Origin of the sequence: Pseudomonas sp. BMW13, assembly GCF_013357275.1 — a bacterium.
GTDB classification, from domain to species: Bacteria; Pseudomonadota; Gammaproteobacteria; order Pseudomonadales; family Pseudomonadaceae; genus Aquipseudomonas; species Aquipseudomonas khazarica.
In genome coordinates this window covers 1-57,671 of sequence record NZ_SUKD01000017.1, presented here as the reverse complement: position 1 = coordinate 57,671, position 57,671 = coordinate 1, and the positions used below count along the sequence as shown (strand labels likewise).

34 protein-coding genes, 2 tRNA genes and 2 pseudogenes (1 of these 38 running past the window's edge) are annotated in these 57,671 nt (G+C 60.2%); 26 read left to right on the top strand and 12 right to left on the bottom strand.

Translation table 11 applies throughout. From position 1 onward, the window contains the following. The 5 genes from E4487_RS14035 to E4487_RS14015 form a co-directional block, all read left to right on the top strand. Positions 1-1,565, top strand: the 3' portion of a protein-coding gene (locus E4487_RS14035) for a S9 family peptidase (protein WP_175253659.1). 283 nt of this gene lie to the left of the window's left edge; 1,565 of the gene's 1,848 nt are visible here — the last part of the coding sequence; its start codon lies beyond the left edge, outside the window; the stop codon is at positions 1,563-1,565. A 76-nt stretch (positions 1,566-1,641) separates the two neighbouring features. Next, a complete protein-coding gene (gene ercA / locus E4487_RS14030) occupies positions 1,642-2,805 on the top strand; it encodes an alcohol dehydrogenase-like regulatory protein ErcA (RefSeq protein WP_047587443.1) in 1,164 nt (387 codons plus the stop codon). Next, positions 2,789-4,513 carry a NahK/ErcS family hybrid sensor histidine kinase/response regulator gene (locus tag E4487_RS14025; protein ID WP_175253658.1) on the top strand — a complete coding sequence of 575 codons (1,725 nt, stop codon included), beginning with the start codon at positions 2,789-2,791 and terminating at the stop codon, positions 4,511-4,513. The genes ercA and E4487_RS14025 overlap by 17 nt, the downstream gene beginning before the upstream one ends. A gap of 80 nt (positions 4,514-4,593) precedes the next feature. Continuing rightward, a complete protein-coding gene (locus E4487_RS14020; protein WP_037055091.1) occupies positions 4,594-5,001 on the top strand; it encodes a PA2779 family protein in 408 nt (135 codons plus the stop codon). Further along, positions 4,986-5,939 carry a PA2778 family cysteine peptidase gene (locus tag E4487_RS14015; RefSeq protein ID WP_218952954.1) on the top strand — a complete coding sequence of 318 codons (954 nt, stop codon included), beginning with the start codon at positions 4,986-4,988 and terminating at the stop codon, positions 5,937-5,939. Before E4487_RS14020 ends, E4487_RS14015 begins: the two co-directional genes overlap by 16 nt. Before the next feature lie 49 nt (positions 5,940-5,988). Here E4487_RS14015 and E4487_RS14010 read toward each other — a convergent pair whose 3' ends face one another. Next, the gene (locus E4487_RS14010; protein ID WP_175253656.1) at positions 5,989-7,272 is read right to left on the bottom strand and encodes an FAD-binding oxidoreductase; all 1,284 of its coding nucleotides are present in this window, start codon (positions 7,270-7,272) and stop codon (positions 5,989-5,991) included. Between the two features lie 184 nt (positions 7,273-7,456). Between E4487_RS14010 and E4487_RS14005 the strand changes: the two genes are divergently transcribed. The 10 genes from E4487_RS14005 (at position 7,457) to E4487_RS13960 (ending at position 15,253) form a co-directional block, all read left to right on the top strand. After that, a tRNA-Val gene (locus E4487_RS14005) sits at positions 7,457-7,533 on the top strand. 274 nt (positions 7,534-7,807) lie between these two features. After that, positions 7,808-9,730, top strand: a complete 1,923-nt coding sequence (gene thrS, locus E4487_RS14000; RefSeq protein ID WP_175253655.1) for a threonine--tRNA ligase — start codon at positions 7,808-7,810, stop codon at positions 9,728-9,730. A 17-nt stretch (positions 9,731-9,747) separates the two neighbouring features. Next, complete coding sequence (gene infC, locus E4487_RS13995) at positions 9,748-10,281, top strand: translation initiation factor IF-3 (RefSeq protein ID WP_037055100.1); 534 nt, start codon at positions 9,748-9,750, stop codon at positions 10,279-10,281. Between the two features lie 60 nt (positions 10,282-10,341). Next, positions 10,342-10,536 (top strand): 50S ribosomal protein L35, encoded by a 195-nt coding sequence (rpmI, locus tag E4487_RS13990; RefSeq protein WP_003243407.1) that lies wholly within the window; start codon positions 10,342-10,344, stop codon positions 10,534-10,536. 29 nt (positions 10,537-10,565) lie between these two features. Then, on the top strand, positions 10,566-10,922 hold the full coding sequence (gene rplT, locus E4487_RS13985) for a 50S ribosomal protein L20 (protein ID WP_003243409.1): 357 nt from the start codon (positions 10,566-10,568) through the stop codon (positions 10,920-10,922). 96 nt (positions 10,923-11,018) lie between these two features. Beyond that, positions 11,019-12,035 (top strand): phenylalanine--tRNA ligase subunit alpha, encoded by a 1,017-nt coding sequence (gene pheS / locus E4487_RS13980; protein WP_175253654.1) that lies wholly within the window; start codon positions 11,019-11,021, stop codon positions 12,033-12,035. 44 nt (positions 12,036-12,079) lie between these two features. Next, complete coding sequence (gene pheT / locus E4487_RS13975; protein WP_175253653.1) at positions 12,080-14,458, top strand: phenylalanine--tRNA ligase subunit beta; 2,379 nt, start codon at positions 12,080-12,082, stop codon at positions 14,456-14,458. A 3-nt stretch (positions 14,459-14,461) separates the two neighbouring features. Further along, positions 14,462-14,764 (top strand): integration host factor subunit alpha, encoded by a 303-nt coding sequence (gene ihfA / locus E4487_RS13970; protein ID WP_003243414.1) that lies wholly within the window; start codon positions 14,462-14,464, stop codon positions 14,762-14,764. Beyond that, on the top strand, positions 14,745-15,101 hold the full coding sequence (locus tag E4487_RS13965) for a MerR family transcriptional regulator (RefSeq protein ID WP_013716019.1): 357 nt from the start codon (positions 14,745-14,747) through the stop codon (positions 15,099-15,101). Before ihfA ends, E4487_RS13965 begins: the two co-directional genes overlap by 20 nt. 75 nt (positions 15,102-15,176) lie before the next feature. Then, positions 15,177-15,253 (top strand) — tRNA-Pro (locus E4487_RS13960). A gap of 288 nt (positions 15,254-15,541) precedes the next feature. On the opposite strand, the gene umuC is transcribed toward E4487_RS13960, so the two are convergent. From umuC to E4487_RS13940, 4 genes are all read right to left on the bottom strand, one after another. After that, positions 15,542-16,816 carry a translesion error-prone DNA polymerase V subunit UmuC gene (gene umuC / locus E4487_RS13955; protein ID WP_175253652.1) on the bottom strand — a complete coding sequence of 425 codons (1,275 nt, stop codon included), beginning with the start codon at positions 16,814-16,816 and terminating at the stop codon, positions 15,542-15,544. Further along, positions 16,809-17,246: a LexA family transcriptional regulator gene (locus E4487_RS13950; RefSeq protein WP_175253651.1), complete on the bottom strand. Its 438-nt coding sequence runs from the start codon at positions 17,244-17,246 to the stop codon at positions 16,809-16,811. Before E4487_RS13950 ends, umuC begins: the two co-directional genes overlap by 8 nt. A 307-nt stretch (positions 17,247-17,553) precedes the next feature. Continuing rightward, positions 17,554-18,087 (bottom strand): plasmid pRiA4b ORF-3 family protein, encoded by a 534-nt coding sequence (locus E4487_RS13945; protein WP_175253650.1) that lies wholly within the window; start codon positions 18,085-18,087, stop codon positions 17,554-17,556. Between the two features lie 14 nt (positions 18,088-18,101). Then, entirely contained in the window at positions 18,102-18,977 is an 876-nt protein-coding gene (locus E4487_RS13940; protein ID WP_175253649.1) for a WYL domain-containing protein, read from the bottom strand. Positions 18,978-19,113: 136 nt separating this feature from the next. On the opposite strand from E4487_RS13940, the gene E4487_RS13935 reads away from it, so the two are divergent. From E4487_RS13935 to E4487_RS13910, 6 genes are all read left to right on the top strand, one after another. Then, positions 19,114-19,782, top strand: a complete 669-nt coding sequence (locus tag E4487_RS13935; RefSeq protein ID WP_175253648.1) for a hypothetical protein — start codon at positions 19,114-19,116, stop codon at positions 19,780-19,782. Positions 19,783-19,996: 214 nt separating this feature from the next. Next, positions 19,997-23,218: a DISARM system SNF2-like helicase DrmD gene (gene drmD, locus E4487_RS13930; protein WP_218952953.1), complete on the top strand. Its 3,222-nt coding sequence runs from the start codon at positions 19,997-19,999 to the stop codon at positions 23,216-23,218. Then, on the top strand, positions 23,215-28,206 hold the full coding sequence (locus tag E4487_RS13925; RefSeq protein WP_175253647.1) for an Eco57I restriction-modification methylase domain-containing protein: 4,992 nt from the start codon (positions 23,215-23,217) through the stop codon (positions 28,204-28,206). The genes drmD and E4487_RS13925 overlap by 4 nt, the downstream gene beginning before the upstream one ends. Beyond that, on the top strand, positions 28,206-34,157 hold the full coding sequence (locus tag E4487_RS13920; protein WP_175253646.1) for a DEAD/DEAH box helicase: 5,952 nt from the start codon (positions 28,206-28,208) through the stop codon (positions 34,155-34,157). Before E4487_RS13925 ends, E4487_RS13920 begins: the two co-directional genes overlap by 1 nt. A gap of 139 nt (positions 34,158-34,296) precedes the next feature. Continuing rightward, positions 34,297-36,183: an SIR2 family protein gene (locus tag E4487_RS13915; protein ID WP_218952952.1), complete on the top strand. Its 1,887-nt coding sequence runs from the start codon at positions 34,297-34,299 to the stop codon at positions 36,181-36,183. Further along, positions 36,183-37,634, top strand: a complete 1,452-nt coding sequence (locus E4487_RS13910) for a nuclease PIN (RefSeq protein WP_175253645.1) — start codon at positions 36,183-36,185, stop codon at positions 37,632-37,634. Before E4487_RS13915 ends, E4487_RS13910 begins: the two co-directional genes overlap by 1 nt. A gap of 1,616 nt (positions 37,635-39,250) precedes the next feature. Here E4487_RS13910 and E4487_RS13905 read toward each other — a convergent pair. The 7 genes and pseudogenes from E4487_RS13905 to E4487_RS13875 form a co-directional block, all read right to left on the bottom strand. Then, on the bottom strand, positions 39,251-40,318 hold the full coding sequence (locus tag E4487_RS13905; protein ID WP_175253644.1) for a hypothetical protein: 1,068 nt from the start codon (positions 40,316-40,318) through the stop codon (positions 39,251-39,253). A 97-nt stretch (positions 40,319-40,415) separates the two neighbouring features. After that, positions 40,416-40,652, bottom strand: a complete 237-nt coding sequence (locus E4487_RS13900; protein WP_175253643.1) for an AlpA family transcriptional regulator — start codon at positions 40,650-40,652, stop codon at positions 40,416-40,418. Between the two features lie 116 nt (positions 40,653-40,768). Next, complete coding sequence (locus tag E4487_RS13895) at positions 40,769-41,200, bottom strand: hypothetical protein (RefSeq protein WP_175253642.1); 432 nt, start codon at positions 41,198-41,200, stop codon at positions 40,769-40,771. Between the two features lie 197 nt (positions 41,201-41,397). Next, positions 41,398-42,759: a site-specific integrase gene (locus E4487_RS13890; protein WP_175253641.1), complete on the bottom strand. Its 1,362-nt coding sequence runs from the start codon at positions 42,757-42,759 to the stop codon at positions 41,398-41,400. Between the two features lie 354 nt (positions 42,760-43,113). Next, positions 43,114-43,590: pseudogene (locus E4487_RS13885) on the bottom strand (helicase); the annotation flags it as partial. A gap of 308 nt (positions 43,591-43,898) precedes the next feature. After that, a complete protein-coding gene (locus E4487_RS13880) occupies positions 43,899-44,186 on the bottom strand; it encodes a hypothetical protein (protein WP_175253640.1) in 288 nt (95 codons plus the stop codon). Positions 44,187-44,430: 244 nt separating this feature from the next. After that, positions 44,431-44,871: pseudogene (locus E4487_RS13875) on the bottom strand (GNAT family N-acetyltransferase); the annotation flags it as partial. 318 nt (positions 44,872-45,189) lie between these two features. On the opposite strand from E4487_RS13875, the gene E4487_RS13870 reads away from it, so the two are divergent. The 5 genes from E4487_RS13870 (at position 45,190) to recD (ending at position 57,603) form a co-directional block, all read left to right on the top strand. Beyond that, a complete protein-coding gene (locus E4487_RS13870) occupies positions 45,190-47,196 on the top strand; it encodes a methyl-accepting chemotaxis protein (RefSeq protein ID WP_175253638.1) in 2,007 nt (668 codons plus the stop codon). A 237-nt stretch (positions 47,197-47,433) separates the two neighbouring features. Continuing rightward, positions 47,434-48,468, top strand: a complete 1,035-nt coding sequence (locus E4487_RS13865) for a sensor domain-containing diguanylate cyclase (protein ID WP_175253637.1) — start codon at positions 47,434-47,436, stop codon at positions 48,466-48,468. Between the two features lie 92 nt (positions 48,469-48,560). Then, complete coding sequence (gene recC / locus E4487_RS13860) at positions 48,561-51,977, top strand: exodeoxyribonuclease V subunit gamma (RefSeq protein ID WP_175253636.1); 3,417 nt, start codon at positions 48,561-48,563, stop codon at positions 51,975-51,977. Then, positions 51,974-55,606: an exodeoxyribonuclease V subunit beta gene (gene recB / locus E4487_RS13855; RefSeq protein WP_175253635.1), complete on the top strand. Its 3,633-nt coding sequence runs from the start codon at positions 51,974-51,976 to the stop codon at positions 55,604-55,606. Before recC ends, recB begins: the two co-directional genes overlap by 4 nt. After that, positions 55,603-57,603 carry an exodeoxyribonuclease V subunit alpha gene (gene recD / locus E4487_RS13850; protein ID WP_175253634.1) on the top strand — a complete coding sequence of 667 codons (2,001 nt, stop codon included), beginning with the start codon at positions 55,603-55,605 and terminating at the stop codon, positions 57,601-57,603. Before recB ends, recD begins: the two co-directional genes overlap by 4 nt. Positions 57,604-57,671: the final 68 nt, after the last annotated feature.

Sequence of the window (57,671 nt, the reverse complement as noted above, 5' to 3'; positions counted from 1 at the left end):
AGGTCTACCATCTGCCGCTGGCTCCTGCGCAAGGCGAGCCGCAGGCGCTGACGGCAAACGCCAGTTGCCGCTACGGTGACCTGTGCTTCGTGCCTGCCTGGCAGGCGCTGCTGGCGGTCGAGGAAAGTCATGAAGGCGATGCTGTAGTGCATCGACTGGTGCGCATCGGCCTCACCGGCAAGCGCGACGTGCTGGTGGAGGGCGCCGACTTCTACGCGGCGCCGGTGGCCGATGCCGATGGCCGGCGCCTGGCCTGGATCGAGTGGGATCGCCCCGACCAGCCCTGGATCGCCACGCGCCTGTGCCAGCGCGAGTCGGGCGAGCGCACCCGTGTGCTGGCTGGTCAGGCGGGGGATCGATCTCTGCAGCAGCCACGTTTCGACGCGCAGGGGCGGCTGTGGGTGCTGAGCGATCAGGCCGGTTGGTGGCAGCCGGAGTGCGTCGACGAGCGCATGAAACTGGGCGTCGCACCTGGCGATCACGCCGCAGCGCCGTGGCAGCTGGGCGGGCGCACCTACCTGGCGCTGGACGATGGCGAGTTCCTGCTGAGCCGTTTCGAGCAGGGTACGGGCGTGCTGGTTGCCTGTGCGCTGGGCGCGAGCGCGGCGGGGCACCACGCAGCCGGCGAGCGTCGGCTGGCCGCGGGCTTCACACGTTTCCGTGGCCTGAGCGCGGATGCCGAGTATTTCTATTGCATCGCCGCCGCACCGGATCGGCTGCCGGCGGTACTCGCCATTCGCCGCTGCGATGGCGCTCTGCAGGTCCTTGCCGGTGGGGCGCAGCCCTTGCCCGCGCCGCTGCTTTCCCGCCCCGAGGGCCTGAGTTGCCCGGTGGGGCAGGGCGAGCATTGCCACGGCTTCTTCTACGCGCCTGTCCCGGCCGTGACGCGTCCGCCGCTGGTGATCTTCCTGCATGGCGGCCCGACCTCCGCCTGCTACCCGGTATTCGACCCGCGCATCGCCTTCTGGACGCTGCGCGGCTACGCCGTGCTCGACCTCAACTACCGTGGCAGCAGCGGCTATGGCCGCGCGTACCGCCTGCGTCTGGCCGGTGGCTGGGGCGAGCTGGAGGTCGAGGACATCCGCGCCGCCATCGATAGCCTGGTCGAGGCCGGGCGCGTCGATCCGCAGCGCGTGTTCGTGCGCGGTGGCAGTGCCGGTGGCTTCAGTGCGTTGCGCGCCCTGGTCGAGCTGCCGACGCTGCGCGGCGGCGCCAGCCTCTACGGTGTCAGCGATCCGCTGGCCCTGCGCAGGCTGACGCACAAGTTCGAGGCCGACTACCTGGACTGGCTGATTGGCGACCCGCAGCAGCATGCCGGACGCTACCGCACGCGCACGCCCCTGTGGCAGGCCGAACGCATCCGCGTGCCGGTGATCTTCTTTCAGGGCGCCCTGGACGCGGTGGTGGTGCCGAGCCAGACCGAAGCCATGGTCGAGGCGCTGCGCCAGCGCGGTTTGCCGGTCGAATACCAGCTGTTCGCCGAAGAACGCCACGGCTTTCGCCAGGCTGCCAATCTGGCCAGCGCATTGCGCGCCGAGCATGCCTTCTACCAGGGTTTGCACTGAACGCTGGTCGCATTGCATTAGCCGAGCAATGCAGTAGGCTGAGCGCCATCCATAACAAGAAACTTCAGGCCGTTGTATGAGCCACGATTTGAGTCAGCTGCGCAAGTTCGTTTCTCCCGAGATCATCTTCGGTGCCGGCTCTCGGCACAATGTCGGCAACTACGCCAAGACCTTCGGTGCACGCAAGGTGCTGGTGGTTTCCGACCCGGGCGTGGTCGCTGCTGGCTGGGCGGGTGACGTGCAGGCGAGCCTGCAGAACCAGGGCATCGACTACTGCCTGTACACCCGCGTGTCGCCCAACCCCCGGGTCGAGGAGGTGATGGAAGGCGCCGAGCTGTACCGCAGCGAGGGCTGCAACGTCATCGTCGCGGTAGGGGGCGGCAGCCCGATGGATTGCGCCAAGGGCATCGGCATCGTCGTCGCTCACGGGCGCAGCATCCTCGAATTCGAAGGGGTGGATACCATCCGCGTGCCCAGCCCGCCGCTGATCCTGATTCCGACCACCGCCGGCACCTCGGCCGACGTGTCGCAGTTCGTGATCATCTCCAACCAGCAGGAGCGGATGAAGTTCTCCATCGTCAGCAAGGCCGTGGTGCCCGATGTGTCGCTGATCGACCCGGAAACCACGCTGAGCATGGACCCCTTCCTCTCCGCCTGTACCGGCATCGACGCCATGGTGCACGCCATCGAAGCCTTCGTATCCACCGGCAACGGCCCGCTGACCGACCCGCACGCGCTGGAGGCCATGCGCCTGATCAACGGCAACCTGGTGGAGATGATCGCCAACCCGCACGACATCGCCCTGCGCGAGAAGATCATGCTCGGCAGCATGCAGGCCGGCCTGGCGTTCTCCAATGCCATCCTCGGCGCGGTGCATGCCATGAGCCACAGCCTGGGCGGCTTCCTCGACCTGCCGCACGGCCTGTGCAATGCGGTGCTGGTCGAGCATGTGGTGGCGTTCAACTACAGCGCGGCGCCGGAGCGCTTCAAGGTGATCGCCGAGACCCTCGGCATCGACTGCCGTGGCCTCAACCATGCGCAGATTCGCCAGCGCCTGGTCGAGCACCTGATCGCCTTCAAGCATGCCGTGGGCTTCCGCGAGACCCTGGGGCTGCACGGTGTCGGCACCTCGGACATTCCCTTCCTGTCCAGCCACGCCATGGACGACCCCTGCATTCTCACCAACCCGCGCGAGTCCACGCAGCGAGACGTCGAGGTGGTCTATGGCGAGGCGCTCTGACGAGGCGCTGGCCGGGCTGCTCGGTCTTGGCAGCCAGTCGGCGCGCAAGAGCCATTACCCGGAGCTGCTGGCGCGCCTGGAAGAGCTGGAAGTCGAGCGCAATCGCTACAAATGGCTGTTCGAACACGCCGTGCACGGCATCATCCAGGCCAGCCTGCAGGACGGTGTGCTGGCGGCCAATCCGGCGATGGCGCGCATGCTCGGCTATGACGATCCGCTGCAGGTATTGTGGGCGCCGGACGACCTGGCCCGGCACCTGTTCGTCGGCGGCTTCGACGAGCTGGCGCTGATCCGCGACTGCCTGAGCCAGGGGCAGGCTCTGCTCGGCTACGAAACGCGCCTGCGCCGTCGTGACGGCAGCACCATCGACGTGCTGATGAACCTGTTGCTCAAGCCCGAGAGCGAAGGAGTCTTCGAGGGTTTCGTCGCCGACATCACCGAGCGCAAGCAGGCCCAGCAGCGCCTGCAGCTGCTCAACGACGAACTGGAGCAGCGCGTGGCCGCGCGCACCTTCGAACTGCTCGAATCCAACCGTAACCTGCAGCGCCAGATCGAAGAGCGCGAACGCATCGAACTGGCCCTGCGCGAGGCACGCGATGCCGCCGAGACCGCCAATCGCAGCAAGGACAAGTACCTGGCAGCGGCCAGCCATGACCTGCTGCAGCCGCTGAACGCCGCGCGCCTGCTGATCTCCACGCTGCGTGAGCGGGCGCTGCCGAGCGCCGAGCACAACCTGGTCGAACGCAGCCACCTGGCACTCGAAGGCGCCGAAGACCTGCTGGCCGATCTGCTGGACATCTCCAAGCTGGATCAGGCGGCGATCAAACCGGACGTCGACACCTATCGCCTGGAAGAACTGCTGGCGCCGCTGGCCTCGGAGTTCGAGGGCGTTGCCGGGGCCAGTGGCCTGCGCCTGCGCGTGCAGATCGCCGATTGCGCCGTGCACACCGATTTTCGTCTGCTGACGCGCATTCTGCGCAACTTCCTCAGCAACGCCTGTCGCTATACCGAGGCGGGCGGGGTGCTACTCGGTTCGCGGCGCCGCGGCGACTTCGTCGAACTGCAGGTCTGGGACAGCGGGCGGGGCATCGCCGCCGATCAGCTGGACAGCATCTTCCTCGAATTCAATCAGCTGGACGTCGGCCGCGCGGCGGAGCGCAAGGGGGTCGGCCTCGGCCTGGCCATCGTCGAGCGCATCGCCCGCATGCTCGGCTACCCGGTGCAGGTACGCTCGCAGCCGGGGCGCGGCTCGCTGTTCAGCATCCGCGTGCCGCTGGCCCGCCAGCATCCGCTGCGCCAGGTGCAGCCGGCGGCGCAGGCGGTGCTTGGCAATCCGCTGCCGGGGCGGCGTCTGCTGGTGATCGACAACGAAGCGGACATTCTCCACAGCATGGCGGCATTGCTCGGCCAGTGGGGCTGCGAGGTGGTCACCGCGCTGGATCTGCCCGAGGCGCTGGAGAACCTGCAGGGCAGGGCGCCCGAGGTGATCCTCGCCGATTTCCACCTCGATCACGGCGTGCTGGGCTGCGAGGTCATCCAGCAGTTGCGCGAGCGCTTTTCCCGGACGATCCCGGCGCTGATCATCAGCGCCGACCGCAGCGACGCCTGTCGTCGCCAGCTGCAGGTTCTGGGGGCGCCACTGCTGAACAAGCCGGTCAAGCCGGGCAAGCTGCGCGCGGTGCTCAGCCAGCTGCTGCAGGAAACCTGAGCGGCGGCGGACTGGTGGTCTGAACCTGAGCGATTCGGATGCTGTCTATTGGCTACCTCATCCCTCAGGAGATAACCACAATGACAATTTCCATGAACCCCGCCATGCGTCGTCTGGCCGCTGTCACTGCGCTGTTTCATCTGCTGCTGGTCGCGCAGATCCCTGCGGCGAACGCCGCGATGATCGGCACTCAGGAGGTGATCGCCGAGCAGCAGCACCAGGTCGACCAGCAACAGCTGATGGCCATGCTCGATGATCAGCAGGTCAAGGACAAACTGGTCGCCATGGGCGTCGATCGCGAGCAGGTCGAGTCGCGTATTGCCAGCCTGACGCCGGCCGAACTGGCGCAGTTCAACCAGCAGCTCGATCAGGCGCCTGCCGGTGCCGGTGTGGTCGGCATCATCGTGCTGTTTCTGGTGATCTTCATCATCACTGATATGCTGTGCGCCACCAACATCTTCAGTTTCGTCAAATGCATCAATCGCTGATCCGCCTCTGCTGTATCGCATCCGTCGTTCTACTCACAGCCTGCGCGCGGTCTCCGGTGTTATCGCCGGAGGCCCAGCGCCTGCCTGAACGCGTCGAGTTGACCGATGTGCCCTTCTTCCCGCAGGACGCCTATCAGTGCGGGCCGGCGGCGCTGGCCACCATGCTCAACCAGCGTGGCGTGCTGACGACGCCCGGTGCACTCAAGGACAAGGTCTACCTTCCCGGCCGCGAGGGCAGCCTGCAGGTCGAGATGGTCGCCGCTGCGCGCAGCCATGAGCTGCTGGTCTACCCGTTGCAGCCGCGCCTGGAGGCGATACTGGCGGAGGTCGCGGCGGGCAACCCGGTGCTGGTGCTGCAGAACCTGGCGTTCGACTGGTATCCCCAGTGGCACTTCGCAGTGGTGGTGGGTTATGACCGCCGCGAACGCACGCTGGTCCTGCGTTCGGCCACCACGCGACGGCTCGAAGACAGCTTCACCAGCTTCGACAAGACCTGGGCGCGTGGTGGTCGCTGGGCGGTGCTGACGCTGCCGCCGGAGCGGCTGCCGGCGCAGGCCGACATGCACGCCTGGATGCAGGCGGCCAATGACCTGGAGCAGACCGGCAACGCTCAGCCGGCGCGTCGTGCCTATCGCCGTGCGGCCGAGGCCTGGCCGGAGCAGGCACTGCCCTGGTTCGCCCTGAGCAACAGCCGCTATGCCGATGGTGACCGCAAGGGCGCCGAGCAGGCCTTGCGCGAGAGCCTCAAGCGCGAGCCCGACTTCGCCGCCGGCTGGTACAACCTGTCCCAACTGCTGGGGGAGCGCAGCTGTGCGGGCGAGGCGCGCCAGGCCCAGGCATGCGCGCAGCGCCTGGCACCGCAGGACGCGCGCTTCGCCGCGCCGCCGCAGGTCGCCGGTTCGGCCGGACAGTGCCAGGCCTTGCCGGCCTGTCCATGAGACAAACGAAAACGGCGCCCGAGGGCGCCGTTTTCGTTGAAGGCTCGGGTCAGACGCCCAGCTTGTCGCGCAGCGTGTAGTACCACGCGCCGATGGCACTGAACGGAACCTGGAACAGGCGGCCGCCAGGGAAGGGGTAGTGCGGCAGGTCGGCGAAGGCATCGAAACGCTCGGCCTGGCCACGCAGCGCCTCGGCCAGCACCTTGCCGGCCAGATGCGTGTAGGTCACGCCATGGCCGCTGCAGCCCTGGGAGTAGTAGATGTTGTCGCCGATACGACCGACTTGCGGCAGGCGCGACAGGGTCAGCAGGAAGTTGCCGGTCCAGGCGTAATCGATCTTCATGTCTTTCAGTTGCGGGAAGGTCTTGAGCATCTTCGGCCGGATGATGGCTTCGATGTTGGCAGGGTCGCGTGCGCCATAGACCACGCCGCCGCCGTAGATCAGGCGCTTGTCGCCGGAGAGGCGGTAGTAGTCGAGCAGGTAGTTGCAGTCCTCGACGCAGTAGTCCTGCGGCAACAGGCTGGCGGCCAGCTCATCGGAGAGCGGCTCGGTGGTGATCACCTGGGTGCCGCACGGCATCGACTTGGCGGCCAGCTCCGGTACCAGGTTGCCCAGGTAGGCGTTACCCGCGACCACGACGAACTTGGCCTTGATACGACCTTCCGGGGTGTGCACCAGCGGGTTGGCGCCGCGCTCGATGCGAATGGCCGGCGACTGTTCGTAGATCACGCCGCCGAGCGACTCGACTGCAGCGGCTTCACCCAGTGCCAGGTTCAGCGGGTGGATATGGCCGCCGCTCATGTCCAGCATGCCGCCGATATAGTTGTCGGTGGCGACCACTTCACGGATACGCGCTGCGTCCATCAGTTCCAGCTGGGTGTGGCCGTAGCGCTCCCACAGCTTCTTCTGCGCTTCCAGGTGGCCCATCTGCTTGCTGGTCAGTGCGGCGAACACGCCGCCGTCCTTCAGGTCGCACTGGATGTCGTACTTGGCGATGCGCTCACGAATGATGCGGCCGCCCTCGAAGGCCATCTGCCCCAGCAGCTGGGCCTGCTTGGGGCCGACAGTACGTTCGATGACATCGATGTCGCGGCTATAACTGTTGACGATCTGTCCGCCGTTGCGGCCGGATGCGCCGAAGCCGACCTTGGCCGCCTCCAGGATGCTGACCTTGAAACCGTTCTCCAGCAGGAACAGGGCAGTGGACAGGCCGGTGTAGCCGGCACCGATGATGCACACATCGGTTTCCACTTCTCCCTGCAGGGCGGGGCGTTGAGCGGCCTGGTTGGCAGAAGCGGCGTAATAGGATTGTGGGTATGCCGTGTGCGCCATATTGAACCTCTGTTCTTTATTTTTTACGAATGATCGGATGCTACCTGAGTTGCAAATAGCCGGCTAGTGGCTGTGCAAAATATTCAACGATCCTGCCGAACGTAAAAAATTGGACTATTTCAGTAAGTTAGCGAAAAAACTTGTTGACGCCCGAAAAGATCTGCGTAGAATGCGCACCCATCGAAGGCACATAGCTCAGTTGGTTAGAGCACCACCTTGACATGGTGGGGGTCGTTGGTTCGAGTCCAATTGTGCCTACCAAATCGATAAAAAGGGGTCGCCAAGCGACCCCTTTTTTATTGCCCGGATTTTTCGGGTGCTGCATCGCCTTTTGTGTTCTTTGTTGTTCGCGGCGGCTTGTCAGGGCTCAGGCTTTCTGAAAGCATCCGTACTCTTTACCTCCAGTGACTCTGGTTCGGTCTGGTTGGTCCTCGGGCTCCTGCCATTGTTAGGCAGATATACCGCCGAATCGCTTCCTGGCTCATCCCAACCCACGTGACCTTTGGTAGGGGTCACCACTAGGAGAGGAGGCGCCATGCCCATCATTACTCTTCCCGATGGCAGTCAACGTTCGTTCGATCATCCGGTATCCGTACTGGAAGTCGCTCAATCCATTGGTGCGGGTCTGGCCAAGGCCACCCTGGCTGGCAAGGTCAATGGCAGGCAGGTCGACGCCTGCGACGTCATCGATACCGATGCCACCCTGCAGATCATCACGCCGAAGGACGAAGAGGGGCTGGAAATCATCCGCCACTCCTGTGCTCACCTGGTTGGCCATGCGGTCAAGCAGCTGTATCCGAATGCCAAGATGGTGATCGGTCCGGTCATCGATGAAGGCTTCTATTACGACATCGCCATCGACCGTCCCTTCACGCCAGAAGACATGGCGGCCATCGAGAAGCGCATGGCCGAGTTGATCGACAAGGACTACGACGTCATCAAGAAGATGACGCCGCGCGCCGATGTCATCGAGCTGTTCAAGTCCCGTGGCGAGGAGTACAAGCTGCGCCTGATCGACGACATGCCCGATGAAACGGCCATGGGTCTGTACTTCCACGAAGAATACGTCGACATGTGCCGTGGTCCGCACGTGCCGAACACGCGCTTCCTCAAGGCGTTCAAGCTGACCCGGATTTCCGGTGCCTACTGGCGCGGCGACTCGAAGAACGAGCAGTTGCAGCGCGTCTACGGCACCGCCTGGGCGGACAAGAAGCAGCTGGCTGCCTATATCCAGCGCATCGAAGAAGCCGAGAAGCGCGATCACCGTCGTATCGGCAAGCAGCTGGACCTGTTCCACCTGCAGGAAGAAGCGCCGGGCATGGTGTTCTGGCACGCCAATGGCTGGACTGTCTATCAGGTGCTCGAGCAGTACATGCGCCAGGTGCAGCGCGAGAACGGCTACCAGGAGATCAAGACGCCGCAGGTGGTCGATCGCATTCTCTGGGAGCGTTCCGGTCACTGGTCCAACTACGCCGAGAACATGTTCACCACGGCCTCGGAAAATCGCGATTACGCGGTCAAGCCGATGAACTGCCCGTGCCACGTGCAGGTGTTCAACCAGGGCCTGAAGTCCTACCGTGACCTGCCGCTGCGCCTGGCCGAGTTCGGTGCCTGCCACCGTAACGAGCCGTCCGGCGCGCTGCACGGCATCATGCGCGTGCGCGGTTTCGTGCAGGACGATGCGCACATCTTCTGCACCGAAGAGCAGGTGAAGAAGGAAGCGGCCGACTTCATCAAGCTGACGCTGGATGTCTACAAGGACTTCGGCTTCACCGACATCGCCATGAAGCTGTCGACTCGTCCGGCCAAGCGCGTGGGTTCCGAAGAGCTGTGGGATCGCGCCGAAGGTGCGCTGGCCGATGCGCTCAACGAATCCGGCCTGGAGTGGGAATACCAGCCGGGCGAGGGCGCTTTCTACGGTCCGAAGATCGAGTTCACGCTGCGTGACTGCCTGGGCCGTAACTGGCAGTGCGGCACCCTGCAGTACGATCCGAACCTGCCCGAGCGTCTGGACGCCAGCTATATCGCCGAAGACAACAACCGCAAGCGCCCGGTCATGCTGCACCGTGCGATCCTCGGTTCCTTCGAGCGTTTCATCGGCATGCTGATCGAACATTACGCCGGTTCCTTCCCGGCCTGGTTGGCGCCGACCCAGGCGGTGATCATGAATATCACCGACAAGCAGGCCGATTTTGCCCGCGAAGCGGAGAAAACTCTCAATCAAAGCGGTTTTCGTGCCAAGGTTGACTTGAGAAACGAGAAGATCGGCTTTAAAATCCGCGAGCATACCTTGCTCAAGGTTCCCTATCTCCTGGTTATCGGGGATCGGGAAGTCGAGACACGATCCGTTGCTGTGCGCACCCGCGAAGGCGTTGACCTGGGGTCAATGCCTCTCGAGCAGTTCGCCGTGCAGTTGCAGCAAGCGGTTTCCCGGCGTGGTCGCCAAGATTTGGAGTAAGAACTATTAAGCGTGATATGAGACAGGACAAGCGGGCCGCCCCCAAGGCGCCGATCAACGAAAACATTACCGCCCGCGAAGTGCGCCTGATTGGCGCAGATGGCGAGCAGATCGGTATTGTTTCGATCGATGAAGCATTGCGCGTGGCTGAAGAAGCCAAGCTGGATCTGGTAGAGATCTCGGCTGATGCAGTACCGCCAGTTTGCCGCATCATGGACTACGGCAAGCACCTGTTCGAGAAGAAAAAACAGGCTGCGATTGCCAAGAAGAACCAGCATCAGCAGCAGATCAAAGAAATCAAGTTTCGTCCAGGGACGGAAGAAGGGGATTATCAGGTAAAACTACGCAACCTGATACGTTTCCTTGAAGATGGGGACAAGGCCAAGGTATCTCTGCGATTCCGCGGCCGTGAGATGGCTCACCAGGAACTGGGGATGGAGCTGCTCAAGCGGGTCGAACAAGACCTGATCGAGCTCGGCACCGTCGAACAGCATCCTAAGCTGGAAGGACGCCAGCTGATGATGGTCATCGCTCCCAAGAAGCGTAAATAACCTCCCGGGCACTGGCAGGCCTGATGGTTATCAGTTGTTAATGAATGCGGAGTACTAAACATGCCAAAAATGAAAACCAAGAGTGGTGCTGCTAAGCGCTTCCTGAAGACTGCTTCGGGTTACAAGCACAAGCACGCTTTCAAGAGCCACATCCTGACCAAGATGTCCACCAAGCGTAAGCGCCAGCTGCGTGGCAGCTCGCTGATCGGTCCGTCGGACGTCGCAAAAGTCGAGCGCATGCTGCGCGTTCGTTAATCGGTCAAGATACTTAGAGGTAATTACTCATGGCTCGTGTTAAGCGTGGCGTTATCGCTCGTGCTCGTCACAAAAAAATCCTGAAGCTCGCCAAGGGCTACTACGGCGCTCGTTCGCGCGTGTTCCGTGTTGCCAAGCAAGCGGTGATCAAGGCAGGCCAATACGCCTACCGTGACCGTCGTCAGCGCAAGCGTCAGTTCCGTGCACTGTGGATCGCTCGTATCAACGCTGGTGCTCGCGTCAACGGCCTGTCCTACAGCCGTCTGATCGCTGGCCTGAAGAAAGCGTCGATCGAAATCGACCGTAAGGTCCTGGCTGATCTGGCAGTGAACGAAAAAGCGGCGTTTGCTGCGATTGTCGAGAAAGCTAAGGCCGTTCTGGCTTAAGTCCCCCGACAATCACCGGGTTCGCCCGGTGGCAACGTCAAAGATAGGGGAAGAGCCTTAACAGCTCTTCCCCTATTTCGTATCTGGAGTCTGTAAATGGAAAATCTGGATGCATTGGTCTCCCAAGCGCTCGAGGCCGTGCAACAAAGCGAAGATGTCAACGCCCTGGAACAGCTCCGGGTTCAGTACCTTGGCAAGAAGGGCGAACTGACTGCCCTGATGCAGACCCTGGGCAAGTTGTCGGCCGAGGAGCGCCCGAAAGCCGGCGCCCTGATCAACACTGCCAAGAGCCAGGTGCAAGACGCCCTGAATGCCCGCAAATCCGTGCTTGAGCAGGCCTTGCTCGCCGAGAAGCTGGCGTCCGAGCGTATCGATGTGACCCTGCCGGGCCGCGGTCAGGCCTCCGGTGGCCTGCACCCGGTGACCCGCACCCTGGAACGCGTCGAGCAGTTCTTCACCCATATCGGTTACAGCGTTGCCGAAGGCCCGGAAGTCGAAGACGACTACCACAACTTCGAAGCGCTCAACATCCCCGGCCACCACCCGGCGCGGGCGATGCACGACACCTTCTATTTCAATGCGAACATGCTGCTGCGCACCCACACCTCGCCGGTTCAGGTGCGCACCATGGAATCGCAGCAGCCGCCGATCCGCATCGTCTGCCCGGGCCGTGTCTATCGCTGCGACTCCGATATCACCCACTCGCCGATGTTCCACCAGGTCGAAGGCCTGCTGGTCGACGAGGACATCAGCTTCGCCGACCTCAAGGGCACCATCGAGGAATTCCTCCGCGTGTTCTTCGAGAAGCCGCTGGGCGTGCGCTTCCGTCCGTCGTTCTTCCCGTTCACCGAGCCGTCGGCTGAAGTCGACATGCAGTGCGTGATGTGCTCGGGCAAGGGTTGCCGCGTGTGCAAGCAGACCGGCTGGCTGGAAGTCATGGGCTGCGGCATGGTGCATCCGAACGTGCTGCGCATGAGCGGCATCGACCCGGAAAAATACTCGGGCTTCGCCTTCGGCATGGGTGTCGAGCGCCTGGCCATGCTGCGTTATGGCGTCAATGATCTGCGCCTGTTCTTCGATAACGACCTGCGGTTCCTGGCGCAATTTCGCTAGCGCCGTGCCCTCGTCATCGAATTCGTTTAAGGAGAACAGACAGTATGAAATTCAGTGAACAGTGGCTGCTCGGCTGGGTCAGCCCTGATGTATCGCGTGACGACCTGGTCGCGCGTCTGTCCATGGTCGGCCTGGAAGTCGACGCCGTTCAGCCCGTCGCCGGTGCCTTCAGCGGTATCGTCGTGGGCGAGATCCTCAGCGCCGAGCAGCACCCGGACGCCGACAAGCTGCGCGTCTGCCAGGTGAGCAACGGCGGCGAGACCTTCCAGGTGGTCTGCGGTGCGCCCAATGCCCGCGCCGGCATCAAGGTACCGTTCGCCATGATCGGCGCCGAACTGCCGGGTGACTTCAAGATCAAGAAGGCCAAGCTGCGCGGTGTGGAATCGCAGGGCATGCTCTGCTCGGCGTCCGAGCTGCAGGTCAGCGATGACAACAGCGGGCTGATGGAGCTGGCGGCCGATGCGCCGGTGGGCCAGAGCCTGCGTGATTATCTCGGCCTGGATGACGTGTGCATCGAGCTGGGGCTGACCCCGAACCGCGGCGACTGCCTGTCCATCGCCGGCCTGGCTCGCGAAGTCGGCGCCATGTACGGTGCTGCGGTCACGCCGGTGGCCATCGATCCGGTGGCGCCGGCGCATGATGAAGTGCGTTCGGTGGACGTGCTGGCCGCGCAGGCCTGCCCGCGCTATCTGGGGCGTGTCATCCGCAACGTCGACCTGTCGCGTCCGACGCCGCTGTGGATGGTGGAGCGCCTGCGCCGTTCCGACGTGCGCAGCATCGATCCGGCTGTCGACATCACCAACTACGTGATGCTCGAACTGGGCCAGCCCATGCATGCGTTCGATCTCGCCGAGATCAACGGTGGCATTCGCGTACGCATGGCGGAAGAGGGCGAGAAGCTGGTGCTGCTCGATGGCCAGGAGGTCAGCCTGCGTGCCGATACGCTGGTGATCGCCGATCATCAGCGCGCCCTGGCCATTGCAGGGGTAATGGGTGGCGAGCACAGCGGCGTGAGCGGCAAGACCCGCGACCTGTTCCTGGAAAGCGCCTTCTTCGACAACATCGCCATCGCCGGCAAGGCGCGTTCCTATGGCCTGCACACCGATTCCTCGCACCGCTTCGAGCGGGGCGTCGACTCGCAACTGGCGCGCCAGGCCATGGAGCGTGCGACCGCATTGCTGCTGGAGATCGTGGGCGGTGAAGCCGGCCCGATCATCGAGGCCTGCAGCGAAGCCGACCTGCCGAACGTCGCTCCTGTGACGCTGCGTGCCGAGCGTATCAGTCAGATGCTGGGCATGGACATGGACGCGAGCGAAGTGGAGCGTCTGCTCACCGCGCTGGGTCTGGGCGTCAGCACCCAGGGCGCCGGTCAGTGGCAGGTCAGTGTGCCGAGCCACCGCTTCGATATCAGCCTGGAAGTCGATCTGATCGAAGAACTGGGCCGACTGTACGGCTACAACCGTCTGCCGGTGCGTTACCCGCAAGCCCGTCTGGCGCCGCAGGCCAAGGCCGAAGCGCGCGCCGAGCTGCCTGCGCTGCGTCGCCTGCTGGTCGCGCGCGGCTACCAGGAAGCGATCACCTACAGCTTCATCGATCCCAAACTGTTTGAGCTCTTCGCCCCGGGTGTCGAGCCGCTGCAGCTGGCCAACCCGATTTCCGCCGACATGGCGGCCATGCGTTCGTCGCTGTGGCCGGGTCTGGTCAAGGCGCTGGAGCACAACCTGAACCGCCAGCAGTCGCGCGTGCGCCTGTTCGAGAGTGGCCTGCGTTTCGTCGGTCAGCTCGAAGGTCTGCAGCAGGAAGCCATGCTGGCCGGCGTGATCAGTGGCAGTCGCCTGCCGGAAGGCTGGGCCAACAGCCGTGACGGCGTCGACTTCTATGACCTCAAGGCCGATGTCGAAGCGCTGCTGGGCTATGCCGGCGCGGTCGATGCCTTCAGCTTCGTGCCAGGCGAGCATCCGGCCCTGCATCCAGGCCAGACCGCGCGCATCGAGCGAGAAGGGCGCCTGGTCGGCTTCATTGGTGCCCTGCACCCGGAGCTGGCCAAGACCCTGGGGCTGGATCAGCCGGTGTATCTCTTCGAGCTGGTGCTGGCCGAGGTCGCCGTGGGTCGCATGCCGGCGTTCAGCGAACTGTCGCGCTTCCCCGAAGTGCGTCGTGACCTGGCGTTGCTGGTCGATCGCGAGCAACCGGCCGAAGCCGTGCTGGCGGCGATCCGCGAGACAGCGGGTGAATGGCTGACGGACCTCAAGCTATTTGACGTCTATCACGGTAAAGGCATTGATCCGCTTAGAAAAAGCCTTGCCGTCGGCTTGACCTGGCAACATCCATCGCGCACTCTTAATGACGATGAGGTGAGTACTACTACGCAAAATATCCTCACCTGCCTCGAACAAAGGTTCAACGCCACGTTAAGGAAGTAGCGTATGGGGGCTCTGACGAAAGCTGAAATGGCGGAACGTCTGTATGAAGAGCTCGGCCTGAACAAACGGGAAGCCAAGGAACTGGTGGAGCTGTTTTTTGAAGAGATCCGCCAGGCTCTTGAGCTGAACGAACAGGTCAAGCTTTCCGGGTTCGGCAACTTCGACTTGCGCGACAAGCGCCAGCGACCCGGTCGTAACCCGAAAACAGGGGAAGAGATTCCAATCACGGCTCGCCGTGTGGTCACTTTTCGTCCAGGGCAAAAATTGAAAGCCAGGGTCGAGGCCTATGCTGGAACCAAGTCATAACGACGAATTACCGGCAATTCCCGGCAAACGCTACTTCACCATTGGTGAAGTCAGCGAACTCTGCGCGGTCAAACCTCACGTTCTGCGCTACTGGGAGCAGGAATTCCCACAGTTGAACCCGGTCAAGCGGCGGGGCAACCGCCGCTACTATCAGCGCCAGGACGTGCTGATGATCCGGCAGATTCGAGCATTGCTGTACGATCAGGGTTTCACCATTGGCGGGGCGCGCCAGCGCCTCTCCGGCGACGAGGCCAAGGACGACACCACCCAGTATCGTCAGCTGATCAAGCAGATGATTGCGGAGCTCGAGGACGTTCTGCACGTTCTGAAGAAGTAAGGCCAAGAAAAAGTTGCCTTATTTCAAAAGCTTAATGTATAGTTCCTCCCGCTTTCGGTCACCCGGAAGCATCGTCGGGGCGTAGCGCAGCCCGGTAGCGCACTTGCATGGGGTGCAAGGGGTCGAGTGTTCGAATCACTCCGTCCCGACCAAAAAACCCTAAAAAATCCAGTCACTTAGCGGTGACTGGATTTTTTTATGGGTGCGTTTTTTCAACCTAACTCCTGAAGACCACTTGTGGTGACCGTTTGGTGACCGTTTGTGCGGAGCTTGCACTGATCTTGTCCGTACGGGGGACTGTATTCGCCTTGTTTCCTGCGGAGCCATTTTGATAATGCTCACCAGCTCATATATGGCTGGTTGCTTCAGCTCAGCAGGCCACTGTCTGATTTCCTATGGCCGTATCCTGTCCTTCAAAGCAAGCGGTGGCTTATGCGTGCTTACAGAGCTTTAGCTACAAGTAGATCTGTCCACCGTGTGGTATAGGCGGGTGACAGGAACTCTCTGCGCATTGACCACTCCGCGGGCTTGGCCGTTCTTCCTGGCTGCAATGTGCCCCGCCCCCAGCGGCTGTTGATCGCATCCAGGGTGCTCATCAGTCGCTCGGTTCTGATGGGCTGCTCTGGGGCGAACAGATCCGGTGTGTACTCATTCTTTCGGCAGAGATCCAATAGCAGCACCTGCGCCTTGGCGTAGCTGAAGCCCTCGCGGTACACCTCCTTCAGCCCAGTCTGAATGGCCTGGATGATCAGCCGGCTGTCATCGGTAGGGTAGGGCAATTGGCAGAGGATGCCGTTGGCATATCTGACTTCAGCGGGGTTGAACATCCCCGTGCGCAGGCTGACGCGCACTTGCCGGCAAAGTGATTCCTGCTTGCGCAGTTTTTCGGCGGCACGCATGGCATAGGCGGCGACGGCCTCCTGTATAGGTTGTAACTCGCGCAGTCGCTTGCCGAACGAGCGGCTGGAGCAGATCTCCTGCTTGGGTTCGATCTCGCTCTCAATCTCCAGGCAGGCTATTCCGCGCAGTTCTCGCACGGTCTTCTCCACCACCACGTTGAACCGCTTACGCAGCGTCCAGGCGTCCATCTGCGCCAGCTCCCAGGCCGTTTTGATCTGCATGCCTTCTAGGTGCGTGCGCAGGCGCGGGCCGATACCCCAGACCTCTTCAACCGGCATAGCCTTGAGCAGCTTGTCACGCCGAACAGAGTCGCGAATATCTACGACGCCCCCTGTCTGTTTTTGCCAGCGCTTGGCGGCGGCATTGGCCAGCTTGGCGAGTGTCTTGGTAGTGGCGATGCCAATACCTACGGGAATACCGGTTTTCTGTTTCACCTCCGCTTGTACCTGACGGCCTATCGACTCCAGAGGTTCGGGAAGGCCGGTCATATTGGCGAAGGCTTCATCGATGCTGTAGATCTCGACGCTCGGGAAGCGGGCCTCCAGGATGGACATCACCCGTTCGCTCATGTCGCCATACAGTGCGTAGTTGCTGCTGAAGGCCACGATGCCGTGGCGCTTGAGGTCGCCACGAATCTCGTGAAAGAGCGCGCCCATCTTCACGAACGGTTTGGCATCGGCAGACCTGGCAATGACGCAGCCATCGTTATTGCTGAGCACCACGATGGGTGTGCGCTGCAGATCGGGGCGAAAGACCCGCTCGCAGCTGGCATAGAAGCTGTTGCAATCAATCAGTGCGTAGACCGGCTCAGCCATAGTTCAGGTGATTGCGCAGGCTATGGGTGACGACTCCCCAGATCATCAGCTCATCCTGGTCCAGAATGTAGCGTGGCGAGTAGGCGGGATTCTCCGAGCGCAATACGAATTGCCCTTGATCCTGCGCCAGGCGCTTCACAAACACATCGCCGTTGAGGCATGCCACCACCACATGTCCGGGGCGGGCTTGCAGCGCGCGACTGACGATCAGGTGGTCGTTATCGAAGATGCCGGCGCCGATCATGCTGTCACCGCTGACGGCGACCACATAGGTGTGCGGGGCCTGCAGATCCAGCAGTGCATCGAGCGAAAGCTTGTGCTCCATGTGATCAAGCGCAGGGCTGGGAAAGCCGGCTGGGACGCGTGCATCGAAGAGAGGGAGGGCGGTGCCGCTGCGCTGCAGCGGGCCGAGGATAAGGGCGTTGCTCATGACGGGGTGACCGATAACTGTATTTATATACAGTAATGAGTGCTCCGTCATTTCGACAAGGTGCGTTCGTCGCCAACGTGTGGGGTCTGCACGGATTGTTTACAGTCGAAAAGTAGACAGATCGCCCTGGCGGGCGGTTCTCGCTAGGTTGGGGGTAACCGACCAGGAGGACCTCCTATGATCTTGCTGCCCACCCTTAACGATCTTTTACCCCTGGCGCTGGTGCTGCCCGTACTGCTCGGGCTTGCCCGGCTGGCCTATGGCGGTACTGCGGATTAAGCGGTGGCGGCTCTTGGCGGCGCTGGCTTCAACCCCAGAAGTTATTGCAGATCCGCTGCACCGCCGCGTGGGCGGCGCGTCGGTCAAACAGCTCGGGATCGAAGCCGCCGCCTGAAGCCAGGAAGTCCAGATAACCGGGCACGCCACCCACATCTTCCGGCGGGCAAGCGCGAGCGCCATCAAGCACCTCACACCAGGTGCCGGTGAAGTCACAGGGTTCGATGCTCTCCACGGCAATCACATGCTGCCAGCTGTCGCCGAAGTCGTAGAGATAGCGCAGTCGATCCGCCTCCTTGAGCACGCGGCGCAGTTTGCTCTTACGGTCATCCAGCGCATCGTCGTACATGTACATCAGCTCGGCATCCAGCGGCAGGTATCGATGGATGCCGTCGCTGAACTCATGCAGGTGGCTGCTGTGCCAGCCAAAGGCTGCCTGGATGAAGTGGTGCAGCTTGCGCAGGGTGCAGTCGCCGTTCACGCGTAGGCGACGCCAGACCGGAGGATTGAAGTTCAACGGCTCCAGCTGAATGTGCAGGGTATACAGCAGCGGTTGAGTCGCCATGCTGGTTCCGTCGGTCAGTGATAAAGCCAGGGCTGCAGTTCGTCGAGGTTGGTGACGACGATCTGCTGCGCCGTGGCTTTGGCGTGCACCTTGGTCGGGTCGATCTGATAGCGCTGCAGCACGTACTGCACTAGGGCGCCACGGGTCTCGATCACCAACTGCCCATCACGCATGCCGTAGTCGGCTTCGATAATCGCGCGCTGCTCCGGCTTGAGGCGCGAGTCCGGCTCGATAACCACCGTGAGAGGCGTGTTCCAGCCCTTGTCGAGCGCGCGAGTGTGCTCCGAGGGGGCATCCATCAGGTCGTGCTCACCGCGAAAGCGACTCAGCACGAAGTCGCGATAATCACGGTTCTTCTCGCAGTAGGCCCGCACATGCCAGCGCATGCCGGTGTAGATCAGTGTATGCGGTGCGATCAGGCGGGTCTCACCGTCGGGCGTGGTGAAGGACACATACTCGCATTCCAGTCGCAGCCCCTCGCGGCAGGCCTTGAGTAGCGGGCGCAGCACCTCCGGGCGTACCGAACGATCCGGCACGTCCAGTACCTCGGTATGTGCATAGGCCAGCGCCAGACCTTCGATGTGCGGTGCACGGTCGTGATTCTGGTTGAGCAGGTGCAGGTAGGCGCTGGCGCTGTCATCGATAAACAGCGGTTTGAAGTGGCGGCTCGGCACATACCCCTTCAAATGCTTGTCGTATTCCAGGTTCTTCGGCGCGTAGTCGGTGATGTAGGAGTTGATGTCCTTCGACGCCTGCTGCCGGCTGATGCCGAAGCTCTGCATCAGATGACCTGTGGTCAGACGGCCCTCCCACCATGCGATGGTCTCGATCAGGCGGTAGCGAAGGGCCAGATCCCAGCGCACGGACTCGATTGACTGCTTGCGTTTCATCGCGGCTCCATCTGCGCGGAAATTTTACCTGTACAGGTAAACACTCTAGATGCGTCCAGTAACGCTACATATCTTGATTGGCACAAGCAAGCCGGTAGCGCCTGCAAACCAGGAATCACAATCAAGGAGTAGCAACATGGCATTGATCACCTGTTACGAGTGCGATCGCATGGCTAGCGATCAGGCGACGGCTTGCCCTCACTGTGGTGCCCCCATCGCTAAGCAGACCGCTACGCCTCAAACGCAGCCGGTATTCGTAGTCAACCGCAGTGTTGGCTTCTGGCTGGGCGTGGGCATTTTTCTGTTTCCGGTCATTTTTGTTTGGTTCCTTCTGCGCCAGGGGCATAGCACTACTAGCAGGGCGATCGGCTTTGCCTGGCTGGCGCTGGTGCTAGTTGCGATGGCTTCGGGGGATCGCCCGTCCGGCAAGGCTGCTACGAACTCAAGTAACCAGACTCAGCCAGCCAAGGTGGCTGCACCGGCCGAGCCAATGATAGAAGTGGGCGCTCAGCAACTGGCCCAGGCCTATGACCGCAACACGGTCGCGGCTGATCAGCAGTTCAAAGGCAAGCGCTTCAAGGTCGCGGGTGTGGTGGACTCGATTAACACGGATATGTTCGGCAATCCCTATGTCACGCTGCGCGGCGGGGTAAACCAGTTTATGGAGCCGCAATTCGAGCTCGATGATGCCCATGCCAACTATGCCGCAGGGTTACAAATCGGCATGCGCATCAGCTTGATCTGCACCGGTCGCGGCGATGTTGCGAAAACGCCCATGTCGAAGGATTGTGCGCCGTCCAACTGAAAGCAGAACTGATGCTGAGCAACGAGGCTCTGGCTCGATTCGCTTCAGACGGTTAAGGTTCAGCACAAACCGTATCTTCTTATGGCTATTAAGGATTTTTCGCCCAAGGCTAAGAAATCCAATTACTTAATAGCCATTTTGCTGAAATCAAAATTGAACGGAATCGCCAATGACTAATTCAGACACAGCGGCCAGTCACCTGCCTCGGGTTGGCATGCTTGCCACCGTCCGTAACCGCCGCGGTGTGATCTCCTCCGTAGAGCCCTTCAGTGATAGCAAGACGTCTGCTTTGCTGCACTTAGTTACCATCGAGTTCAGTGATGCCGATGGTGATGCGGAAGAGTCCCTGTTGTGGGAGCGTGAGCGAGGCCCGGTGGTTTTGGAGCCGAATGCGCTGCCCAAAATTGATCGCGAAGCACCTATGCAGCAGGGCGAGTTCCTGGCTTTGCAGCGTGCCGCTCGCTGGAGCGCCCTCACTCCGTTCTTGTCGGCAAGTGACCCTCATGAGCGGTCCGAGCCTGTGCCGACTGCGCCGGTATATGGGGCGGTCAGCGTCGATGACTTCCAGCTCGTACCTCTGGCGCGAGCGATGCGCATGCCACGCGTCTCTCTACTGCTGGCCGATGATGTGGGTCTGGGTAAAACCATTGAAGCCGGGTTGATCCTTGCCGAGCTGATTCGTAAGCGTCGCATTCGGCGCGTGCTGATCATTACCCCGGCATCGCTGCGCACCCAGTGGCAGCAGGAGATGGAAGAGAAGTTCTCCCTTGGCTTCGACATTGTCGACAAGGCTGCCACCCACAAGCTGCAAAAGGAGATGGGGCTAGATGCTAACCCATGGCGGGCGCTACCGCGGATCATCACGTCCTATCACTATCTGCGTCAGCAAGATGTGCTAGAGCAGTTCATCGCCAATTGCGAATCTATTAAGCAGCGGGGCGGTGCACAGCTGCCCTGGGATCTGCTGATTGTCGATGAAGCCCACAACCTGATGCCGTCCAACTTTGGTGAAGACAGCGACCTGGCCAAAATGCTGCGGGTGCTGACGCCATATTTCGAGCACCGCCTGTTCCTCACAGCGACCCCCCACAATGGACATACACGTTGCTTCTCCGGCCTGCTGGAGCAACTGGACCCGGTGCGCTTCACCCAAACCCCGGACTTCACAGACAAAGAGCGCAAGATGATCGGCGATGTGTTGATCCGTCGACTTAAAAGCGAGATCAACGATCAGGATCGTCAGGCCGGACGAGTACCGCGTTTTGCCAAGCGTTATCTGGAGCCGCTGCCGCTTTATATGTTCAAACCGGAGCAGGAGCTGGCGGCTGCCGTTCGCAAGTTTTGCACGCAGTTGAAAGGCATCATCCGCACCGCTCCAGAAGCACGCATGGTGCTCAACTTCGCTATCGAAATTCTGCGCAAGCGCCTCTTGTCCTGCCCAGTGGCTTTTGCCGACAGCTGGTTGCGTTTCAAGGAGGGCTTGGCCGCCAAAGAGGCGCTTCAGGCTGCTGAGGTCGCGGCGGCCCGCCGCGCCAGTGAAGAAGATATCGATGATGACCAGGAGCGTGAGAGCCGCAGCCGGCATGCCGCTCAGGTTGTTGGCGCCTGGATGCACCCCTATGTGGATGTACTGCAGCCTGAGATTGATGCAATTGATGCTGCGCTCAAGTCTTTGGGTCTCGACAAGCAACCCGTTGTTCAAGCCAAGCCTAAATCTGATGCCCGCTTTGATCGCTTGCGTGAGCTGATCGGCAAGGAACTGCGTAATGCAGAGCAGTGGAAGATCGATGAGCGTCTGATCATTTTCACCGAGTACAAGACCACACTCGATTACCTGGTCAATCGGTTGGATGCAGAATATGGGGCTGAGCCCGGTAGCATCTGTCAGCTCTATGGCGGCATGCATGAGGAAGAGCGCGAGGCGGTAAAACGCGCCTTCAACGACCCGGATGCGCCGTTGCGCATTCTGGTCGCGACCGATGCTGCTTCTGAAGGTCTTAACCTGCAGCACACCGCTCGCTTGTTGATGCATTACGAGATCCCGTGGAACCCATCGCGTCTTGAGCAGCGTAACGGCCGTATCGATCGTCACGGTCAATCTCGGGATGTCACCATCTTTCACTTCACCAGCGAAGATGACAGCGACCTGCAGTTCGTTGCCCGTGTACTCAGTAAGGTCAACGACATCCGTGAGGATCTGGGCTCGGTAGGAGAATTGTTCGATGCCGCGTTCCAGCGTCGAATGATGGAGATGAATGAAGATCGTGATGTGCTAGGTGATCTCGATCATCAGATAACCAGTCGTAGGAGTGCCACCGAAGACGCTCAGGTACACACCCAGGAGAGAGGTGAGGACGAAAAGCAGCGCCTTCAGCAACTCTTGGCCGATCTTGACCTGAGCCCTGAAACGCTCAAAGACACACTCGGCGTTGCCATGAGCCTAGGCGCTTCGCGTGAAGTGCTCGATGGCCCAGATGCCAAGGGGCGCATGCGCTTGCGTACACCGCTACCTATGCGTTGGCAGGCAGTGGTTGATGACAGCCTGCGCTTACCTTCTCAGAGAGGTATCAGCGGCGCTATGCCCTGGCTGGTGTTCGACAACCACTTCTTTATCCACAACATCAATGGACGCCCAGTCTTCCGTCCATCTCCAGATACTGTGCTGTTGCACCTGGGGCATCCGTTGCTGCGTCAGTCGCTCAATGCCTTTGCGCGTCTGCGTTTTCCAGGAGGCCAAACCGACTTTCAGCCGCCTAGCCGGTGGCTGGTTACGCGCGGCCAGGTGCCGGCTGGCGTCGAGGCGTTGGTGTTGTTCACCGTAGAAGAAATGGCGGTCAACAATTTGCGTGAAACCTTTCACCATTGGACCCGCACCCTGGCTTTGCCATTGAGCAACAACACCTTGGGTGAGCCTTTGCCTTATCAGGGGCCACACCACGGTTTGTTGGCGGAGCAAAGCGTTGCCGACGTAGCTGCTGCACGCGAGCTATGGGACGAGGTTGAAGACGATATCAGGGCTCTATTGAGCAATTACCGAGCTGAGCTGACTCAGAGCCTTCGTACTCAACTCAAGACAGCGTACGAGCAAGCGAAGGAGCATGAAAAGGAAGCGTTCGAGCAACGCATTCGTGAAGTCGCCGCGCTGCAAAAAGCACAGAGTATCGAGAAGTTGAAGCGAGAGATCGAAGAGCAGCGCGTTGCCAGCATCCAGCATCAACTGTTTGATGATGCCGATGCGCTGGCGGAAAAGCGTCTGCGTGATCTGGAGGATGAGCTCAAGCGTCGTCAGACCCAGTTCGGTGATCTGCAGGAGCGCTTGACCGAAGAGAAACGTCGGATTTTGGAGCAGGTGCTTCCTCGTCGCTTTGATCTGCGTGGCGAAGCTCAGGTCTTCCCGGTCACCATTGAAATTCGTTTTCCGGAGGTGGGGGCATGAGTCTTCATGCAGAAGGATGGGCGCAACTCAAGCACGGCGGCCTATTGATTTCCCCATCCAAACTGGATGAGTTTTTCCCTCATGCCGCGGCGGAGATGTCCGATCACCAGGCTGAGAAGCTGCGGCGAGCACTCACAGCCTTTGACGGCAGTAATGAAAGCCTGAGCAGTCTTCTGGATTACATCCTGCAGGATCTTTCAGGTCTGCCCGCAGATGAATGGCAAAAGGCCCAGGGTGTCGACAGCCGTTGGGCCGTAAGGAGCTTTACCGGCGCCCAGATTAAGCCGCGTCGCCTTTGGCTTGGGCCTAACGGCGAGACTCTAGCTGTGTTCGTGCCTGATGATGGTGGCTCGCGACAGTTCGCCAGCCGATTGGGGGTAGGGCGGTCACGGCAGTTGTTGGGCCGCGTGGTGGAGTGGCTGCGCCGTACCGGGCAGGCGCTGGCGCTGGTCACCAATGGGCGCCAATGGCGACTGGTGCACGCCGGTGCCGATTACGACGCTTGGTGTGAATGGGATATCGATCTTTGGTTCAACGAAGGTCAGCCATCTGCCCAGACCATCGTCTGGCGCACCTTGCTCAATCGCAACACACTGCTGGCGGAGCAGGGCCAAAGCCAATTCCTGCAGGCCATCAGTGCCTCCCGTAAGGGGCAGGCTGAGCTTTCCAGCGTACTGGGTGAGCGCGTTCGCCAGGGTGTAGAGGAGCTGATCACCGCTTCCCATATCGCCATCGAGCAGGCTCAACAGCAAGGGCAGGCTCACGATTACAAGGATCTGTATGTTGCAGGCTCGCGCATCATCATGCGCTGCATCATCACCCTGTTTGCCGAAGCCCGGGGGCTGATGCCTGTCGACAACCCAATTTACCAGCAGGCTTACAGCCTGGAGGGGCTTCGTCATCAGTTGGATCGCCGTGCTGGTGGCCGGGGCAACGAACGACTGAGCCAGGGCCGCAGCGCCTGGCCGCGCCTGATTGGCCTGTTCAACCTGATCCACGAAGGTTCGGCCCATGAGCGCCTGACCGTGCCTCAGTACGGTGGCGCCCTGTTTGAGCCGGGCAATCCCTCCAGCGACGATGGTATTTCCCGCGCGCTCGCGTTGCTGGAAAGCCACCAGAACCTGATCAGCGACCTTCAGGTGCACAAACTGCTTCGCCTGCTGACCCGCACCAAGATGAAGGTGCGTCAGGGCCGCAGCAGTCGCTGGGTGGATGCACCAGTGGATTTCTCCACGCTGTCCTCAGAATACATCGGCATCCTCTACGAAGGCCTGCTCGACTTCGAGCTGAAACAGGCTGCTGAGAATGACCCGGTGATCTTCCTCGCAGTGGGTAACCAACCAGCTCTGACCTTATCGCAGCTGGAGACCATGGAGGATAAGGACATCAAGCAGCTATTCGAGGCCCTGAAGAAAAAAGACAAGGCCGGTGACGACAGCGACGAAGAAGGCGAAGACGACTCAGAGGAAGCTGCCGACATCGATGAAGGCGATGACAGCACCGACGAAGAAGTCGAATCCAGCGAAGACGAAAGCGAAGAAAACGCAAACACTAGCGATGACAGCGGTGAAGAGCTGACCATCAGTGAAGATCACCTGGCCCGCGCCAATGCCTGGTTGCAACGCGCTGCGATGCTTGCTGGGCTGGTGAAAAAGCCCCGTGGACGCAAAGCCAACACCACAGGCAATGAAGGGCAGCAAGCACTGGAGAAGGCCGGCAAGCAGTTGTGCGCTCGAATGGTTGCGCCCGGTCAATTCTTCCTGGTGCGTTGGGGCGGCACCCGTAAAGGCGCGGGCACCTTCTACACCCGCCCGCAATTGGCCGCACCCACTGTGCGTCGTACCCTACAACCGTTGGCCTATGAAGCCGTTCGTAGTGAGATCGATCCGCGAACTGGCCTGGACGCAGTAGTGGAGTGGGTACCGAAAAAGCCCGAGCAGATTCTGGCCCTGAAGGTGTGCGACCCGGCCATGGGCTCCGGCTCTTTCCTGGCGGGTGCCCTGCGTTATCTCACCGAAGCACTGACCCAATCGCTGTTCCATCACAAGCTGATCGAGCGCAGCGAAGATGGCGGTGTGCCGCGCATGGCCGACGGCAAACTGACCGAGCTGCTGAGCGATGAGCTGACCAAGCTCAACCCCAAGGATGATGGTTTTGAAGAAGCGCTACGCTCCCAACTCAAGCGCCACATCGTTGAAAACTGCCTGTACGGCGTAGATCTCGATCCGCTGGCGGTAGAGTTGGGCCGCATGGCGCTGTGGGTAGAAACCATGGATCGTGATCTGCCCTTTGGCTTCCTCGATCACAAGCTTAAAGTCGGCAACGCGCTGGTCGGTACCTGGTTCGACATGTATCGCGATTACCCGGCTATGGCTTGGGAGCGGGAAGGCGGTGACAAGGACTACCAGAAGAATAAGCCGGACAACCTGATCAACCACTGGTACGAGGATGCCAAGAGCAAGCGCAAGGGCGATGTCTTTACAGATGCGATCAAGGCGCGAGCCAAAGCCGTGCCTGAACAATTGCAGGCGCTGCTCAGCGGTCAGCTGACGCTGGACGGCGGGCTGGACGCTGGCAATGTGCACGACGAGCTGCTCAAGGTGTTCCGTAAACTACACCGCCTGCCGGTACACGAAAGCGAAAAGCGCGCCGAGGTCTATCGCAACGAGGTGCTTAACAACCCCCACTACCACGCTCTAAAGGCGCGTATGGATTTGTGGTGCGCGTTATGGTTTTGGCCCGGCGAGCAGATTGAGCAGGCACCGCTGCCGCGTGATTTTGCTAACCCAAGCGAGCAGGTCCTGGCTCTCGCAGCCGACCTGGCACGTCGTCAGCGTTTCTTCCACTGGGAGCTGGAATTCCCGGATGTATTCACCGCCACTCAGGACGGTTTTGATGTACTGCTGGGTAACCCACCTTGGGAAATCCAGAAGCCCAACTCCAAGGAATTTTTCTCCAACCACGATCCCCTGTACCGCGCTTATGGCAAGCAGGATGCGCTGGCCAAGCAGCTGGACTACTTCCGTGCTTTGCCGCAACTGGAGCACGACTGGATTGCCTACAACGCCAACCTCAAAGGCATGTCCAACTGGGCGAAGTACGTAGGTAAACCTTTTGGTGATCGGGTCATCGAAGACAAAGATGGCAAAAAGAAACATGATCTGAATCTGGGTGGGCGCGGCAAGAACAGCTTCGAGTCCTCAGCTGTCGTTCACAAAAAATGGTTGCAGCAGCGCAAGAAGTACAAGGGCTTTGCAGATACTGCGCACCCCTTCCTGTATCAGGGCTCGGCCGACCTCAACACCTACAAGCTGTTTCTTGAGCAAAGCCATGCCTTGCTACGGACTCAGGGGCGGCTGGGCATGATCGTGCCCAGCGGTATCTACACCGACAAGGGCACCACCGATCTGCGCGAGCTGTTCCTTGGTCAGTGTGACTGGCAGTGGCTGTTTGGTTTCGAGAACCGCGAAGGTATTTTCGATATTCACCGCTCCTTCAAATTCTGCCCATTAATTGTGCAGAAGGGTGGTCAAACAGAGGCCATCCGCGCCGCCTTTATGCACCGTAACGTGGATGACTGGGAGCAGGCCGAACGTTTTGCGTTGAAATACAGCGCTGAGAATATTGTGCTGTTCAGCCCGCTTGAAAAGTCATTGCTAGAAATAAGAAATCAAAAAGATGAACTTTTTCTGCAAAAAATTTATAACGGAAGTGAGGTGCTTGGTAGTTTGACAGGTGGTTGGCATGTGGACTACGGGCGAGAGTTGCACATGACAGATGATTCGAAGATTTTTCCCCCGCTTGAGAAATGGGTTGACAAAGGGTTTGTCTATGATCAAGAGAATAGTTTGTGGGTAAATAGATCAACGAATGATGTTGCTCTTCCTCTGTATGAAGGGCGTATGGTTGGTTTTTTTGATTGTATGGCTCAGGTTTGGCAGTCTGGAAAGGGTAGGTTTGCGGTTTGGGAAGATGCGGAAATTCAAAATAAGAAATTCAAATCCCAGTATCTGGTTTCTTTGGCGGACTTTGTCAGGTCAGAGAAGGTCAAGAAATCGTTTAAGCTTGGAATCGTCAAAGTTAGCTCGGCTACAAATAGCAGATCCTTGAAGTGCTCCTTTATTCCGCCATATCCCTGTGGTGAATCGGTTTATTCGCTTGTTCTTTCAAGTGGGTCTATTAAAGAGTTACTGGTGCTTCAGGCGGTGTTGTGCAGCTACGTTTTTGATTTTGTCCTGAGATGCCGATTTGTTGGTGTGAATATAAGTGCGTACTTGCTTAAAGCTTGTCCGGTTCCTAAGTTCTTAAATTTATCTAAGGCTGCTTTGGATGCTGTTGCAGTTTTGTCTGGGCGCCTATCGTTTATTTCAAATGTTTTTGATCCTGCAGCAATGATGTTGTATGAGGAGGTGGGAGTTAAAGTTCCGTCTTGCTCTTCGATTGTCGCTTATAGTGAGCATGAAAGGGTTAGGATTCGTGCGATTCTGGATGCAGTTGTGGCACATATGTTTGGTTTGAGTATCGATGCTTACCTCTACGTAATGTCCGAATGTGATTATCCGGAGGGAGTGGATCATGTTTTTAATCCCAAAGGCTTCTGGCGCATCGACAAAAATAAAGACCCCGAACTGCGTCACACCGTACTGTCACTGGTCGCTTTCCACGACCTGCAGCAAAAAGGCCTCGAAGCGTTCCTCGCTCAGAATGATGGTGAAGGCTGGATGCTTCCCGAACGGCTGCGTCTGGCCGACTATGGCCTGGGGCACGACGACCGTGCGCAGGAATATCAGCCGGTGGCCTCGCGTCTTGGCCCTCGCTTCTATGACTGGCAACTCAACGAAGATGTAGAGCTCTCATGGGAGAAATGCGTCGCCCATGCCGAGTTGATAAGCCGTATTGTGCCGCTGTCTGAGCCGGAATCTGCTGAGGGCGTTGGCGAAACGCCGGCGACCTATAAAACAGAATCACCGCAGGGAGCACTGTTCTGATGCTGAACCCCATCACCTATACCGAAGACGTGGTCAGCGATTTTCTGCGCTACCAGCTCAGCACTTATGCCTTTGCTGATGAAAATCTCTACCAGCAGATGCGCGAGCTGCTCAACCTGGAGCACACCCGTAATACGCCGCTGATGAAGGGGCCGTTTATCTCGCTTTCGCGCACCTTTATGAAAGGCGCCAGCCTAGAGCAACTGGTCAAGGAAGGCGTGCTGCATCCGCATATTCGCCAGCTATCCCCTTATCCCGGCGCTTATTTGCACCAGGAAAAGGCCTTCCGCTCTATCAAAGCTGGTCGGACCACGCTGGTGGCGACCGGTACCGGTTCGGGCAAGACCGAGTCCTTCTTGTTGCCGATCATCAGTCGTTGCCTGCAATTGCGTGATAACGGCGCCGAGGCGGGAGTGACGGCGGTGATCGTTTATCCCATGAACGCCCTGGCCGAAGACCAGCTGCAACGGATGCGCGAGCTGCTGGTCGGTACGGGTGTCACCTTCGGTATGTATGTGGGCAAAACGCCACGCACTGAGGCCGACATTAACGGTGTGCGCCTGGCTCCTGGCAGCACGGTAGCTGATTACCGCAGTAAGTTGCAGCAGATGCAGCAACAGAAAATGGATGTAGCCCTGCATCCGGCCGAAGAGCGTGTGAGTCGTGAAGCCATGCGCACGCCCGGCCAGCAACCTCGTATCTTGCTGACCAACGTCAAGCAGCTGGAGCTGCTGCTGACCCGCCAGCAGGATCTGGAACTGTTCGATAACGCTCGTCTGGAGTTCATGGTCTTCGACGAAGCACACACCTTTACCGGCGCCGGAGGCGCCGAGACCGCCTGCCTGATCCGTCGTCTGCGCGCCTATTGCGGCAAAGACGAAAACAGCACCACTTGCATCGCCACCTCAGCCACCATCGCTGATCCACTCCGCGGTATCGAAGCCGGCCGCGAGTTTGCCAGCCGTTTCTTTGGCATCGATGGCCAGCATGTTGAACTGATCGGGGAGGCTTACGAAGAGGATCTTTGGGGCGAGCCACGCAGCATCAGCGCGCCCTTCAATGGCGATCAGGCCATGCAGCTGAAAACCGTTCTGGAAATGCTCGGTACGTTGGACCGACCCGAGGTAGAGCCTGCTGCCCTGCAGGCCTTCCGGATCTGGTTCCAGACCACCAGTGGAATGCGTATGGCCGGTGATAATTGGCGTGAAGCACTGAATCAGTGGCTAAGCCACAACGAGGTGGTGTTTCAGATTGCTGAGGTGCTGCGCCGTCCGCGAGCCGTGGCTACTTTGCTGGAAAACCTGAATGAAAAACTCGGGCGTCCGATTACCGAAGAAGAAATTCTGATTTGGTTGGCACTGGGTGCGGCAGCGCGCAATGGTGATCGCCCCTTGCTACGCCCGGTGGTACACGGTTTTGTACGTGGCGTCAGCGGTGCTGTGGTGACCTTCGAGGAGGGGCAGGGGCAACCGGCACGACTTTGGCTGTCAGCCGAGGACGCATTGACGGCAGCCGATGGCCGTGACCCTGAGCTGAAAGCCTTTCCGCTTTCGAGCTGCACAACCTGCGGTCAGCATTACTTCGAGCATGGCCTTGAAGATTTCGATTACACCGGCGACGCGCCTGGCGGAGGTTCTGCGGAAGGGAAGAGTCGTGTGTGGCGCTCGCAAGACGTTCCGTTAGGCGGCGTGCGAGCGGTTTCATTGGATCATCAGGTTGGGGCTGATGGAGAGGAAGAGCCCGCTCGCACGGAGGTGCTCTTCGTTTGCCGTTATTGCGGTACAACCCATGACCGGCAAGCCTCTGAGTGTGTGGGTTGCGGTCGCAACAAGACCCTCAAAGCACTGCACTTTGTACAGCAGAAAGAAGAACACATTGGCCGTTTGACCCGCTGTGTATCTTGCGGTGCACACGGCCGCCGGGTGACTGGCAGCTATCGAGAACCCGCTCGTCCGGTGCGTGCCACGGGCGTGGCTGATGTGCATGTATTGGCGCAAAGCATGATCCATCGTGCCGAACGCAAGCGCCTACTGGTGTTTGCAGATAATCGTCAGGATGCGGCGTTTCAGGCGGGCTGGATGCAGGATCGCTCCCGTCGATACCGCTTGCGGGAGCTGATTTACAAGAAGCTGCGCGAGGGTGCCATCTCGGTCAGCGACCTGGTGTTGTGGCTGGACAGGTTTCTTGATGCCGACGATGAGTTGTCGCGGGCCTTGATCCCTGAAGTCTGGCGAGTCGAACCAAAATCGGAAGCCAGCTTGGCCCATGCCGAGGAGCGCAAGTGGTTCTTGCGTGCTCAGATGTTGCGTGAGTTGACGCTGGGGGCACGGCAGAGCACAGGCCTTGAGCCGCTGGGGCGTCTGAAGATTCAGTATCTTGGACTGGATGAAGCACAGCCCACCATACAGAAATGGGCACGAGCGTTGGGCTGCTCGCCTGCTGAGTTGCGTGAAGGTATCGCCTCGCTTCTGGATGCGGCTCGCTCCCGGCGCATGCTGTTTGATCCTGTCACCCGTATGTTCTCCAAGTTCTGGCTGGACGGTGAGAAGGAAGTGCTGCGCGGTTATCTACCGATCATGCGCGGTGTGCCGGAAGGTTTGGTGTTTGAGCGCGATGGTCAGCACGACAAAGGGCGAATCAAGCAGTGGTATAGCGCCTACGACAGCTCCGCCAAACAAGCGGCTGTGAGCTGGGGAGTCGATCCAGATCACGTCCAGTCGTTTTTGAATGATGTGTGGCGGCTGTGCACCGATGAACTGGAACTGCTGACGCAGGTACAGTTCAAGGGCGCGCGCGGTAGTAACTTGCCAGGCTGCCACGGTGCTAGCCAAGTTCATGTGGATCACATGAAGCTGGTGCCTGCGTCAGGGATGTATCGCTGCAAGACTTGCCGCCGCCTCCATGCTCGGGTCAACCCTGGTATGGCCTGCATGGCATGGCGTTGCAGTGGCAAGTTGGAGTTTGAGGCCGAGAATCCGGACAGCTACGATCTGCTGCTGCTCGATCAGGAATTTTCCATGCTCCGAGCTCGCGAGCACTCAGCGCAGATTCCAGGGCCGGAGCGTGAGCGTATCGAAAACGCCTTCAAGGGCGAGAGCGAACGGATCAATACCCTGGTGTGTACGCCTACGCTTGAGATGGGTGTGAACATCGGTTCGCTGGATGCAGTGCTGATGCGCAACGTACCACCACTGCCGGCCAATTACTGGCAGCGAGCTGGTCGTGCCGGACGCCAGTTCCGCATGGCGTTGGATCTGACCTATGCGCGTACCACCAGTCACGATCGAGCCTACTTCAATGAACCACTGAAAATGTTGGAAGGGCTGGTGGAGCCCCCCAGCTTCAACCTGCGCAACCCAGTGATGGTGGCCAAGCATGTCAATGCCACTGTACTGACTACGCTGCTGCAGATGTTGCGTAGTAACTATCTGCCAGGGCAGCAGGCGGCTGCGCTGCAGGACGCATTGTCTGTCTGCTTGCCGCCTCAGATCCGGCCGTATCTGTTCAGCTCTGATGGCATGGTGAGGGCTGAGCCGCTATCTGTTGAAGCACTGAGCCAGCAGATAACGCAGCATCAAAGCGCACTCTTGAATGCGGTGATCAAAGCCTTCCATCAAGGGTGGCCGATTAGTGACCGCGAGGTCGTGAGCCGCGACCAGTTGGAGGTGCTCATCAGTGGTTTTGCTGAGCAGCTCCAGGGAGTAATCAATCGTCTATTCCAGCGTCTGCAGTGGGCTCTGGGACAGTTAGAGCGTTTGCGTAAGGTGGCCGCCGGCAAGGGTGCTCTAGATGCTGATGAAGAAGCCTTGCGCGCCCGATGTGAACGGTTGGTAAAAAAACTAAAAGGCGAGGCCAAGCGCAATCGTAGCCAGGCAGAGGGTTTTGATGACACCAATACTTATGGCGTATTGGCGGCTGAGGGCTTTTTGCCGGGTTATGGTCTGGATACCGGTGCGGTAACTCTGACCCACGTGGCACCGCGCCACAGCAGCGATATCAGTGATTGGGAGCTACGCCGCAACACGGCTCTGGCTGTTCGCGAATATGTCCCAGGTAATCTCATTTACGCCAATGCGCATAAATTTGTGCCCCGTCACTTCCACTTGGTTCCTGAAGAACCCCTGGTGTTTGCGGTAGATGTGGCTAGTGAGTCAATCCAGGAAACTGGCCCGAGCACTAAGGCCGGCAATGAAGCCAGTTCCATGTCGGTCACGCAAATTCCAGGTGTAGCCATCTGCGATGTGGATGCGCCCCATCATTCCTATATTTCGGACGATGAGGACTATCGCTTCCAGATGTCGGTGGCGGTTTTTGCTCAAGACCAGGGGCGGCATTCCGGCGGTAAAGTCTACGAGTGGGGCAGAGCAGCGTTGCAACTGAAGCATGGTATGCACATGCGTCTAGTGAACGTCGGTGCCGCATCTCAAGTACGCTCGGGAGCTTTGCTGGGTTACCCCTTGTGTTTGGTCTGCGGCGCGAGCCGTTCGGCCATGAGCAGCCAGACCGAACTGGATAAGTTCAACGAACACCATACCGAGCGTTGTGGCCGCCCTATTCAGACCATAGCTTTCTATGCCGAAGTAGTAGCCGACGCGCTGGTGCTGCAGGACTGCTCCTCCCAAGATACGGCCTACAGCGTCATGGAGTCGCTGCGTCAAGGGGCTGCCGATGTGCTGGATATGGAAATATCCGATCTCCAGGTCCAAGTGATTGGAAAACCGGGGAGTGAATCGGTAGATGCGCTGTTGTATGACCCTATGCCTGGTGGCTCGGGCCTGCTGGAACAGCTCTTGGAGCACTGGCCGGATGTTGTCGCTGCGGCAAAACGTTTGGCTGAAGAGTGCCCGTCAGCCTGTGAATCTTCCTGTGTGGATTGCCTGCAGCATTTCCGCAACTCGTTCTATCACGACAAGCTGAATCGCCATACCGCGCTTGAAGTGTTCAATGACTGGGGAAGTACCCTGAGCTTTGCCCATGATTTGGCGCCTCTGCTGCCAGATGAAACCCTGACGCAGCAACCGGGTAATCCCCCTGAGCAACAGCTGGTAGCGATGTTGAAAGCCGCCGGCATGTCTGCATTTGAGACTGAACGGCCGATTCAGCTGTCCGGTGGCATCACGACCCGTCCGGATGTGTATTTCCACGAGCCCAATGATCAGTACGAAGGCGTCTGCATCTACCTGGATGGAATGAGTGAGCACCTGCATGGCAACGCTCAGACAGCAGCTAAGGATCGGCAGATCCGCCAGGAGTTGCTAAATACTGATTACGAGGTGATCGAGATCCAGTTCCAGGAGCTGTACGACAAAACGGTGATGCGTGAGCACATGCGCCGCATTGCACGAGCCGTAATCGGTAAGGCGAAGGCTAAGGAGCTTGCTGCTAGTGATTACTGGTTTGATTCTGCAAGCAGCTCAATGGTTGGGGTGGCTACATCCAGTGGCAAGGTATTGCCGTTCAAAACCGTGACCCCGAATGACGCGGGCTTTGAACCCTATCAGGGCTGCGTTCCATTGGTTGGCCTACAGGTCGCTGCTGGTGCTTGGAGCAAAGAGCAGGGCGGTCTACTTGAGTTGGCCGAGCATGCAGAAGACTGGGTCGTGTTGGTAGACGGAAAGTCGGAGCCCGGCATGTTTGTGGCCCAGGTGATCGGTCGTTCCATGGAGCCCTTGGTGCCAGACGGTAGTTACTGTCTGTTCCGGCCCGTGCCGGCGGGTAGTCGGCAGGGGCGGAAGTTGCTTGTCTGGCATGCAGGCGTTGCCGATACCGAGACGGGCGGGGAGTACACCTTGAAAGTCTATTTCAGCCAAAAAACTGCGAGTGATGATGGTGAGTGGCAGCACGAGCATATAACGCTTAAGCCGCTTAATCCGGAATATGAGCCCTTAGTGCTGGAGCCTGAGGAAGAGGGTAAGGTTGTTGCCGTCGCCGAATTTATAAAAGTGCTTTAAAGCGGTTATTGCTAAGGCGGGAGGATGGTTTAAAGAGTTTCCTATTGCTAAATAGCCATCATGTGGAGATGCTACTGGTTTCATCAGTCTTATTTTTGCAGGTACAAAGACAGAGCTTCAGGGAAAGAGCTAAGTTGTGATGCAGACAGTTCAGATAATTTCGGCAAATAGTTTCGCGACCGCATTGGCGTTGAGACCGAATCTTGTGGCTTGGTTTCTTGGGGCTGGAGCTTCGGCTGCCTCAGGAATTCCAACTGGCTACGCAATGATTCGGGACTTTAAGGCGCAGATATTCTGTCGCGAGAACAACATTTCCAAACGGGAAATCGATACCGGTGACCAAGTCTGGATTGACCGGATTGATGAGTTCTTTCGGAGAACTTCCCTCCTGCCACCCGATGGAGACCCAACTGAGTACGCAGCTGCATTCGAGGCTGTCTATCCGCAGCCAAGGCACCGAAGGCAATATATCGACGACGCCATCTCCAAAGGCACACCATGTTTCGGGCACCGGATACTTGGAGGTTTGCTTGCTGCCAGGAAGGTGGACTGCGTGTTCACCACAAACTTCGATCCGCTAATTGAGGAGTCTGCTCTATCCGCCAATATGCTTCTGCCGACGTCAGACCAGGTTCGGCCAACGGTTGCAGCCATTGACTCAAGTGAGCGCGCGATGCGCTGCTTGAGTGAGTCGGACTGGCCACTGGTGGCGAAGCTGCATGGCGATTATCAGTCCACTGCCATTAAGAACACCGGTTCGGAGTTGGAAAGCCAGGATCAGCACATGAGGCATGTGTTGGTCGAGGCCAGTAAGCGCTTTGGTATGGTATTCGTTGGCTACAGCGGTCGTGATGCCTCGGTCATGGAGGCATTAAGCTCTGTCCTGCAGGAGACTGCCCCTTTTCCGAACGGCCTGTACTGGGTAACGTCATCACCATCTCGGCTCCTTCCCGCAGTTACTCAGTTCCTTGAGAAAGCACATCTTGCAGGTGTGGATGTTGCGGTGGTCGAGTGCAAAACGTTTGACGAGCTGGCTGCTGAGGTCATCAAGCATATCGATCTTCCTCAGGTGTTGGTGGATAACGTGATGCAGGGTCGAGCGTCTCCTCGTTTGGTCCCAGTCAATTTGCCGAGTGTTGAGGTAAAGCAGTTTCCGGTTCTCAGACTTTCAGCACTTCTTATCGAATCACTGCCAAGGGCGGCTCGTCGAATAACCCTTTCTAAGGCCACAACGTCCCCTGCTGTTCGGGCGCTGCTGAGAGAGCGGCGCTGTAAAGCGGTCGTGGCGGCGAACGGCCGAGAGCTAGCAGTATTTGGGAGGGATGAGGAGATGCTGGCTGCTCTTGCTCCTCTCGGTCCGCAGCTTGCCGGACTTGTGGCTCTGGATCCTACCAAGGACAGCTGGGCGCATGGGCTCATCTACGATGCGCTAGTCAAAGCTCTATCGCGTCATCGCCCCCTCATTCCAAGATTCAAGCGATCCGGCCACTCACTGGTTGTCACCGCCCCGCGAGAGGGCGAGGATCCGGAGAGGGCTCTCCAGCGATCCCAAGATCTCGCCCAGCTTAGTGCGGCTTATGCGAGTTCCCTGACAGGGAATGTTCCAAAGCTGGGCTTCCCCTTCCATGAAGGTGTCTTTCTGAAGCTAGAGCTGATTGAGGGGCGCTGGTGGTGTGGCTTTGAACCATACACCTTCGTGGATATCCCCAGGCCTGAACGTTCTGAGCAGTCGGTACAACCCAATCCAGCAGGCGCCGAGCACGACGTCTTGGGAGTGCCGTTTGAGCTCCGAAGGGGAGATCCTGCTGGTGACTGGCGCAGGGAGCGTTGGGCTCCGAAGTACAATAAACATTGGGCGGCAATCATCGAAGCATGGGCGATGCTGCTCGCCACAACTCGGGAAGGAACAGTAAGTGCCTTTGCTCTCAATGACGGTGTTGGGGTCGACGCGGTATTCAATCTATCGCGAGTTACTGGCTGGAGTCGACCTGGTCATCACCATTCTTACTTCGATAGGAGCAAGTAATGGTTAGTCCCGCGCAAGCATCAAAACTTCCTCCGTTTACCTTGTTAGACGAGCCCTTGCTTTGCTTCTCACCCTCCGATGCTGAGCAGGTAGATGTGCATCCGCTTAGAGGGCTCGTCAACTTTGGGCCGTACTCCAAGGGATCCTTTGGCGGATACACTTCACAGATTCGGATTGCTACCGTAGGTCCTGAGAGTGCATTTAAACGCCGTGGCGAGCTAATGGCATCTCTTCGCAATTCATACCAGCCCAGTGACCGCTCCGAATACGTTCCTCCATATCCTGGTTTTGAGGCGCTATTTGGCGTGAGGCTAGAGTCTGCACGTGGTGGTGCGCACATCAAATGGCCAGATTCCTTAAACCAGCTCTCTGGTGATGGTGAGCTGCAAGCACGCCTGTTTCAAGCTATGGATGCGGCCCTTCGCCGACTTGACACTGCGCGAAATGAGTTCGATGTAGTGTTGGTGCACTTCCCGGATTCCTGGGCTCCGGCGACGCGTACCAAATATTTCGATGCTCACGACGCACTCAAGGCGCTAGGGGCGAAGTACAACATCCCTACCCAGGTAATTAATGACCGGGTTTTCTCGTTCAACTACAAGGCATCGCTCGCATGGCGTCTTGCAATTGCTCTGTACGTAAAGGCAGGGGGAACACCTTGGAAGTTGGCGCCGTTGAAGGGGGTGCCGACTGACACAGCATATATCGGCCTTGCCTATGCTTTGCGTGGCGATCAACGCGACGCCCACTATGTAACTTGTTGCTCGCAAGTATTCGATATGGATGGGGGGGGAATGCAGTTCGTGGCCTTTGAGGCACGAGATCCTGTTGCAGATATTGCTGAAGCCCGCCGAAACCCTTTTTTGAGTCGCGACGACATGCGTGCTGTCCTTGCTAGGAGCTTGGAGCTTTACCAAAGTCGGAACGGTGGCAACCTGCCCAAGAGGTTAGTTGTCCATAAGACTACCGCTTTCAAGCCGGAGGAAATCGAGGGAGCGTTCGACGCTTTGTCAGCCGTGCCGGAGATTGAGTGCATCGAAGTCAGTGCAGCGTCTTGTTGGAGAGGGGTTTGGCTGATTCCGTCTGGTCGACCGAAGCCGTTGACCAAACCGTCTGGTTATCCTGTTCCGCGCGGGACGATGATTGTTCGCTCGGGAAACTCTGCACTCGTCTGGGTAGCAGGTAACGCACCGAGGGCATCTAGTAGTGGCGACTACTATCAAGGCAAGAAAAGTATCCCAAAGCCAATCCAGCTGATTAGGCATGCAGGGAGAGGCGCACTCGAAATAATTGCGCACGAAGCTCTAGCTCTGACAAAAATGGATTGGAACAATGATGCGCTCTATGATCCAGTGCCAGTAAGTATTCGCTACTCACAAAGACTGGCGAGGACAATAGCCAACGTACCTGATATGCCTGGCAACGTTTATCCATACCGCCTCTTCATGTAATAGTTGGTTATTGAAATAGACTGCAGCTATGTAATCGAAGCGTGATTGTGTTTCGCTAGGGATGATCTGAAAATCCTTTCTTGAAGAGCTCAGTCCGGCAATTATAAGGGGCCGCATGGCGGCTATTTTGCGATAGCAGGGGCTTTGCCTGAGTTCTCTGGATTATTGATATGTTTTTGGGCTGGTTGTCGACTCGTAATGATCTAGCCTCTTTTGTGGGTAAGTAGAAGGCAGATAAATTGCTGAGGATCAAACTGGTTGCTTGTATGTTGCTGTGGTGGCTTATGGTCTCATATGGAAGTTGCGCCATGCGGGGGCTTCGAAGAGAGGTTATTGTTGAGGATCATCTTTAGGGCCATAGAACATTTCTTCAATTTCCTCGGCAAAAGGCGTCTTTATGTCGTCAGGGACTGGGGGCATGCCGGCTAGAAGGCCGATCCGTTTTTTGTTGGCGGGAATAGCTCTGAAAGAAGGTGTGCCGTTTATGGTTATCAGTACGCTCTCTCCCTGTTTGATGAGCTTCACTATTTAATTTAGCTGGGGAGTGATTTCAGATATATCCATGGTTTTCATCTTGCTCTCCTGGCTTTCGCCATTGAAATTCGTGGTGTTCTCCCTAGCTCCCTTTTTAAGGGGCGTCGGATCGTTGGTGGTTCGATTGCAAGCTATATTCTTGTCTGAAGCTGTGTCAGATGAGCTCATCGCTCAGCATGTTATTGATTGTAGAGAGCGGAATTTTCTATCGGCTATACCTGCTTTAGGTCTCATTGGATTTAGCTTGGGGGGTGAGGAAGGATCTGTAAAGCTCGGTCGGAGTGAGTAAATAGTTACTTAGTATCTGAGTTAACTAACTGGTTGGTTATTTGTTTTTCTGTAACTTGTTGTGGCTCTTGCGGATATCCGCGCTATGTTTGAAAGTCGGGGCAGTGTTGTGGCTATAGTCGTGCATGGAAAAATCCGACGAGCGGCGTCTGGGTTGCCCGCGCGATGCCGCTAAGGCTTCTCGTGGCAGTAAATGCGGCATCTGAGAGGATCGGCCTATAGTCAATCGAGCGATTGTGGTGATGGCGTGCCTGTGTAAGGTTAGTTTTGTTGCGCTTGTGGAGTTAAAGGGGGCATTGCACTGGGTAAGGAATTCTTACACTTAACTTTTACACAGAAATTTCATTAACTTGAATTGAATAAATTTAAACTCGCTGTTGGTTGTGTAAGGCAGGTGCTGAGGGATGTGGCTATTTTATAGTCGAATAGGGTCTGGTTCAGTCGCAGCTTCTAAGACTTTGACATAAAGCTTTCTTGTCTGTGTGCGGTCTTGTGTGTCACACATTAAGTGTCTGTGGCAGCACTTCGATAACCTTTAGTTTGCTTGATTGCTAGACATCAGCACCCCTTGAGTAGCTCTTAAGGTACCTCAATGGGCCTAGGACTCTAAAGCCAGCTGCTACTGAAGACGTGGAGACGTCGGGGTTGACTGCAGTCTTGCCGACGTGTCGCTATTTTTGAGTTTTTGCGACACGTCAGGCTTTCATGTCGCTGACGGCGACATATCGTTGTACGTAGCTTGAACGCCGGCTTCAGAAACCGGCGTAACCTGCTCAAGCTTGATCACGACATTGTCACATAGAGCTCTCTTCGGTGCTCGCCCATTCTCCGACCCCGGGAAGCCCTCTGTAGCGCTCTATAAGCGTTTCTGAGGGTTCGGGGGTATCACCGGTGCATATTTCTGGAATCGTGCTTATAACGCGCTCTGCGGACGTTCTATTTGATGTGCCAAGCGCTGTCGATGCTGCACGAATTTTTTCGACCAGTTCAAGCCTAAATTTATCCGGGTTCTCCCTTGCCAATCTCTTGAAGAGTTTCTTCTCTTTTCCGTCCTTTTCCCGCATTTCTCTTAGGTGCTCACTATGTTTCTCAATCAACCGGATTAGTTGAGGGCAATCGGGAGCCCTGATAATGGATCGGAAAAGGCCGGAAAGGCCAGCGTTGAGTGTTTCAGTACTTGGGAGACTTCTTAGCCAGTGCATTACTTCATCATAGAGCTCTTCACCAGCCCGGCTTGCTGCGTTGGTCGCGAACCCGGCGCTTCCGCTGATCCGATTAGCCATTCTGAGTGTTTTGCAGCAATAGCTAGCCCAACCCCCGGGTCGCTCAATAGGTATGATATCAACGGCTCGATTACTAGCCACTTCTACATAATCAGAGGCGAAAATGACCTGCAAGGATTCACGCAGGGCTAGCACGCGATCAGGTTCAATTGACATGGCTGCATGGAAGTGCAGTCCCGGATTGCAGCCTTTACGATGATCTGCACTCTCTAGAACAGCTGCAATTTCAGGTGAGACACACGGGATGCCTCTAAGCTTTCGGCCAATATAGTCAGCTGCTCCACGAGATGCTTTTTGAGAGCGAGAAGCAGATCTGGGGCTCATATTGCAAGAAACAGCGAACGAGTTTTTCATCCTGCCAACGGCTGCCAATTTGAAGACAAGTCTCAGATCTTCCGGAAGCCGGCTCCATCTGGGAAGCTTGAGGGTTTGGAACATTTTTGCTGCGTGCCGGCTGTTGTTAGAAATCTCGATTCTGAGCTTCAGTAGTCTTTCTTTCTGTTCTTTAGTAGTCGAGTAACTAGATAGATAGTTATCTATAACTACAAGCTTCTGATGGCTAAGGTACAGATCGATCAAAACCCCAGTGTTTACTGGGGTTTGACGGTATCTGCGTGTCTTGTTGGGTTGGGGTGAACGGTACAATGTGTGCATGGCTTGCGTGCGTCGCATCGATTCAGTTGGTGTGCATTTGAGCGGCTGCGAGCCGTTCTTTTTGCCACTGTTCGATTGCCTGAGAGTCCCAGGCCACGGCGCGTAAGCCGAGCTTCACAGAGGCTGGGAAGGTACCCGCTTTCATCAGGTTATAGATGTGTGAGCGCTTGAAGCCGGTAAGTTCCTCAACCTGAGGTAGGCGAAGGAAACGGCGGGGATAACTAACGGCTGACTGAGCTGTTTGGGCGTTGCTGATCATTGCCAATACTCCTGAGCTTGTTGGCTCTCTGTGGATGAACTGGCGCGAATCTAAGCTATTTATTGGGGCGTAAGTCCTATTAGAGTCAGACAAAATTCTAATAGGACTTATCCGGGTCATTGACCTACAGTTTCGGCTGCAGCTTCAAGGTGCTTGGCGACCGTATCATCGGAGCCGAGCAGTATTCCCAGAGATGCTGCTTTAGTCTCCATGGCGGCATAGGCAGCGTAAGGCTTATCCAGGTTTACTCCGCTCATGGATGCCAGTACGGCAATTACCCGGTGCAGACTTTTCCTTTCCCGGGCATCAAGAGGCTTGTTCATGCTGGCAATCAGCTCATATAGCTCTTGTATGCTCGAGGTTTGAAACCGGATTGCGCAACTATCGAGATTAACATCTGCCTCCCACTCTATAGACGTGTACCTGCGGCGCTCGTCTTCCTCCTTCACTGCTACTGTTCCGGAAAGGTAGAGCTTCACACCCCGCTTTGAACCTGTGAGAGCCTCCGGGTTGAGCACCTTCTGTGGGCCTGATGCGTAGCAAGTCATGGTCCAATCCGTATCGCCTGTAGGGAGTGGGGTAGACGAGACTCCCTCGACGTTTTCCAGGAGAGCGTATGCCTCGCAGTGACGATATTGGCACTGGCTGATCAAATCTTCGTAGGCGATTTCGTATCCAAGCATGCTGTTCAGCAAGACAAGTGCCTGGTCAGCTGTCAGCCAAGGTAGCGCTAATAGGTCTTTTCTCATGGTTTCGATGCACTTGGTTCGTTGTTAATCAGGTCGTTCAGGTAATGGCCAAGCTGGAACCACGCGTCTGACATTTCACGGGCGTAGCTATGGCGCTGGTAGATGCGCTTCACCTTGTTCTCTTCGGTGTGATTCAGGCAGCGCTCTGCTACCTCCGGCAGGACGCCCATCATCGTCATGAGCGTGGCCCCGGTTCGCCTAAGGTCATGCGGCGTCCATTTGCCACCTTGTAGGAGGAGGGCGTGGGCCATCGCGCTGCGATTGCTCATGACTTTCTGGCCGGGCATTCTTTGTCTGTCGCCGATCTGCTTTGTCACCGTCTTCGGGCAGACTGGTCCGCTACCGTCGGTGTTCGGATAGCACCAAGGAGAGGACCCTGTGATCTCACGCAGCTCCTGGAACTTCTGCGCCGTGAATTCCGAAAGCATTATCAGGTGGGCCTTCTTGTTCTTGCTGTTCTCAGACGGGATCAGCCAGGTACGCTTGTTCAGGTCGACGTGCTCCCATCGTGCAGCCAGAAGCTCTCCGATACGGCAGCATGTTGAAAGGGCAATCCAGATGGCGGCTTGTGAGGTGACCAAAAGGCCGGCAGATGGCACTTGCTTCGCCAGCGCACGGATCTCGTCTTCGCTCAGTACGCGATCTCGCTCGACATCCTTGCCGCCGATTTTTGCTTTTCGGATGCTGGCTGTCGGGTCGCTATCGATCAGGTCGCGATCCACCGCGAAACGGAACATCTGGCGCATCAGCGAGAAGATCTGCTTCGCCATGCGGTTGACACCCCTGGCCAGAAGCTTGTCTGTTACTTCTGTGATGTGCCCCTTTCTGACGTCCTCGACGGCCAAGTGACCAATCAGAGGCAGCACATCCTTATTGAACATGCGGCGCACCTCGGCACCGCCGTCCTTTCGGTTGATCAGATCAACCCGTGCCCAATGGTCGAAAAGCTCAGCTACCGTTTTGCGGGCCGCTTGGCGGGCTAATGCAGCTTCGGATGCTGCTTTTTCTGCTTCAAGCCTGGCGATTTCGGCATCTCTTACTGCCTTGCGGGCAGCTTCTTCGGCTTCGAGATGCTCGCGTACGTCCGTAATTCCGCTCAGGTACAGCTCTGTCAGCTCTCGGGCACGTTGACGGGCAGCCTTGAGCGTCAGGCCGGAGGTGCCATCTCGGTCATAGGAGCCGATCGGAAGGCGTACCCTGGCACCGTTTGAGTCGGTGTAGCGGTAGTAGAAGAGGCGCTCGCCGTTGGGCCTGATGCGGGCCATGAAGCGGCCGTGCCCTTTGGGGGCGGATTCGTTGAGCCAGATGTCCCGAGGACCGGGCTTAGTGCTCATCTGTCGGTCTGTGATGTCTGCCATTTCAGCGTCCGTCTCGATGCAATTTCCGGTGACCGTTTGGTGACCGTTTGTGCGTGGATTCGGGCGTAGGCTACAAGACGACAGTGGAAGCAAAAATAAGGCATTATTGGAATAGAAACAACGGGTTACGATGTTTTTGCGGTTTTCTGTGGTTTGCTCTGGAGGGTCTTTTACCCTTATGGGGTGCAAGGGGTCGAGTGTTCGAATCACTCCGTCCCGACCAAAAAAACCTAGAAAATCCAACCACTTAGCGGTGGTTGGATTTTTTTATGCCCGCTGATTTTTCGGCGTCGCCGAGAAAATGGCTTTCTGGTTGCCAATTGGTTGCCAATTGAGATTGGCTCAACAAGGAAATTGGCTGGCTCTTGTGTTCAGAGCCACCGCGCTTTCCATGCGCTTGAGTACGTTGATGCGCAGCAGGTGGATCAGGCTCTCCTCGCGGTCAGCCTGGCGGAAGAAGCTTTCGCCACCGCGGATCTCGGTGCTGTATTTGGCGTCGTAAGCCGCTTGCTTGTGCTGCAAGACGTAGCGCAGCGGCGCGTAGCTGGCGAGGTTGAGCCGGCGAATCTCTTGGTTGATTTCGCGAATGGCGCGAAATTGCCCAGCAGCATCCACGTCAGCTTTGATGTTGATCGGGGGCAGGCGTGTGGGGAAACGGCCGGTTTCGGTGGTGCCGTAGTACTTCTCGATATGCCGGCGGGAGCGGGCGATGGTCAGCAGGTCGAGGAGGGTGAAGTAGTCGAAGCCAAGCATTACGACCAGGCGCTCCGGGGTCTTCTCGCGCTCGTCCAGATCCAGCCAGCGATTGAACTGCAGCTGGGCTTTGCGGGTGTGGTCAGCGGCTATTGCGTGGCATCTTTCTGTAAGGCAGGTGTGATTAGGACGCCTGCGCTGGCCTTCAAGTCAGGCCTTAGGAGTAGGCGAGGCACTGATTTCATCGACATGGTGGGCTTGGTCTGTCCCGGGCTGTTTGACTTTTGAACTGCGCAAGACGCGCTGAAAGCTACTTGGCGCTTTAGGTGATATCCAGATCGACGCCGCTTCAGACGCAGGGGAAATGAGTCAGCGAGCCTCTGGCTGGCAGCAGACACTGAGGTGCGCAGGATGACAGCCCTCGCCGGCGAGCTATGACGGGGCCTTCAATCAACCGTTTCCTTGCGTGCCGGCGATAGCGAAAAGTCCAGGGCTTCGGCCAGCAGTTCCTGGTCGCGCTCGCCGGTGAGTTGACCGACCAGCTCCCACTGCTGGTCCAGCTCCTCGTTGATGGCTTGCATGCGTTCGATAATGCGTTTGGCAGCCTTCTGCACAGTGGCGTCCTGGCTCTGCAGCTGATCGAAGGCCATGGCCGTCAGGGAGGCCGTCATGTGGGTCATGCTGCGAGCCATCAGGCCCAGTAGCTGCAGTAGCTGCTCTTCCTTGGCAGACATTGCGTGCTCCTATCGAGTCCAGGCTCCAGCTTAGCTGAATGGCCCGAAGTTCAGTGACGCATGTGTGTAAGCCTATTTCCATAGTTTAGGTACTACGTTGGCCCCAGCCTATTCGGACTTGTCTGGCGGGGGCGAGGTGTCCGAATAGCCCAGCGTTGATCAGCTCGAATCGACTCGCCGTGGATACGCGGTGTGCAGCTCTGCTTGCCGGCAATAGCGGTTCAGACCCGGCCTGGATGGAGGTCAGCCTCTTTTCCATGGGCTGGAAAATCAGCCCGGCGAACTCGCCAACTTCGCCGGTCAGGATGAATCCATAGCGCTCGTAAGCTTTCACCGAAGACAGCGCTGCTCTTACCGTCAGCACGTCGCCTCTGGCATGTTCCATGGCCGCGTCGATCAGGCGCCGGCCGATGCCTTTGCGCTGGCAATCCGGCGCCACGAACAGCATCGCCACATGGCGTCCTTCCTTGAGCTCGATCAGCCCCGTCAGCACGCCATCCTCCAGGCAGCCGAGCATGAGGTTGTCACCGGCTATGCGTTCGGCGAACGCTGCTGCGTCTGCCAGCTTGCTGAAGGTCTCCACGCCCTGGGGCGGCAGCGAGGGCGCAACTGCCAGCATGAATGCGTCCATGCACAGGGTGCTGGCGCTGGGGAGGTCGTCGCGGGTCAGTTCACGGATCTGCATCCTGTTCATCCTTGTCCGGGCAGGTCTGGTTTCAAATACGGGGGCGCTGCTGGCGGGAAGCGGGCTTGCTCTGTTCCCGGCGCCTTGCGATTGCGCTCAAGTCGACGCCTTGCCCGCCGACTAAACGGTGTAACGCCGCGCCTGTTCATCTATAACTCAGGGTAGGCATCTGGCGCGGGTATCCTGGCCAGGGCGCTTGTACGCAGATGGCACAGGCGATGGAGTATCGCAGCAACTGATCCTGCTGGTGGAACTAGGAGCGTTCGTAAGCAGTTCTGGTAGCCCCTTGTAGTGTCCCTCCCAAGTAGGAGTAATCGCATGGCTTTGGTCCCCGTTAGACTGTCCCAGCGCTTGACCCTGGGTTGCATCGTGCTTCTGATTCTCACCGCACTGGCGGTGTTCTCGGTGATGGCCTTGCGTGGGCAACCCCGTGTGGTGGCGGCCAGTGGTGAGCTGATCGAGCAAACCGGCAGCGCCATCGTGCGCCAGTTGGCGTTGCAGCTGGCGCGTATCGAGGGGGTGACGGCCAGCCTCGCGCATCTGGCCGAGGTGCTGCCGCGTGAGGAGGCGCTGTATCGCGATAGCCTGCCCAATCTGATCGACAATCAGGGGGACCGGGCGATCGCCGGTGGTGGCGTCTGGCCCGAGCCAAATGCCTTCAGTGATGGCGTCGAGCGCCGCAGTTTCTTCTGGGCGCGTGGGGCCGATGGTCGCCTGAGCTACTCGGACGATTACAACGCGGCAGACGGGCCTGGCTATCACAACGATGCCTGGTACACCGGCGCCCGTAGCAGCAAGCTCGGCCAGTGCCTCTGGTCGGAGGCCTATCAGGATGCGGTGACGGGGGTGCCGATGGTCACCTGTAGCGTGCCATACCAGCTGAGTGGCCGCTTTGCCGGGGTCGCCACGCTGGACCTGTTGCTGGATGATCTGGCGCGCTTTCTGACCGAGCAGGGCAAGGTCACCGACGGCTATGCCTTCGCGCTCGATCAGGCCGGGAACGTACTGCATTTTCCGGGCATGACCGGCGGCAAGGGTGGCGCGATGGTCAAGTTCGCCGACCTGGCGCAGCAGCACGATTGGCTCAAGCCGATTCAGGATGCGTTGAGCGGCAGCAGCGCCGGGGGCATTCGCAACATTGATCTGGAACAGGATGAACAGCTCAACCAGGCCAGTCGCGTCAGTCTGTTCGTGATGCCGGATACCGGCTGGGTCATCGGCCTGGCGACGCCGCAGGAGCGGGTCACGGGCCTGGCCCATGCGCTGACCTGGGAAATTCTGCTGTTTCTGCTGCCCTTGCTGGCGGTGCTGCTGGCACTGGCCTGGCTGGCAGGGCGCAAGTTGATCGGCCAGCTGGAGGAAACCACTGCGCAGATCGATTCGCTGGGGCGCGGCTCTGCCAGCCGTGATGTCGAGTTGAGCGTGGAGCGCGAAGACGAAATCGGCGCACTGCGCCACGCGGTCAACCGCTACGCCGGGCAGTTGCGCACCATGCTCCAGCGCATTGCCGAAGAGGCCGATCACCTGCAGGCCGAGGCCGCGCAGCTGGGTGGCCTGAGCAGCACCCTGGCGGGGCGTGCCGAACAGCAGCGGCAGGAGAACACGCAGTTGGCAGCCGCGATCACCGAGATGTCGTCGAGCGCGCAGGAGGTGGCGCAGAACACCAATGACTGCGCCGATACCGCGCAGAGTTCGCTGGTCGTCGTGCAGCAGGGGCAGCAGAAGGTTGCGTCCAACAGTGCGGCGATCAAGGCGCTGTCCACGGAAATGGCGGGTGCAGCCTCGGTGATCAGCCAGCTGGAGAAGGACAGCCAGCAGGTAGGGGCGGTGCTGGATGTGATCAAGGCCATCTCCGAGCAGACCAATCTGCTGGCCCTGAACGCGGCCATCGAGGCTGCGCGTGCCGGTGAGCAAGGCCGTGGATTCGCGGTGGTGGCCGATGAGGTGCGCACCCTGGCGGGCAAGACCCAGTCCTCGGCCAATGAAATCGGCACCATGATCAGTGCGCTGCAGCAGGCGTCACGCCAGGCGGTGCAGGCGATGCAGGCGGGGGAGGCGCGCACGGAGCATGCAGTGGTCGAGGCCGAAGGCGCCGCCTCGGCGCTCTCCAGTTCGGTACAGAGCTTCGACGATATCTCCCAGCGCGCCCAGCAGATCGCCGTGGCGGCGCAGCAGCAGAGCCACGTCACTCAGGAGATCAACGAACTGGCGGTGCGCATCCACAGCATCAGCGAGGAGAACGCTCGCGATGCCCAGGCGCTGGATGAGGTCAGTAGCGCCATGCAGGCGCTGTCGTCCCGCTTGACCGGGTTGAGCCGGGGCTAGTCAGTAGCGTTTCAGGGCTCGGCGCCAGTCCGCAGCCCTGAAGCTCCGCCGAGTGTTCTGAAAAAAGCGCGACTTGGGCAAAGACCCTCTATTCTTAGAGTGATGCCACCTTAAGGGAATGGCTCAGCAGCGGTGGGCTGTCAGCAGTGATCGTCGGCATCTAGGGAAACGCGCTTCATTCGGGCAGCTCTTTCCTGATCGACAACGGTTCTGTGGCCTCGCTATTGGTACGTCCAGATGGACCAGATCCTATCCCTCCTGTCGGAAACCGTTCCCCAGGCCCGCTCCCTGGAGCAGTTGGCTCGCCCTCTGCTGGCGCTGCTCGGCCAGCTCACGGGCATGGAGTCGACCTACCTGACGACCATCAACGTTGAAGAGGGCTTTCAGCGGGTCGAGATTGTTCGCAACACCGGGCAGATGGTCATCCCCGAAGGGCTCGTGGTGCCCTGGGCTGACACCCTGTGCAAGCGGGCTCTGGAGGAGAATCGCCTGTACTCGGACAACGTTTCAGAGTGCTGGGGTGATTCCGACGCCGCCCAGGCGCTGGGGATAAAGACCTACCTGAGTGCGCCCATCCGTTCCCAGGCCGGCCATGTGCTGGGTACGGTCTGCGCGGCAAGTTCGCAGCAGGTCGCCTGTTCGCCCAAGGTCGAACCGGTGCTGTGCTTGCTGTCGACGCTGCTGGGCTACTTTCTAGAGCGCGAGCTGCTGGTCGAGCAACTCCAGGCCGCCAACGCCGAGCTGGCCACGCTTGCCCTGACCGACCCTCTCACCGGCCTCGCCAATCGGCGCGCCATCCTGCGCGACCTGGAGCATCTGTATGCCCTGGCGCAGCGGGATAACAGGTACGTGCTGATCGGGGTCATCGACCTGGACGGGTTCAAGCTAATCAATGACGTCTATGGCCACCAGGCCGGCGACCACTTTCTCCAGGGCGTGGCCAACCAGCTCAAGCGCAGCCTGCGCAACAGTGACAGCGTCGGCCGCGTTGGCGGTGACGAGTTCATCGTCATCGCCCAGGGCGCATCGCCGGACAGCGCGGCCCTGGACCAGGAGCTGAGTAGCGCCGCCAGTCTGATGCAGGAGCGCCTGAGCCGCGCGACGATCGGGCGCTACCCGTTGGGCGAAGGCGTGGAAGCCCTCGACTATCAGGGCGCGAGCGTCGGGGTCGCCGCCGTGATGCCCGCCGAAACCAGCGCCGAGGAAGCCATCATCCTGGCGGATGGCGAGATGTATCGCGTCAAGCAGCAACGCAAGCGTCAGCGCTCATAGGCGCGGCGCACCGAGCGACTCCTGCAGTCATCGCGCACCTTGTCCGAAAATGCTGGCAAACTTGCGCTTCGATTCTCGACAGGAGTTAGTCGATGTCCGTCAGCCCGGAGCTGTCGCCAGGCCTCATCGTCATTCACGGTAACCACCTCGAAGAGCTGCGTGCGCTCTCGGTGGCGTGGATGCGCCGCTATCCGCTGCGGCCGCTGGAGAATGAGGTGCTGCTGGTGCAGAGCAACGGCATCGCGCAGTGGCTCAAGCTGGCGCTGGCTGAACGCGATGGCTGCGGGATCGCGGCGGCGCTGGATGTCGACCTGCCTGCGCGCTTTCTCTGGCAGGCCTATCGCAGCGTGCTGGGGCGTGATGCGATTCCCCAGCAGTCGCCGCTGGACAAGGCGCCGCTGACCTGGCGCCTGATGCGTCTGTTGCCGCAGCTGCTGAGCGACGACGCGTTCGCTCCGCTGCGGCGCTTTCTGGCCGATGACCAGGATCTGCGCAAGCGCTACCAGTTGGCCGAGCGCCTGGCGGATCTGTTCGACCAGTATCAGGTCTACCGCGCCGACTGGTTGGAAGACTGGGCCAACGGCCAGGATCGTCTGCGCACGTCGCGGGGCGGCGAGCGCCCTCTGGATGACGCATCGCTCTGGCAACCGGCATTGTGGCGTGCGCTGCTGGCGGATGTCGGGCAGGAACACCTGGCCGAAAGTCGCGCCGGGGTGCACCCGCGCTTCGTCGCACGCCTGGGGGAACTGGACAGCCGGCCAGCGGGCCTGCCCCGGCGCATCACGGTATTCGGTATTTCCTCGTTGCCCGCGCAGATGCTGGAGGCGCTGGCGGCCATGGCGCGCTTCAGCCAGGTGATGCTCTTCGTGCACAACCCCTGTCAGCATCACTGGGGCGATATCGTCGAGGACAAGGACCTGCTGCGCCACGAGTACCGTCGCCAGCGGCGCAAGGGCAATCCCGCCGGGCAGATCGGCCTGTTCGACGAGGCGGAGATGCACCAGCATGCCCAGCCGCTGCTGGCCGCCTGGGGCAAGCAGGGGCGTGACTACATCAATCTGCTGGATCAGTACGACGAGCCGCAGCGCTACCGCGAGCAGTTCGAGCGCATCGACCTGTTCAGCCCCGCTGCGCAAGACGGCCTGCTGGGCCAGGTGCAGAACGACATCCTCGATCTGCGCCCGCTCGAGGAAAGCCGGCGCATCTGGCCGGCGCTGCGGCCCGGAGAGGATCAGTCGTTGCGTTTCCACGTCGCGCACAGTGCCCAGCGCGAGGTCGAGGTGCTGCACGACCAGTTGCTGGACCGCTTCAGCAGCGACCCGAGCCTGCGTCCGCGCGATGTGATCGTCATGGTGCCCGACGTCAACACCTACGCCCCGCACATTCAGGCGGTGTTCGGCCAGTTCGCCAGCGACGACCCGCGTTTCATTCCCTTCACCCTGGCCGACCAGGGGCTGCGCGGCAAGGAGCCCATGGCGATCGCGCTGGAGCACCTGTTGCGTTTGCCGGAGAGCCGCTTCAGCGTCAGCGAGGTGCTGGACCTGCTGGATGTGGCGGCGCTGCGTGCGCGCTTCGCCATCAGCGAGGAAGCGCTGCCGACCCTGCGCCGCTGGCTGGAGGGCGCTGGCATCCGATGGGGGCTGGACGCCGCGCAGCGCGAGACGCTTGGCGTGGGCCACGGCCTGGAGCAGAACACCTGGCGTTTCGGCCTGCGTCGCATGCTGCTGGGTTACGCGGTCGGGCGTGGCCAGGCCTACGCCGACATCGAGCCGTTCGATGAGATCGGCGGGCTGGATGCCGCGCTGATCGGCCCCCTCAACCGCCTGCTCGATGCGCTCGACGCGTTGCTGGAGAACCTGCGCGAGCCGGCCAGTCCAAGCGCCTGGGGCGAGCGTTTGCGCAGTCTGCTCGAGGCATTCTTCCTCCCCCAGGACGAGCGCGACGAGGTGCTGCGCAATCAGTTGCTGGAGGCGCTGGACACCTGGCTCGAGCTCTGCGAAGGCGCCGCGCTGGAAGAGCCACTGCCGTTGGCGGTGGTGCGCGAAGCCTGGCTCGCCGGGCTGGACCAGGGGCGGCTGAGCCAGCGCTTCCTTGCCGGCGCGGTGAACTTCTGCACGCTGATGCCGATGCGCGCGATTCCGTTTCGGCATGTCTGCCTGCTGGGCATGAACGACGGCGACTACCCGCGCAGCCAGACGCCGCTGGACTTCGATCTGATGGCCGGCGACTACCGCCCTGGCGACCGCTCCCGGCGTGAGGACGATCGCTATCTGTTGCTGGAGGCGCTCCTCGCCGCGCGTGACCACCTCTATATAAGCTGGGTGGGGCGCAGCGTGCGTGACAACAGCGAGCGGCCGCCCTCGGTGCTGATCGGCCAGTTGCGTGATCACCTGGCCAGCGCCTGGCGCCTGGAGGACGGTGGCGATCTGCTGCACGCGCTGACCACCGAGCATCCCTTGCAGCCCTTCAGTCGTCGCTACTTCGCCGGCGATGCGTCGCTCTATAGCTATGCCCATGAATGGGCGGCGCTGCATGGCCAGCTGCCGGAGGCGCAAGGCGCTGATGCGCTGCCGGCCTGGGAGGAGGGCGGCACGCTCACGCCCGAGCTGTTGCAGAGCTTCCTGCGCGACCCGGTCAAATGCTTCTTCACGCGCCGGCTCAAGGTGCACCTGGATGAACAGGCCCAGCGTCAGCTGGACACCGAACCCTTCGCCCTGGACGGCCTGCAGCGCTACCAGTTGCAGGAGCGCCTGCTCAAGGCGGCGCTGCTGGCCGAGGAGGAGGCACCCGAGGCGGCACTGATGGTCGCGGCCGAGCGCTTGCGCCGCAGCGGGGTGTTGCCGCTGGCAGGCTTTGGCGAGCAATACCGGCAGGCGCTCCTGGCGCCACTGCCTGCGCAGGTTCTGCGATATCGCGCGCTGGCTGAACGCTGGCCGCATGCCCTCGAGTCGCCCTTGCCGCTGCATTTCGTTCAGGCCGATGTGCTGCTGGACGGCTGGTTGAACGGTCTGCGCCGCAATGCTGACGGCGCCCTGTCCAGCCTGCAGGCAGTACCGGGGGCGCTGGCCAAGGAAGGCGCGTGGAAGTGGCACCGCCTGCTGCGGCCTTATGTGCTGCACGTGATCGCGGCGGCCTGCAAGTTGCCGCTGACCACCTTGCTCGTCGGGGAAGACCGCTCGCTGGCCTTCGACCCTGTACCTGTCGAGCAGGCTCGCGAGATCCTCACGGCCTGGCTGCAGGGCTGGGGCGAGGGCATGCGCGCGCCGCTGCCGGTCGCTCTGAAAACCTCGCTGGCCTGGCTGCATGACGGCAACGAGGACAAGGCGCGTGCGCTGTACGAGGGGGGATTCAACATGACCGGTGAGGTGGCGGGCAGCGCCAGTCTGACGCGGCAGTTCCCCGACTTCACTGGCCTGACGGCCGATGGCGCGTTTGCCGAGTGGAGCGAGCGCCTGTACCGGCCTCTGCTCGACAGTGCCCCGCGCGCGCTCGAGGAGGTGCAGCCATGAGCGCCGTTCAACGTCCGCTGGCCTTGCGCTTTCCGCTGCACGGCAGTCGCCTGATCGAGGCCAGTGCCGGCACGGGCAAGACCTACACCATTTCCGCCCTGTACCTGCGGCTGATCCTCCGTCATGGCGGTGACGCGGCGTTCGCCGAACCCTTGCTGCCGCCGCAGATCCTGGTGGTGACCTTCACCGACGCCGCCACCCGTGAGCTGCGTGACCGCATCCGTGCCCGCCTGGTGGAGGCGGCGAGTGTGTTTCGCGGTGATGGCCAGGGCGATGCCTTGCTGGCGACGCTGCGCGATGACTTCGACGTCGCCCAGTGGCCCGATTGCGCCCGGCGCCTGGAGCTGGCCGCGCAGTGGATGGATGAGGCGGCCGTCTCCACCATTCATGGCTGGTGCCAGCGCATGCTGCGTGAGCATGCCTTCGACAGCGGCAGCCTGTTCAGCCAGACTCTGGAGACCGATCACAGCGAGCTGCTGGCCGAGGTCGTGCGCGACTACTGGCGGCAGCATTGCTACCCCCTGCAGGGCGCGGCACTGAACTGGGTCGCACAGCAGTGGGGCACGCCGGACGGGCTTGGCGTGCGCCTGCGTCCGCTGCTCGGGGAGGCGGCCGAGGTTTCCCCGCAAACGCTCGGCGCCTTGCTCGACCAGGTATTGAGTGCCCGCGAAGTCGAGCTGGCGGCGCTGAAGGCACCCTGGCCGAAATGGATCGAAGAGCTGCAGCTGCTGCTCGACCAGGCCGTCGCCGACAAACAGGTGGACGCGCGCAAGATCCAGGCGCGCTACTACAACCCGTGGCTGCACAAGCTGCGGGAGTGGGCGAGCGGCGAGGAGGCCGTGGTCGATCTGGGAACCGGCTTCAAGCGCCTGACGCCCGATGGCCTGGCGGAAGCCTGGAAGGGCGAGGCGCCGCAGCATCCGGCACTGCTGGCCATGGCTGAGCTGGAGGCGCGCCTGGGCGCACTGAGCGATCCGGGCGAGGCGGCGTTGCGTCATGCCGCCGCCTGGGTGCACGCGCGTTTCGACTGGGAGAAACGCCAGCGCGCCGAGATGGGCTTCGACGACATGCTCACCCGCCTCGATGTCGCCTTGCAGGGCGAGAACGGGCCGCGCCTGGCCGAGGTCATCCGCCGCCAGTTCCCGGTCGCGATGATCGACGAGTTCCAGGACACCGATCCGCTGCAGTACCGCATCTTCGACACCCTCTACCAGGTCGAGGCCAACCGCGAGGACTGCGGGCTGTTCATGATCGGTGACCCCAAGCAGGCCATCTATTCCTTCCGCGGCGCCGACATTCACACCTACCTGCGCGCACGCCGCGCGACTCATGGGCGCCACTACAACCTGGAAACCAACTTCCGCTCCAGCCAGGCCATGGTCGATGCGGTCAATGCGCTGTTCCTGGCAGCGGAGCGACGGGAGACCGGCGCCGGCGCCTTCCTGCTGCGCGATGATCTGCCGTTCATCGAGGTCGGTGCGCAGGGCCGCAAGGAATGCTGGACGGTCCAGGGCCAGGAGCAGCCGGCGCTGACACTGTGGCACCTGAGCACGGATGAGCCGCTGTCGAAGAAGGCCTACGTGGAGGCGCTGGCGGGTGCCGCCGCCAGCGAGATCGTCGCGCTGCTCGACCAGGGGCAGAAGCAGCAGGCCGGCTTCCTGCGCGGCGGTGAATTGAGCGCGCTGCAGCCCAGTGACATCGCCGTGCTGGTGCGTGACTTCAGCGAGGCGCAGGCGATTCGCCGTGAGCTGGGCGCGCGTGGGGTGCGCAGCGTTTACCTGTCGGACAAGGATTCGGTATTCGCCGCCCAGGAGGCGCGTGACCTGCTGCTGTGGTTGCGCGCCTGCGCCGAGCCGGATCAGGACCGCCCGCTGCGCGCGGCTCTGGCCAGCGCCACGCTGGGCTTGCCACTGAGCGAACTGGAGTGCCTCAACCTCGATGAGCGCAGCTGGGAGCGTCGCGTCATGCAGTTTCGTGGCTATCGCCAGTGCTGGCAGCGCCAGGGCGTGCTGCCGATGCTGCGCCTGCTGCTGCAGGACTTCAGCCTGCCGCAACGCCTGATGGGGCAGGACGATGGCGAGCGGGTGCTGACCAACCTGCTGCACCTGGCCGAGCTGTTGCAACAGGCCTCCAGCGAACTGGACGGCGAGCAGGCGCTGATCCGCCACCTCGGCGAGCTGCTGGCCGGGGAGGGGCAGGGCGCTGACGAGCAGGTCTTGCGCCTGGAAAGCGATGAGGCCCTGGTGCGGGTGGTGACCATCCACAAATCGAAGGGCCTGGAGTATCCCCTGGTATTCCTGCCATTCATCTGCGGCTTCCGTCCGCTGGATGAGAAGAAACCGCTGCTGGTACAGGACGGCGAACGCCGCCGCGTGCTGCTCAAGGCGGACGAGGAGGCCTTCGAGCGTGCCGAGCGAGAGCGTCTGGGCGAGGACCTGCGCCTGCTCTACGTGGCGCTGACCCGCGCGCGGCATGCCTGCTGGCTGGGTGTGGCGGATCTGAAGATCGGCAACGCCAAGAAGTCGCGGCTACACCAGTCCGCACTCGGCTATCTGCTGGGCGGTGGTGAGGCGCTGACGCAAAGCGCCGATCTCGAGGGCTGGTTGCGCGCCTTCGGCAGCGCTGCCGGCACTCGTCTGCAGGCGCCGCCCGAAGTGAGCGACAGGCGCTATCAGCCACAATCAGCTGCTGCCTTCGAGGCGCAATGGCGAACGCCGGTGCGACGTGCGGCCGAGCACTGGTGGATCGCCTCGTACAGTGCACTGCGCCTGGACGAGGGCGAGCAGCGCAGCGCCCAGCGTCACGAAGATGCGGCGCCGGACAGCGCGGCCATCCAGAACGCCACGGATGATGAAGGCGCGGTGCTGGAGCAGCCCGGCATGCCGGTGTCTGCGCAGGGCTTGCACCGCTTCCCGCGTGGGCCCAGCCCAGGCACCTTCCTCCACGGATTGCTCGAGCTGGCCGCCAGCGAAGGGTTCGCGCACTGCCTCGAGCAGCCCGAGGTCATGCGTGATCTGCTGGCCCGGCGTTGCCAGCGACGGGGCATGCAGGGCTGGATCGAGCCGTTGCAGCACTGGCTGGCGCAACTGCTGGCGCAGCCCTTGCGCCTGGCCGAAGGCAGCGTGGCCAGCCTGGCGCAGCTGGATGACTACCAGTCGGAGCTGGAGTTCTGGTTCGAGGCGCGCCAGGTCGATGTGCGACGCCTCGATGCGCTGGTGCAGCGCTTCGAGCTGCCCGGCCTGGCCCGTCAGCCGCTGCGGGCCGACACGCTCAATGGCATGTTCAAGGGATTCATCGACCTGGCGTTCGAGTATCAGGGGCGTTATTACGTGCTCGATTACAAATCCAACTGGCTGGGCGCTGACGACAGCGCGTACACCACCGAGGCGATGGCCGAGGCGGTGGCCAATCACCGTTACGACCTGCAGTACGTGCTTTATGTGCTCGCCCTGCACCGGCAGCTGCGTTTGCGGCTGGCCGACTACGACTATGACCAGCATCTGGGCGGCGCCCTCTATCTGTTTCTGCGCTCGCCGCACAACGGGCAGTACCTGGCCCGTCCGCCACGGGCACTGATCGAGCAGCTCGACGCGCTCTTTGTCGGCGGTGCCGGGGAGGTGCCGGCATGAGTGCGGTATTGCAGACGCGGGAGGCGCTCTTCGAGATGCTGGCCCGCTGGAGCGAGCAGGGCTGGCTGCGCGAACTGGACCGTTCACTGGCGCAGTTCTTCGCCGGGCTGGATGAAACGGCTTCGCCGCTCATGTTGCTGGCCACCGCGCTGGCCAGCCATCAGCTGGGCCAGGGGCACGTGTGCCTGGACCTGGCGGTCACCCTGAATGATCCGGACTTCGCACTCTCGCTGCCGCCGGAGGGCGAGGAGGCCGAACAGGGGCTGGCGTTGCCGTCGCAGGTGCTGCAGACGGTGAGCCTGGAGCAGTGGCTGAATGCCTGCCGGGCCAGCGCGCTGCTGGCGCCGGAGCTGGCGGCGCCACTGGTGTTGCGGGGGACCTGCCTGTACCTGCGGCGCTACTGGGACTACGAGCAAAGTGTCGCCGCGCATATCCGCAAGCGCCTGCAGGCCACGGCGCAAGAGCCGGAGCGGCTGGCCGAGCGCCTGGCCCGGTTGTTCCCGGAACCCTTGCAGGTGGCCGGTGAGCGTCAGGCCGACTGGCAGAAGCTGGCCTGCGCCCTGGCTGCATGCGGACGCTTCACCCTGATCACCGGCGGCCCGGGGACTGGCAAGACGACCACTGTCGTGCGCCTGCTGGCCCTGCTGCAGGAGGCTGCGGTGGCCGAGGGTGCTGCGCTGCGCCTGAGCCTGGCGGCGCCGACCGGCAAGGCTGCGGCACGGCTGACCGAGTCCATCGGTGGTCAGGTGGCGTCGCTGCCGCTGGATGACGCCATCAAGCAACAGATCCCGACCACGGTGACGACCCTGCATCGCCTGCTGGGTAGCCTGCCGGACAGTCGTCATTTCCGCCACGACGCGAGCAACCCGTTGCCGCTGGACGTGCTGGTGGTGGACGAAGCCTCGATGATCGACCTGGAAATGATGGCCAACCTGCTCGATGCGCTGCCGCTGCATGCGCGACTGATTCTTCTGGGAGACAAGGACCAGCTGGCCTCGGTGGAGGCGGGGGCCGTGCTGGGCGATCTCTGCCGAGATGCCGAGCAGGGCGGCTACAGCGCGCAGACCCTGGCCTGGTTGCAGGCGCGCACGGGAGAGCAACTGAATGATGCGTCGCTGGTCGAGGGGCAGCAGGCGCTGGCGCAGCATATCGTCATGCTGCGTCATTCCAGGCGCTTCGGTAGCGACTCCGGCATCGGCCAGCTGGCACTGGCGGTCAACGCCGGTGACGCGAGCCGTGCCAGGGGCGTGCTGGAGGCGGGGCATGACGATCTGCAGCGGCTGAAACTGGCTGGCGAGCAGGATGCTGCCCTGGAGCGCTTCATGCTCGATGGCGTCGCTGGCCTGGCACAGGGCTACAGGCACTATCTAGATGTGTTGCATGGGCAGCGCCCGGCCACTGACGCCCCCTCGCCGCAGTGGGAAAGCTGGGCCAGGGCGGTACTGGGTGCATTCGACCGTTTCCAGCTGCTCTGCGCGGTGCGCAAGGGAAACTGGGGCGTCGAGGAAATGAATCTGCGCATCGCCCGGGCCCTGCTGCGAGTCGGTCTGCTGGCTGCCGACCACGGCTGGTACGAGGGGCGGCCGGTGCTGGTGACGCGCAACGACTACAGCCTGGGCCTGATGAATGGCGACATCGGCATTGCACTGAACCTGCCGGATGATGAGCTGGGGCGCCAGGTACTGCGCGTGGTCTTCCCGCGCAACGATGGCAGTGGCGAGCTGCGCCATATATTGCCCAGTCGACTGAGCAGCGTGGAGACCGTGTTCGCCATGACCGTGCACAAGTCGCAGGGCTCGGAGTTCGAGCATTGCGCGCTGCTCATGCCGGATGCGCTCAACCCGGTGCTGACCAAGGAACTGGTGTACACCGGCATCACCCGTGCCCGGCGCTGGTTCAGCCTGATTGAAAGCCGTGGCGGTATTTTCGAGCAGGCGGTGCTACGCCGTGTCGAGCGGCGCAGCGGCCTGCGCGAAGCGCTGGAGGCGGCCGAGTAATAAAAGTGCAATTTAAGCTTGACGCGCGTTCTGTGGGTTGTAGAATGCGCGCCACTTCAGCGATGAAG

Excerpts from the sequence above, each read along its gene's own strand:
- ercA (WP_047587443.1), top strand. The coding sequence starts at position 1,642 with ATGAGCCACGATTTGAGTCAGCTGCGCAAGTTCGTTTCTCCCGAGATC.
- E4487_RS14025 (WP_175253658.1), top strand. The coding sequence starts at position 2,789 with ATGGCGAGGCGCTCTGACGAGGCGCTGGCCGGGCTGCTCGGTCTTGGC.
- E4487_RS14020 (WP_037055091.1), top strand. The coding sequence starts at position 4,594 with ATGACAATTTCCATGAACCCCGCCATGCGTCGTCTGGCCGCTGTCACT.
- E4487_RS14015 (WP_218952954.1), top strand. The coding sequence starts at position 4,986 with ATGCATCAATCGCTGATCCGCCTCTGCTGTATCGCATCCGTCGTTCTA.
- E4487_RS14010 (WP_175253656.1), bottom strand. The coding sequence starts at position 7,272 with ATGGCGCACACGGCATACCCACAATCCTATTACGCCGCTTCTGCCAAC.
- thrS (WP_175253655.1), top strand. The coding sequence starts at position 7,808 with ATGCCCATCATTACTCTTCCCGATGGCAGTCAACGTTCGTTCGATCAT.
- infC (WP_037055100.1), top strand. The coding sequence starts at position 9,748 with ATGAGACAGGACAAGCGGGCCGCCCCCAAGGCGCCGATCAACGAAAAC.
- rpmI (WP_003243407.1), top strand. The coding sequence starts at position 10,342 with ATGCCAAAAATGAAAACCAAGAGTGGTGCTGCTAAGCGCTTCCTGAAG.
- rplT (WP_003243409.1), top strand. The coding sequence starts at position 10,566 with ATGGCTCGTGTTAAGCGTGGCGTTATCGCTCGTGCTCGTCACAAAAAA.
- pheS (WP_175253654.1), top strand. The coding sequence starts at position 11,019 with ATGGAAAATCTGGATGCATTGGTCTCCCAAGCGCTCGAGGCCGTGCAA.
- pheT (WP_175253653.1), top strand. The coding sequence starts at position 12,080 with ATGAAATTCAGTGAACAGTGGCTGCTCGGCTGGGTCAGCCCTGATGTA.
- ihfA (WP_003243414.1), top strand. The coding sequence starts at position 14,462 with ATGGGGGCTCTGACGAAAGCTGAAATGGCGGAACGTCTGTATGAAGAG.
- E4487_RS13965 (WP_013716019.1), top strand. The coding sequence starts at position 14,745 with ATGCTGGAACCAAGTCATAACGACGAATTACCGGCAATTCCCGGCAAA.
- umuC (WP_175253652.1), bottom strand. The coding sequence starts at position 16,816 with ATGGCTGAGCCGGTCTACGCACTGATTGATTGCAACAGCTTCTATGCC.
- E4487_RS13950 (WP_175253651.1), bottom strand. The coding sequence starts at position 17,246 with ATGAGCAACGCCCTTATCCTCGGCCCGCTGCAGCGCAGCGGCACCGCC.
- E4487_RS13945 (WP_175253650.1), bottom strand. The coding sequence starts at position 18,087 with ATGGCGACTCAACCGCTGCTGTATACCCTGCACATTCAGCTGGAGCCG.
- E4487_RS13940 (WP_175253649.1), bottom strand. The coding sequence starts at position 18,977 with ATGAAACGCAAGCAGTCAATCGAGTCCGTGCGCTGGGATCTGGCCCTT.
- E4487_RS13935 (WP_175253648.1), top strand. The coding sequence starts at position 19,114 with ATGGCATTGATCACCTGTTACGAGTGCGATCGCATGGCTAGCGATCAG.
- drmD (WP_218952953.1), top strand. The coding sequence starts at position 19,997 with ATGCTTGCCACCGTCCGTAACCGCCGCGGTGTGATCTCCTCCGTAGAG.
- E4487_RS13925 (WP_175253647.1), top strand. The coding sequence starts at position 23,215 with ATGAGTCTTCATGCAGAAGGATGGGCGCAACTCAAGCACGGCGGCCTA.
- E4487_RS13920 (WP_175253646.1), top strand. The coding sequence starts at position 28,206 with ATGCTGAACCCCATCACCTATACCGAAGACGTGGTCAGCGATTTTCTG.
- E4487_RS13915 (WP_218952952.1), top strand. The coding sequence starts at position 34,297 with ATGCAGACAGTTCAGATAATTTCGGCAAATAGTTTCGCGACCGCATTG.
- E4487_RS13910 (WP_175253645.1), top strand. The coding sequence starts at position 36,183 with ATGGTTAGTCCCGCGCAAGCATCAAAACTTCCTCCGTTTACCTTGTTA.
- E4487_RS13900 (WP_175253643.1), bottom strand. The coding sequence starts at position 40,652 with ATGATCAGCAACGCCCAAACAGCTCAGTCAGCCGTTAGTTATCCCCGC.
- E4487_RS13895 (WP_175253642.1), bottom strand. The coding sequence starts at position 41,200 with ATGACTTGCTACGCATCAGGCCCACAGAAGGTGCTCAACCCGGAGGCT.
- E4487_RS13890 (WP_175253641.1), bottom strand. The coding sequence starts at position 42,759 with ATGGCAGACATCACAGACCGACAGATGAGCACTAAGCCCGGTCCTCGG.
- E4487_RS13880 (WP_175253640.1), bottom strand. The coding sequence starts at position 44,186 with ATGTCTGCCAAGGAAGAGCAGCTACTGCAGCTACTGGGCCTGATGGCT.
- E4487_RS13870 (WP_175253638.1), top strand. The coding sequence starts at position 45,190 with ATGGCTTTGGTCCCCGTTAGACTGTCCCAGCGCTTGACCCTGGGTTGC.
- E4487_RS13865 (WP_175253637.1), top strand. The coding sequence starts at position 47,434 with ATGGACCAGATCCTATCCCTCCTGTCGGAAACCGTTCCCCAGGCCCGC.
- recC (WP_175253636.1), top strand. The coding sequence starts at position 48,561 with ATGTCCGTCAGCCCGGAGCTGTCGCCAGGCCTCATCGTCATTCACGGT.
- recB (WP_175253635.1), top strand. The coding sequence starts at position 51,974 with ATGAGCGCCGTTCAACGTCCGCTGGCCTTGCGCTTTCCGCTGCACGGC.
- recD (WP_175253634.1), top strand. The coding sequence starts at position 55,603 with ATGAGTGCGGTATTGCAGACGCGGGAGGCGCTCTTCGAGATGCTGGCC.